General features: G+C 70.7%; 55 protein-coding genes (1 of these 55 cut by a window edge). 26 read left to right on the top strand and 29 right to left on the bottom strand.

From position 1 onward, the window contains the following. A protein-coding gene (locus tag ACFQU4_RS19500; RefSeq protein WP_377494934.1) for a cystathionine beta-synthase crosses the window boundary here: on the top strand, positions 1–438 show its 3' portion. The gene continues 939 nt to the left of window position 1, outside the view; 438 of the gene's 1,377 nt are visible here — the last part of the coding sequence; the start codon falls outside the window, past its left edge; it ends in the stop codon at positions 436–438. Between the two features lie 3 nt (positions 439–441). Here the strand turns inward: ACFQU4_RS19500 and ACFQU4_RS19495 are convergent, their stop codons facing one another. After that, the gene (locus ACFQU4_RS19495) at positions 442–1,017 is read right to left on the bottom strand and encodes a DinB family protein (RefSeq protein WP_377494932.1); all 576 of its coding nucleotides are present in this window, start codon (positions 1,015–1,017) and stop codon (positions 442–444) included. Positions 1,018–1,144: 127 nt separating this feature from the next. Between ACFQU4_RS19495 and ACFQU4_RS19490 the strand changes: the two genes are divergently transcribed. Both ACFQU4_RS19490 and ACFQU4_RS19485 read left to right on the top strand, forming a co-directional pair. Further along, on the top strand, positions 1,145–2,689 hold the full coding sequence (locus ACFQU4_RS19490; RefSeq protein WP_377494929.1) for a glycoside hydrolase: 1,545 nt from the start codon (positions 1,145–1,147) through the stop codon (positions 2,687–2,689). 22 nt (positions 2,690–2,711) lie between these two features. After that, positions 2,712–3,728 carry a LacI family DNA-binding transcriptional regulator gene (locus tag ACFQU4_RS19485; RefSeq protein ID WP_377494927.1) on the top strand — a complete coding sequence of 339 codons (1,017 nt, stop codon included), beginning with the start codon at positions 2,712–2,714 and terminating at the stop codon, positions 3,726–3,728. Here ACFQU4_RS19485 and ACFQU4_RS19480 read toward each other — a convergent pair. Then, a complete protein-coding gene (locus tag ACFQU4_RS19480) occupies positions 3,725–4,417 on the bottom strand; it encodes an NUDIX hydrolase (RefSeq protein ID WP_377494925.1) in 693 nt (230 codons plus the stop codon). The genes ACFQU4_RS19485 and ACFQU4_RS19480 overlap by 4 nt on opposite strands. 9 nt (positions 4,418–4,426) lie before the next feature. Beyond that, on the bottom strand, positions 4,427–5,125 hold the full coding sequence (locus ACFQU4_RS19475) for an NUDIX hydrolase (RefSeq protein ID WP_377494923.1): 699 nt from the start codon (positions 5,123–5,125) through the stop codon (positions 4,427–4,429). Positions 5,126–5,191: 66 nt separating this feature from the next. On the opposite strand from ACFQU4_RS19475, the gene ACFQU4_RS19470 reads away from it, so the two are divergent. Then, a complete protein-coding gene (locus ACFQU4_RS19470; protein WP_377494921.1) occupies positions 5,192–5,551 on the top strand; it encodes a hypothetical protein in 360 nt (119 codons plus the stop codon). Further along, entirely contained in the window at positions 5,548–5,958 is a 411-nt protein-coding gene (locus tag ACFQU4_RS19465; RefSeq protein ID WP_377494919.1) for a hypothetical protein, read from the top strand. The genes ACFQU4_RS19470 and ACFQU4_RS19465 overlap by 4 nt, the downstream gene beginning before the upstream one ends. A 24-nt stretch (positions 5,959–5,982) precedes the next feature. Here ACFQU4_RS19465 and ACFQU4_RS19460 read toward each other — a convergent pair whose 3' ends face one another. The 3 genes from ACFQU4_RS19460 to ACFQU4_RS19450 all read right to left on the bottom strand — a co-directional run bounded on the left by ACFQU4_RS19460 (position 5,983) and on the right by ACFQU4_RS19450 (position 9,813). Next, positions 5,983–6,618: an FMN reductase gene (locus ACFQU4_RS19460; RefSeq protein ID WP_377494917.1), complete on the bottom strand. Its 636-nt coding sequence runs from the start codon at positions 6,616–6,618 to the stop codon at positions 5,983–5,985. Next, positions 6,615–7,745, bottom strand: coding sequence for an LLM class flavin-dependent oxidoreductase (locus tag ACFQU4_RS19455; protein ID WP_377494915.1), 1,131 nt, complete (start codon positions 7,743–7,745; stop codon positions 6,615–6,617). Before ACFQU4_RS19455 ends, ACFQU4_RS19460 begins: the two co-directional genes overlap by 4 nt. Before the next feature lie 1,279 nt (positions 7,746–9,024). Next, complete coding sequence (locus ACFQU4_RS19450; protein WP_377494913.1) at positions 9,025–9,813, bottom strand: DeoR/GlpR family DNA-binding transcription regulator; 789 nt, start codon at positions 9,811–9,813, stop codon at positions 9,025–9,027. A gap of 250 nt (positions 9,814–10,063) precedes the next feature. Here ACFQU4_RS19450 and ACFQU4_RS19445 point away from each other — a divergent pair, with 250 nt between their 5' ends. The 4 genes from ACFQU4_RS19445 to ACFQU4_RS19430 all read left to right on the top strand — a co-directional run bounded on the left by ACFQU4_RS19445 (position 10,064) and on the right by ACFQU4_RS19430 (position 14,085). Then, on the top strand, positions 10,064–11,011 hold the full coding sequence (locus ACFQU4_RS19445; RefSeq protein WP_377494911.1) for a carbohydrate ABC transporter permease: 948 nt from the start codon (positions 10,064–10,066) through the stop codon (positions 11,009–11,011). Further along, positions 11,011–11,919: a carbohydrate ABC transporter permease gene (locus ACFQU4_RS19440; protein WP_377494908.1), complete on the top strand. Its 909-nt coding sequence runs from the start codon at positions 11,011–11,013 to the stop codon at positions 11,917–11,919. Before ACFQU4_RS19445 ends, ACFQU4_RS19440 begins: the two co-directional genes overlap by 1 nt. Positions 11,920–11,945: 26 nt before the next feature. Next, the gene (locus ACFQU4_RS19435) at positions 11,946–13,283 is read left to right on the top strand and encodes an ABC transporter substrate-binding protein (protein WP_377494906.1); all 1,338 of its coding nucleotides are present in this window, start codon (positions 11,946–11,948) and stop codon (positions 13,281–13,283) included. Between the two features lie 124 nt (positions 13,284–13,407). Then, a complete protein-coding gene (locus ACFQU4_RS19430) occupies positions 13,408–14,085 on the top strand; it encodes a glycerophosphodiester phosphodiesterase (protein WP_377494904.1) in 678 nt (225 codons plus the stop codon). On the opposite strand, the gene ACFQU4_RS19425 is transcribed toward ACFQU4_RS19430, so the two are convergent. Both ACFQU4_RS19425 and ACFQU4_RS19420 read right to left on the bottom strand, forming a co-directional pair. Further along, on the bottom strand, positions 14,018–14,536 hold the full coding sequence (locus ACFQU4_RS19425) for a hypothetical protein (RefSeq protein WP_377494902.1): 519 nt from the start codon (positions 14,534–14,536) through the stop codon (positions 14,018–14,020). The genes ACFQU4_RS19430 and ACFQU4_RS19425 overlap by 68 nt on opposite strands. Positions 14,537–14,545: 9 nt before the next feature. Next, a complete protein-coding gene (locus ACFQU4_RS19420) occupies positions 14,546–15,067 on the bottom strand; it encodes a DUF4188 domain-containing protein (RefSeq protein ID WP_377494900.1) in 522 nt (173 codons plus the stop codon). Positions 15,068–15,145: 78 nt separating this feature from the next. Between ACFQU4_RS19420 and ACFQU4_RS19415 the strand changes: the two genes are divergently transcribed. Next, a complete protein-coding gene (locus ACFQU4_RS19415; protein WP_377494898.1) occupies positions 15,146–15,796 on the top strand; it encodes a MerR family transcriptional regulator in 651 nt (216 codons plus the stop codon). Here the strand turns inward: ACFQU4_RS19415 and ACFQU4_RS19410 are convergent. Then, positions 15,759–17,273 (bottom strand): M81 family metallopeptidase, encoded by a 1,515-nt coding sequence (locus ACFQU4_RS19410; RefSeq protein ID WP_377494896.1) that lies wholly within the window; start codon positions 17,271–17,273, stop codon positions 15,759–15,761. The two genes, ACFQU4_RS19415 and ACFQU4_RS19410, sit on opposite strands and share 38 nt — an antisense overlap. A 99-nt stretch (positions 17,274–17,372) precedes the next feature. Between ACFQU4_RS19410 and ACFQU4_RS19405 the strand changes: the two genes are divergently transcribed. Both ACFQU4_RS19405 and ACFQU4_RS19400 read left to right on the top strand, forming a co-directional pair. After that, positions 17,373–18,008: a DUF2461 domain-containing protein gene (locus ACFQU4_RS19405; protein WP_377494894.1), complete on the top strand. Its 636-nt coding sequence runs from the start codon at positions 17,373–17,375 to the stop codon at positions 18,006–18,008. An 87-nt stretch (positions 18,009–18,095) separates the two neighbouring features. Beyond that, positions 18,096–18,671: a DUF6506 family protein gene (locus ACFQU4_RS19400; RefSeq protein WP_377494892.1), complete on the top strand. Its 576-nt coding sequence runs from the start codon at positions 18,096–18,098 to the stop codon at positions 18,669–18,671. A gap of 7 nt (positions 18,672–18,678) precedes the next feature. Here ACFQU4_RS19400 and ACFQU4_RS19395 read toward each other — a convergent pair whose 3' ends face one another. Continuing rightward, positions 18,679–19,173, bottom strand: coding sequence for a MarR family winged helix-turn-helix transcriptional regulator (locus ACFQU4_RS19395; RefSeq protein WP_377494890.1), 495 nt, complete (start codon positions 19,171–19,173; stop codon positions 18,679–18,681). Positions 19,174–19,247: 74 nt separating this feature from the next. On the opposite strand from ACFQU4_RS19395, the gene ACFQU4_RS19390 reads away from it, so the two are divergent. Next, positions 19,248–19,685 carry a nitroreductase/quinone reductase family protein gene (locus ACFQU4_RS19390; RefSeq protein WP_377494888.1) on the top strand — a complete coding sequence of 146 codons (438 nt, stop codon included), beginning with the start codon at positions 19,248–19,250 and terminating at the stop codon, positions 19,683–19,685. Here the strand turns inward: ACFQU4_RS19390 and ACFQU4_RS19385 are convergent, their stop codons facing one another. Together ACFQU4_RS19385 and ACFQU4_RS19380 are read right to left on the bottom strand one after the other, a co-directional pair. Next, positions 19,686–20,573, bottom strand: coding sequence for an LLM class flavin-dependent oxidoreductase (locus tag ACFQU4_RS19385; protein ID WP_377494886.1), 888 nt, complete (start codon positions 20,571–20,573; stop codon positions 19,686–19,688). Further along, complete coding sequence (locus ACFQU4_RS19380) at positions 20,570–21,964, bottom strand: MFS transporter (protein ID WP_377494884.1); 1,395 nt, start codon at positions 21,962–21,964, stop codon at positions 20,570–20,572. Before ACFQU4_RS19380 ends, ACFQU4_RS19385 begins: the two co-directional genes overlap by 4 nt. 53 nt (positions 21,965–22,017) lie before the next feature. Between ACFQU4_RS19380 and ACFQU4_RS19375 the strand changes: the two genes are divergently transcribed. The 7 genes from ACFQU4_RS19375 (at position 22,018) to ACFQU4_RS19345 (ending at position 27,007) form a co-directional block, all read left to right on the top strand. Then, positions 22,018–22,464: a MarR family winged helix-turn-helix transcriptional regulator gene (locus ACFQU4_RS19375; protein WP_377494882.1), complete on the top strand. Its 447-nt coding sequence runs from the start codon at positions 22,018–22,020 to the stop codon at positions 22,462–22,464. Positions 22,465–22,505: 41 nt separating this feature from the next. Next, positions 22,506–23,366, top strand: a complete 861-nt coding sequence (locus ACFQU4_RS19370) for a TrmB family transcriptional regulator (protein ID WP_377494880.1) — start codon at positions 22,506–22,508, stop codon at positions 23,364–23,366. After that, positions 23,363–24,376 carry an adenylosuccinate synthetase gene (locus tag ACFQU4_RS19365; protein ID WP_377494878.1) on the top strand — a complete coding sequence of 338 codons (1,014 nt, stop codon included), beginning with the start codon at positions 23,363–23,365 and terminating at the stop codon, positions 24,374–24,376. The genes ACFQU4_RS19370 and ACFQU4_RS19365 overlap by 4 nt, the downstream gene beginning before the upstream one ends. A gap of 72 nt (positions 24,377–24,448) precedes the next feature. Then, a complete protein-coding gene (locus ACFQU4_RS19360; protein WP_377494876.1) occupies positions 24,449–25,009 on the top strand; it encodes a GNAT family N-acetyltransferase in 561 nt (186 codons plus the stop codon). Further along, the gene (locus ACFQU4_RS19355; RefSeq protein WP_377494874.1) at positions 25,006–25,536 is read left to right on the top strand and encodes a GNAT family N-acetyltransferase; all 531 of its coding nucleotides are present in this window, start codon (positions 25,006–25,008) and stop codon (positions 25,534–25,536) included. The genes ACFQU4_RS19360 and ACFQU4_RS19355 overlap by 4 nt, the downstream gene beginning before the upstream one ends. A gap of 23 nt (positions 25,537–25,559) precedes the next feature. Further along, positions 25,560–26,327 carry a nucleotidyltransferase domain-containing protein gene (locus ACFQU4_RS19350; RefSeq protein ID WP_377494872.1) on the top strand — a complete coding sequence of 256 codons (768 nt, stop codon included), beginning with the start codon at positions 25,560–25,562 and terminating at the stop codon, positions 26,325–26,327. Next, positions 26,324–27,007, top strand: a complete 684-nt coding sequence (locus ACFQU4_RS19345; protein WP_377494870.1) for a 2'-5' RNA ligase family protein — start codon at positions 26,324–26,326, stop codon at positions 27,005–27,007. Before ACFQU4_RS19350 ends, ACFQU4_RS19345 begins: the two co-directional genes overlap by 4 nt. Before the next feature lie 34 nt (positions 27,008–27,041). Here the strand turns inward: ACFQU4_RS19345 and ACFQU4_RS19340 are convergent, their stop codons facing one another. From ACFQU4_RS19340 to ACFQU4_RS19320, 5 genes are all read right to left on the bottom strand, one after another. Further along, complete coding sequence (locus ACFQU4_RS19340) at positions 27,042–29,729, bottom strand: hypothetical protein (protein WP_377494868.1); 2,688 nt, start codon at positions 29,727–29,729, stop codon at positions 27,042–27,044. A 128-nt stretch (positions 29,730–29,857) separates the two neighbouring features. Continuing rightward, positions 29,858–31,159 carry a hypothetical protein gene (locus ACFQU4_RS19335; protein WP_377494866.1) on the bottom strand — a complete coding sequence of 434 codons (1,302 nt, stop codon included), beginning with the start codon at positions 31,157–31,159 and terminating at the stop codon, positions 29,858–29,860. Next, positions 31,159–31,950, bottom strand: coding sequence for an ABC transporter ATP-binding protein (locus tag ACFQU4_RS19330; protein WP_377494864.1), 792 nt, complete (start codon positions 31,948–31,950; stop codon positions 31,159–31,161). The genes ACFQU4_RS19335 and ACFQU4_RS19330 overlap by 1 nt, the downstream gene beginning before the upstream one ends. Positions 31,951–32,068: 118 nt before the next feature. Then, positions 32,069–33,454, bottom strand: coding sequence for a protealysin inhibitor emfourin (locus ACFQU4_RS19325; protein ID WP_377494862.1), 1,386 nt, complete (start codon positions 33,452–33,454; stop codon positions 32,069–32,071). After that, complete coding sequence (locus tag ACFQU4_RS19320) at positions 33,444–34,778, bottom strand: glycosyltransferase (protein WP_377494860.1); 1,335 nt, start codon at positions 34,776–34,778, stop codon at positions 33,444–33,446. Before ACFQU4_RS19320 ends, ACFQU4_RS19325 begins: the two co-directional genes overlap by 11 nt. Before the next feature lie 65 nt (positions 34,779–34,843). Between ACFQU4_RS19320 and ACFQU4_RS19315 the strand changes: the two genes are divergently transcribed. After that, complete coding sequence (locus ACFQU4_RS19315; protein WP_377494858.1) at positions 34,844–35,491, top strand: TetR/AcrR family transcriptional regulator; 648 nt, start codon at positions 34,844–34,846, stop codon at positions 35,489–35,491. After that, complete coding sequence (locus tag ACFQU4_RS19310) at positions 35,491–35,946, top strand: GNAT family N-acetyltransferase (RefSeq protein ID WP_377494856.1); 456 nt, start codon at positions 35,491–35,493, stop codon at positions 35,944–35,946. The genes ACFQU4_RS19315 and ACFQU4_RS19310 overlap by 1 nt, the downstream gene beginning before the upstream one ends. A 7-nt stretch (positions 35,947–35,953) precedes the next feature. On the opposite strand, the gene ACFQU4_RS19305 is transcribed toward ACFQU4_RS19310, so the two are convergent. Then, complete coding sequence (locus ACFQU4_RS19305; protein ID WP_377494854.1) at positions 35,954–37,342, bottom strand: M14 family zinc carboxypeptidase; 1,389 nt, start codon at positions 37,340–37,342, stop codon at positions 35,954–35,956. Next, on the bottom strand, positions 37,339–38,565 hold the full coding sequence (locus ACFQU4_RS19300) for a CaiB/BaiF CoA transferase family protein (RefSeq protein ID WP_377494852.1): 1,227 nt from the start codon (positions 38,563–38,565) through the stop codon (positions 37,339–37,341). The genes ACFQU4_RS19305 and ACFQU4_RS19300 overlap by 4 nt, the downstream gene beginning before the upstream one ends. Before the next feature lie 114 nt (positions 38,566–38,679). Here ACFQU4_RS19300 and ACFQU4_RS19295 point away from each other — a divergent pair, with 114 nt between their 5' ends. Beyond that, positions 38,680–39,945: an FAD-dependent oxidoreductase gene (locus ACFQU4_RS19295; protein WP_377494850.1), complete on the top strand. Its 1,266-nt coding sequence runs from the start codon at positions 38,680–38,682 to the stop codon at positions 39,943–39,945. A 14-nt stretch (positions 39,946–39,959) separates the two neighbouring features. Here the strand turns inward: ACFQU4_RS19295 and ACFQU4_RS19290 are convergent, their stop codons facing one another. Next, on the bottom strand, positions 39,960–40,715 hold the full coding sequence (locus ACFQU4_RS19290) for a nucleotidyltransferase domain-containing protein (protein WP_377494848.1): 756 nt from the start codon (positions 40,713–40,715) through the stop codon (positions 39,960–39,962). A gap of 30 nt (positions 40,716–40,745) precedes the next feature. Here ACFQU4_RS19290 and ACFQU4_RS19285 point away from each other — a divergent pair, with 30 nt between their 5' ends. From ACFQU4_RS19285 to ACFQU4_RS19275, 3 genes are read left to right on the top strand one after another with little or no spacing between them, the layout of a single operon-like run. Beyond that, entirely contained in the window at positions 40,746–41,402 is a 657-nt protein-coding gene (locus ACFQU4_RS19285) for a GNAT family N-acetyltransferase (protein WP_377494846.1), read from the top strand. Beyond that, entirely contained in the window at positions 41,320–43,440 is a 2,121-nt protein-coding gene (locus ACFQU4_RS19280; protein WP_377494844.1) for a nitrous oxide reductase family maturation protein NosD, read from the top strand. The genes ACFQU4_RS19285 and ACFQU4_RS19280 overlap by 83 nt, the downstream gene beginning before the upstream one ends. Positions 43,441–43,492: 52 nt before the next feature. Further along, positions 43,493–44,641, top strand: a complete 1,149-nt coding sequence (locus tag ACFQU4_RS19275) for a mandelate racemase/muconate lactonizing enzyme family protein (RefSeq protein ID WP_377494842.1) — start codon at positions 43,493–43,495, stop codon at positions 44,639–44,641. Positions 44,642–45,334: 693 nt separating this feature from the next. Here ACFQU4_RS19275 and ACFQU4_RS19270 read toward each other — a convergent pair. The 9 genes from ACFQU4_RS19270 to ACFQU4_RS19230 are packed head-to-tail and all read right to left on the bottom strand — an operon-like array spanning position 45,335 to position 54,845. Continuing rightward, positions 45,335–46,297: a zinc-binding dehydrogenase gene (locus tag ACFQU4_RS19270; RefSeq protein WP_377494840.1), complete on the bottom strand. Its 963-nt coding sequence runs from the start codon at positions 46,295–46,297 to the stop codon at positions 45,335–45,337. Next, the gene (locus tag ACFQU4_RS19265; RefSeq protein WP_377494838.1) at positions 46,294–47,307 is read right to left on the bottom strand and encodes a succinylglutamate desuccinylase/aspartoacylase family protein; all 1,014 of its coding nucleotides are present in this window, start codon (positions 47,305–47,307) and stop codon (positions 46,294–46,296) included. Before ACFQU4_RS19265 ends, ACFQU4_RS19270 begins: the two co-directional genes overlap by 4 nt. Further along, positions 47,304–48,905, bottom strand: a complete 1,602-nt coding sequence (locus ACFQU4_RS19260; RefSeq protein WP_377494836.1) for a N,N-dimethylformamidase beta subunit family domain-containing protein — start codon at positions 48,903–48,905, stop codon at positions 47,304–47,306. The genes ACFQU4_RS19265 and ACFQU4_RS19260 overlap by 4 nt, the downstream gene beginning before the upstream one ends. A gap of 28 nt (positions 48,906–48,933) precedes the next feature. After that, positions 48,934–49,935, bottom strand: a complete 1,002-nt coding sequence (locus ACFQU4_RS19255; RefSeq protein WP_377494834.1) for an ABC transporter ATP-binding protein — start codon at positions 49,933–49,935, stop codon at positions 48,934–48,936. Next, positions 49,932–50,933, bottom strand: coding sequence for an ABC transporter ATP-binding protein (locus tag ACFQU4_RS19250; RefSeq protein WP_377494832.1), 1,002 nt, complete (start codon positions 50,931–50,933; stop codon positions 49,932–49,934). Before ACFQU4_RS19250 ends, ACFQU4_RS19255 begins: the two co-directional genes overlap by 4 nt. Beyond that, a complete protein-coding gene (locus tag ACFQU4_RS19245; protein WP_377494828.1) occupies positions 50,930–51,400 on the bottom strand; it encodes a GNAT family N-acetyltransferase in 471 nt (156 codons plus the stop codon). The genes ACFQU4_RS19250 and ACFQU4_RS19245 overlap by 4 nt, the downstream gene beginning before the upstream one ends. After that, complete coding sequence (locus ACFQU4_RS19240) at positions 51,390–52,283, bottom strand: ABC transporter permease (RefSeq protein ID WP_377494826.1); 894 nt, start codon at positions 52,281–52,283, stop codon at positions 51,390–51,392. Before ACFQU4_RS19240 ends, ACFQU4_RS19245 begins: the two co-directional genes overlap by 11 nt. After that, positions 52,280–53,230, bottom strand: a complete 951-nt coding sequence (locus ACFQU4_RS19235) for an ABC transporter permease (RefSeq protein ID WP_377494824.1) — start codon at positions 53,228–53,230, stop codon at positions 52,280–52,282. The genes ACFQU4_RS19240 and ACFQU4_RS19235 overlap by 4 nt, the downstream gene beginning before the upstream one ends. A gap of 13 nt (positions 53,231–53,243) precedes the next feature. Then, complete coding sequence (locus tag ACFQU4_RS19230) at positions 53,244–54,845, bottom strand: ABC transporter substrate-binding protein (protein ID WP_377494822.1); 1,602 nt, start codon at positions 54,843–54,845, stop codon at positions 53,244–53,246. Positions 54,846–55,179: the final 334 nt, after the last annotated feature.

Below are 55,179 nucleotides of genomic sequence, written 5' to 3'. Positions count from 1 at the left end.
CGGTACGGGTTCGCCCAACGGCCGGAGACCGGCCGGGTGGTCGGCGACGTCCTGCGCGAGAAGTCCGGCAGCTTGCCGTCCCTGGTGCACACGCACCCCGGCGAGACGATCGCCGAGGCGGTGGCCATCCTGCGTGAGTACGGCGTCTCCCAGATGCCGGTGGTCCGCGCCGAACCGCCGGTGATGGCGGCCGAGGTGGTCGGTTCGGTCAGCGAGCGCGGCCTGCTGGACAAGCTGTTCACCCACAAAGCCCGGCCGGCCGACTCGGTCGAGTCCGTCCTGGAGCCGTCGCTGCCGGCCATCGGTGCCACGGAGCCGGTGGCCGCGGCGGTCGAGGTGCTGGTCGGCAACGACGCGCTGCTCGTGCTGGACGACGGCAAGCCGACCGGCGTGCTCACCCGGCAGGACCTGCTGGGCGACGTCGATACGTCGGTCTGACCGCTACTGGCCGACCCGGCCGTCGATGCGCTCCCGGAGCAGGTCGGCGTGGCCCATGTGCCGGGAGTACTCCTCGATCATGTGCACCAGCACGTCGCGGAGGTTGTTCTCGCCCTTCGGGTCGGTGAGGTCGAAGTCCGGCGCGGCGGCCACGAACGCCTCGGCGTTCTGCACCTCGGCGCGCCAGTTCTGCCAGGCCTCCTCGACCGCGGCCGGATCGGCCGTCGCACCGTCGATGTCGTCGTCCTCGCCGGCCGCGTTCGGGTAGAGGTTGGGGGCGTCCTCGCCGGCCATCACGTTGCGGAACCATGATCGCTCGACCTGGCCCAGGTGCCGGATCAGGCCGAGCAGGGAGAGGTTCGACGGCGGCACCGAGCGGCGGGCCAACTGCTCGGCGTCCAGGCCGGAACACTTCAGTTCGAGGGTGAGCCGATAGTTGCGCAGGTAGCCGGTCAGGACCGCGTGCTCGCCGACCAACGTGCTGTCGTCCCGGGGGTCCTCCTCCGGGCTGACCCACATGTCCCACCAGCCGAAGGATCGTTCGGGCAACTCCTGCGTCTCTTGCGTCGGCTCAGTCATGGACCAAGTCTTCGGGGCGGTGGGAGGCATCGCAACCAGGTTTCGGTGGCGACCGCGCCGGCTGGCTCCCGTTCGCGGCGCGGTCGGAGATCCCCACCGGGGCGTGTCCCTTTGCTTTAATCGGTCAATGGCAACGGTGTGGCTTGATCCCTCGGATCCGAGTGAGCCGTTCCAGGGCTGGGGTACCGCCCTGGCCTGGTTCGCGCACGCCACCGGCGGCTGGCCGGAGCCGATCCGCAGCGAACTCGCGGACGCGCTGTTCGGCCACGACGGGCTCGGCTTCACGATCGCCCGGTACAACATCGGCGGCGGCGACAGCCCGGAGACCGAACCGTACCTGCGGGCCGGGGCGGACGTTCCCGGCTGGTGGCGGCGGCCGGCCGGCATCGGGCCGGTCCCGGAACCGCCGTGGCCACGGACCCGCGCGCCGCACCACGGGCTGGCGGAACCCTCGGCCGCAGGCCGGCCCGGGCCCGATCAGCGCGACTGGTGGGATCCGGATGATCAAGGGCACTGGGCGGTGGACCCGGACCCGAACCAGCGCTGGTGGTTGCGGGCCGCGCGTGATCGCGGTGCGGACGTGTTCGAGGCGTTCTCCAATTCGCCGCCGTACTTCATGACCGCGAGCGGGTACGTCTCCGGGCACGAGGACCCGGGTCACGACAACCTGCGGCCGGACCAGTACCGCAGCTTCGCCCGCTACCTGGCGGGGGTGGCCAGGCGACTGATCGAGGTCGACGGCATTCCGCTCCGTACGCTGTCGCCGGTCAACGAGCCGAACACAGCGTACTGGCACGCCTTGAACCGTCAGGAGGGCTGCCACTGGAATCCCCGGGCCCAGTCCAAGATCATCATCGAACTGGCCGAGGAGCTCCGGGCGGCCGGCCTGGACGACGTGATCATTGCCGGCCCCGACGAGACCGACCCGGCCCACTTCATCGCCGACTGGGAGGGCTGGACGGACGAGGCGCGGGCCGCGGTCGGTCAGCTCAACGTGCACAGCTACGGCGTCGCCCGCCGGCCCGAGGTGTGCGAGATCGCCGTACAGGCAGGGAAACCGCTCTGGATGTCCGAAGTTGATCTTGGGCCCGGCGGGCTGCCGCTGGACTTCGACGACATCCGGCCCGGGCTGGCACTGGCCCGGCAGATCATCGGCGACCTGACCGAGCTGCGGCCGCGGGCCTGGGTGTTCTGGCAGGCGATCGAAGATCACCGGAACATGATCATCGAGAACCAGAACTGGGGACTGATCCAGGTCGACTTCGCCGCCGCCGACCCGGCGCGCGAGCCGATCCGGCGCAACCTGAAGTACTGGGTGATGGCGCAGTTCTCGCGGTTCATCCGGCCCGGTGCGCAGTTGATCACGACCAGGACCGACAGCGGCGGGATGGACACGGTGGCCGCGCTCGGTCCGGAGCCGGACCGGCTGGTCGTCGTCCACGTCAACGGCCACGCCGATCCGGCGCTGCTCCGGCTCGACCTGTCCGGCTTCCCGCGGCTGCCGTCGGGCGGCGCCGCGATCCGCTGCTGGAGTACGGCGCCGGGCCGGCACCTCGCCGAGCACGCGCCGCTTCCGGTCACCGGGTCGGTCGCCGAACTTCCGGTCGACGCCTGGTCGGTGACCACCCTTGAACTCGACGGGCTCGCCGAGTTCCCGCTGAACCGCCGATGAGGCCCTGCGAACAGGTACGGCGATGAACGCGAGGCGGCCGTCGCTGGCCGACGTGGCCCGCCGCGCCGAGGTGTCGACCCAGACCGTCTCCCGGGTGGCCAACGGCCGGACCAACGTCGACGCCGCGACCCGGGAGCGGGTCCGGCAGGCCATGGCCGAGCTGGGCTACCGGCCGAACCGGGCGGCCCGCGCGCTCAAGGCCGGCCGGTTCCACGCGATCGGCGTGATCACGTCCTACCTGACCAGCTTCGGCATGATGCGGACCCTGGACGAGATCGTGCTGGCCGCCTCGGCCGCGCAGTACTCGATCACCCTGTTCCCGATCACCGCGACGCCCGGCGGTGTCTCCGGCGCGATCGACCGGCTCAGCGAACAGGCCGTCGACGGCATCATCGTCACCGTCGAGCCGCACCTGCTGGAGGACGCCGACGTGACGCTGCCCGGTGACGTGCCGGTCGTCGTCGTCAACACCGGTGCCGGCGCCCAGCTCAGCCTGGTCGACGCCGATCAGGAGGGCGGTGCCCGGCTGGCGACCCGGCACCTGCTCGAGCTCGGCCACGCCAACGTCTGGCACCTCGCCGGGCCGGCCGAGTCCGCGTCGGCGGCGGACCGGACCCGCGGCTGGGCCGGCACGCTACGCGAGGCGGGGCTGGAGCCGCCGCCGGTCCTGGCCGGCGACTGGACCGCCGAGTCCGGCTACCGGCAGGGGCGGGAGCTCGCGGGGCGGGGCGACGTGACCGCGGTGTTCGCCGCCAACGACCAGATGGCGCTCGGCCTGATCCAGGCGCTGCATGAAGGCGGTCGTACGGTCCCGGGGGAGATCAGCGTGGCCGGCTTCGACGACACGCCCGAATCGGCCTACTACTGGCCGCCGCTGACCACCGTGCACCAGGACTTCACCGAGATCGGCCGCACCGCCATCGCGCTGCTGCTGCAGCTGCTCGAGGATCCTGACGCGGCCGGCGTCGGGGCGCGGACCATCCCGACCACGCTCGTCGTACGGCAGAGCACCGCCCCACCACCCGACGTGAGGACTTAGTTGGTGCCGATGGACAGCGCGGACTCGATCAGCGCGTGCAGTCGCCCGGCCCAGGGCACCTCGGACAGCGCGTCGAGCGGGACCCAGCGTGCCGCCGAGGTCGTACCGCCGACGTCGTGGACCACCGGCTCGACCGGCTCGGCGCACCAGCCGCGGTAGAAGAGCCGGATCGTGTGCAGGTCCTGCGGCAGGCCGGGGCCGAGCGGCCGGCGGATCCAGCGGCCGCTGTTGATCATGAAGAGCTCCGCCACCTCGACCCGTTGGCCGGCCTCCTCGTACGCCTCCCGGGTCAGCGCCTCGACCGGCTGCTCGTCGTCCTCGACTCCGCCGCCGGCGAGTCCCCACAGCCCCGCGACGCTGGTCAGGTCGGAGTATTCGGTCGCCAGCAGGCCGCGTTCGGAGGTGATCAGCCCGTAGGCGGCGATCCGTTGCCGGGGCTTCGGCGGCGAGGTCAACTCGCTCCGGTCCAGGTCGCGGTCCTGCAGCGCCGGCGCGGGCTCGGCCGGCGGGCCCGGTTCGGTGGGAGCGACGGCCAGGTCGAGCGTCAGCCGGCCGGTCGGCAGCCGGTGCGCGGCCAGCGGCCGGAGGGCGCGGTAGCCGTCGGCCCGGCCGAGCTCGAGCGGGTCGACACCATGATCAAGTTCGTGCTGGAAGGCGATCCGGTCGCCGTCGTACCCCGTGACGAGCATCCGGCGACCCTACCCGGTGGCGACTCCGAGGAGTGCCGGGATCAGCCGGTCCCAGCCGCGCCGCCAGGGCAGCTTCGTGCAGTCGGTGAGCGGGATCCAGCGGGCGTCCGAGGTGGTGCCGTCGACGTCGTGCACGACCGGCTCGCCGGGATCGACGCAGCGGGCCCGGAAGACCAGCCGGATCGCGTGGAAGTCCTCCAGCCGGCCATGGGGCGACCGGCCGATCCACTGGGAGCTGTGCACGACGATCATCTCGTCCACCTCGACCCGCTGGCCGGTCTCCTCGAACGCCTCCCGGACCACCGCCTCGGCGGGCTGCTCGTCGTCCTTGATCCCGCCGCCGGGCAGGCCCCAGTCACCGGCGGAATTGGTGCGGTGCGAGTACTCCGTCACCAGCAGGCCGTGGTCGGAGGTGATCAGGCCGTAGCCGGCGACGCGCTGCCGGGTCACCGGGTGCTCGCCGTTGCGGGCGAGTTCCTCGAGGTCGAGTTCGGGATCGACCGGAGGCGGGCCGTTCGGCGCGGGCTTGGCCTGGCCGGCGCGGGTGACGCTCAGGTCGAGTTCGAGTTGGCCGTCGCCGGCCCGGCGGGCGTCAAGCGGTCCAACGGTGGCGTAACCGTGGGGCAGTCCGGCGGTCAACGGATCGGCGCCATGGCCGAGAAGGGTACGGAACGCGAGCGCGCCGCTGTCGTACCCCAGGATCCGCATGGACCATGAGCCTACCTGGGAAACGCCGCGGGGTAGCCTGCTGCTCCGAGAGAGGAGACGCCGCGGATGAACCCCGTGCTGGCTGGAATCGTGATCGGACTGGGCCTGGTGTGCACGGTCTGGGGGGTCACGACGCTGGCGTTGAACAAGCCGGTCGGCCGTGCCCAGCTGATCGCCGGCGCCGTGCTCGAGGCCGCCGCGCTGGCCCAGACCGTGGTCGCGGTCGTGCTGCTGGCCCAGGGCCACCAGCCGATCGAGTTCGGGACCACCGTCGGCTATCTGATCGTCATCGCCCTGATTGTCCCGATCGCGGCCGTGTGGGCCCTGAACGACCGCAGCCGGTACGCGGGCGGGGTGCTCGCGGTCGCCGCGTTCGCTGTGCTGGCCATGACCCTGCGGCTGCTCGACCTGTGGGGGCCCGCTTGACCGAGCCGCAGCCGGGCAGCACGCGGAAGGGCCCGGGCCGGATCCTGGTCGCCGTCTACGGGCTGTTCGCCCTGTCGGCCGGTGCCCGGGCCGGGCTGCAGCTGGCGACCCGGTTCGGCGAGGCGCCGGTGGCCTACCTGCTGTCCGCGCTGGCCGCCGTCATCTATCTGGTCGCCACGATCACGCTCGGCCTGGGCACCCGGACCTCCCGCCGGATCGCCTGGGTCGCCGTCGGGATCGAACTGGCCGGCGTCCTCACCGTCGGAACGCTGAGCCTGCTCGACCCGACCGCCTTCCCGCACGCGACCGTCTGGTCCGGCTACGGGATCGGGTACGGATTCGTACCGCTGATCCTGCCGGTGATCGGCCTGATCTGGCTCTGGCACACCCGCCCCAAGGTTCCCTGAGCCGGTCGAAGGGCCCGGGGTGGATCAGCCCAGGTCGCCGCGGCCGAGCAGCTGCTCGAACGGCACCGGATCCTCGAACGGATCGTCGGCCGCCGGCAACCGGGTCCCGGTGATCACGGCCGCGAACTCGACCGCCGCCCGCTCGATCCGCTGGGTCAGGTGCCGGTCCGAGCCGGTGCCGCCGCCGCGGACCTGGCCCCAGTCGTCGGTGGCCGCGAAGACCGCGGTCGGCGCCGGCCGGGTGCGCAGGTAGCTGAACAACGGCCGGACGGTGTACTCCAGGGCCAGCGAGTGCCGGGCGGTGCCGCCGGTCGCGCCGAGCAGCACCGGCTTGCCGACCAGCAGGTCGGGATCGACGATGTCGAAGAACGACTTGAACAGGCCCGAGTACGAGGCGCTGAAGATCGGCGTCACCGCGATCAGCGCGGTCGCCTCGGCCAGCTCGTCGAGCACCGCCTTGAGGTTCGGCCCGGCGAACCCGGTCAGCAGGTGATCGGTGATCTCGTGGGCGTACTCGCGGAGCTCGACCGACTCGATCCGTACCGTCCGGTCGGACAGGGCCCGCTGGGTCGCGGCTCCCAGCCGGTCGGCCAGCAGCCGGGTCGACGACGGCTGGCTGAGACCGGCCGAGATGGCCATGATCGTTTCGGTGGACTTCATGCTCGGCTGATCTCCGTCTCCGGGGTGCTCGACTCGGCTTCGGTCGCCGACTGCTGATCATGCTCCGCGACCAGCGCGGCGTGCGTCGGCCCGTCCGGCACGTGGGCCGGCCGGAGCGCCTCGAATTCCTTGCGCAGCACCGGAATCACCTGCTCGCCCAGGATATCCAGCTGCTCCAGGACGGTCTTCAGCGGGAGTCCGGCATGATCGGCGAGGAACAGCTGCCGCTGGTAGTCGCCGAAGTTCTCCCGGAACGTCAGGGTCCGTTCGATCACCTGCTGCGGGCTGCCGACGGTGAGCGGGGTCTGGGCCATGAAGTCCTCCAGCGAGGGGCCGTGACCGTACACCGGAGCGTTGTCGAAGTACGGCCGGTACTCGCGGATCGCGTCCTGGGAGTTGGGCCGGATGAACACCTGGCCGCCGAGCCCGACGATCGCCTGGTCCGCGGTGCCGTGGCCGTAGTGCTCGTACCGGCGACGGTAGAGGCTGATCAACCGCTGGAAATGATCAGTCGGCCAGAAGATGTGGTTGGCGAAGAACCCGTCACCGTAGTAGGCGGCCTGCTCCGCGATCTCCGGGCTGCGGATCGAGCCGTGCCAGACGAACGGCGGCACGCCGTCGAGCGGGCGCGGCGTCGCGGTGAAGCCCTGCAGCGGGGTCCGGAACTTGCCCTCCCAATCGACCACGTCCTCCCGCCACAGCCGGTGCAGCAGGTGGTAGTTCTCGATCGCCAGCTCGATCCCGTTGCGGATGTCCTGGCCGAACCACGGGTAGACCGGACCGGTGTTGCCGCGACCCATCATCAGGTCGACCCGGCCGTCGGCCAGGTGCTGCAGCATCGCGTAGTCCTCGGCGATCTTGACCGGGTCGTTGGTCGTGATCAAGGTCGTCGCGGTGGACAAGATGATCTTGGACGTCTGGGCCGCGATGTAGCCGAGCATGGTGGTCGGCGACGACGGGACGAACGGGGGATTGTGGTGCTCACCGGACGCGTAGACGTCGAGGCCGACCTCCTCGGCCTTGAGCGCGACCCGCACCATCGCCTTGATCCGCTCCGCCTCCGACGGGGTACGGCCGTTCGTCGGGTCGGTCGTCACATCGCCGACGCTGAAGATTCCGAACTGCATGACCGTTCTCCTCACGCATTTAATTTACCATTCAACTACTACGCCCCTCCCAACACCCCCACCCTTCCCCCTATTCCCCACCCTCATCGCGCCGCCGCGGCCGCACCCGCAGCCCGCGAATCCGCGACCGCCGCTCGCATCCGCGACTGTTCCTCGGGTCGCGGTTGAGTGGAACGGTCGCGTACGGGGTGGAGGTGACCTGCGGGCCCGCCCGATTCGCGTCCGATTGGCGTACGCGACCGTTGCTCGCGGCCGTGACGGTTCGTCGGGTCGCGGCTGCGTGGATCGGTGGCGCACGCGATGCGGGCCGGACCGGGCCGGGCTGGCGTTCGCCTGATCCGCGTCGGCATCCGATGTGGCTGCCGCGGCGGTTCGTCGGGTCGCGGCCGAGTGGGAGCGGTCGCCTACGGGATGCCGGGGGCCTGCAGCGCCGAGCACGCGTTCGCCCGTTCCCGTCCGCGCCCGATGGACGTGCGCGACAGTTGCTCGCATCCGCGACTGTTGCTCGGGTCGCGGATGGGTCGAGCGGTCGCGGATCCGTGGCACCGGCCGGGGTTTCGACGGGCGAGGCGGGAGTGGTTGCTCCGACCTGTGACGACCCAGGTAGGAAGAGGCCTGCCGGTCGGCGATCGATCCCGGGGGCTCCCACCGGTGACCGCGCCTGAGATCCCGCACCACACCTCACCCCGCATCGACAGGGCACAACTGCAGGGACACGCCGCCCAAACGCCTGCCTTTGTGCCGGGTCGGCGGGGGTTAGGGGGAGGGGGATGGTGGTGAGGATGTTGTCGGCGTCCGCGGCGATCCGGGACAAGGGCGACCGGGCCGGGCGCCGGATCGGACCCGGGGCCTCGTTCACCGACAGGTCCGCGAACGTTGCTCGCACCCGCGATGGTCGGGCCGGGTGCGGGTCGCCAGCAATGGTGCGGGTTGGTGCGATGCCAGGTGCTCGTTGCCCGTCCTCGTCCGCACCCGGTCGGCGTCCGCGATCGTTACTCGCGTCCGCGACCGGTGCTCGGGTCGCGGATGGGTCGAACGGTCGCGGATCCGTGGCGCCGGCTGGCGGTGGTGCGCGGCCGAGTTCGACGGGCGAGGCGGGGGTGACTGGCTCAGGCCTTGTGGTGACCCAGGTACGTAAGGCACGCCGGCCGACGATCGACCCCGGGGCCTTCTCGGCAGTGACCGCGTCTGCGATCCCCCACCCCACTCCGCATCGACAGGGCACAACCGCAGCGACACGCCGCCCAAACGCCTGCTTTTGTGCCGGGTCGGCGGGTTCTTAGGGGAGGGGGAGGGGGATGGTGGTGATGCGGGTGAGGGTGTTGTCGGCGATCCGGGCCAGCTGGTCGGCGGGGGCACGGTCGGTGACGATCAGCTCGTCGATCATGTCCCAGCCGCAGACCCGGTGCAGGGAGGCTTCGGTGAACTTGGTGCTGTCGACGAGGAGGGCCCGGTGCCGGGCCGATCTGAGCATCTCCAGCTTGAGCGCGACGACCGACTCCTCCTGGTGATAGATGCCGTCGACGTCCACGCTGGTGGTGGAGACGAAGAGGGACTCGCAGCGCAGGGCGCGGACGGACTCGACGGCGCCGACGCCGAGGAAGGACTCGTGGCTCGGGTCGTACTGACCGCCGAGGGCGGTGATGATCACGCCCGGCTCGTTGGCCAGCTGATTGATCACGGTCAGCGAGTTGGTGATCACCCGCAGCTCCTCGATCCCGGTGCCGGCCAGTAGCTCGGCGATCGGCTCGACCGTCGTCGAGTCGTCCATCATGATCGTCTGGTTGGGCTGGATCCGGCCCACCACGAATCGGCTCAGGGCCAGCTTCTCCTCCACGGCGAGGCGGCGCCGGATGGCGGCGGAGATCTCGTGGCTCCTGGTCCGGGCGACGGTCACCCCGCCGTGGAACTTCCGTACCGCACCGCGCCGCTCCAACTCGTCAAGATCACGATGGATGGTCATCACCGAGACCTCGAACTCGTCGGCCAGGTCCTTGGCCTGGGCGGTCCCGCGTACGGCGAGCCGGTCGAGGATCTCCTCGAGGCGTCGCTGCCGGTGGTTGGACATGGTGCTCCTTCGCTCGGCAACCATGATCGCGCGGAATGCAGATTCACATAACGACCTGTGAAGAATAACAGTTTTCAAACAAGTGAACACTTGGGTGCGTGGCTCGCCGGAGACCCGCGGCCGGGATCAGGAAGACGTCCAGATCGTCAGTATTCAAGGAATCTTCGACCTCGCTCGATGGTTCTGGTGCTGCCGCAGCGGCATCGGCGGGCGGTTGACCATCTTCACAGCATGATGTGAAGATAGCGCCGTGACCGCCACAGCGCCGCCGCTCGGCCGGAGTCAGGGCTCGCCCGCCGAGCCGTCCCGCATCGCCTCCCGACGGCGTAGCCGGTGGCGGGGGTACGGACTGTTCGCCCTGTTCGCCTTCCCGAACCTGATCTTGATCGCCGTGTTCGCGTACCTGCCGGTGCTCGGCAACGTCTACCTGAGCCTGACCAGGTGGGACATGATCTCGCCGCAGACCACCTTCGTCGGTCTGGAGAACTACACGGACCTGTTCACCGACCCGAACTTCGGCCGGGTGATCACGATCACCGTGATCTGGGTGGTCACCATGGTCGTCGGCTGCGGCGCGATCGGGCTGGCCTTCGCGGTGCTGTTCTCGACGCGGCTGCGCGGCAGCGGGGTTGTGACCACGGTGGCGTTCGCGCCGCACGTGCTCTCCGGTGCCGCGATCGCCGCCATCTGGCTGTTCATCTTCGACCCGAACTACGGGCTGTCCCGGGCGGCCTTCGAACTGGTCGGCGCGACATCGCCGGCCTGGACGACGTCGACCACCTGGGCCTTGCCGGCGCTGTTGATCGTGTCGGTCTGGAAGAGCGTCGGGTTCGTAGCGCTGATCTACCTCGCCGCGCTGCAAGGGATTCCGCACGAGGTGCGGGAGGCGGCCCTGCTGGACGGCGCCGGTCCGTGGCGCGGGTTCTGGCACGTGATCTTCCCGCTGCTGTCGCCGACGACGTTCTTCGTCACGGTGACCACGATCATCAGCGCGTTCCAGTCCTTCGACGTGATCGCGATGATGACCGGCGGCGGTCCCGGCGGTGCGACGACGACGCTGAGCTGGTTCATCTACGACCAGGGCTTCCGCAACTTCGACGCCGGGTACGCGGCCGCCGGAGGCATGGTGATGTTCCTCATCCTGCTGGTCGTGACTGCCGTCCAACTGCGGTTCGTGGAGCGAAGGGTGCACTACTGATGGCCACGCGCACGCAGGCACCGGGTCTCGTCGACCCGACCGCCACTCCGCCCGACCCCGCCTCGGCTCCGGCCGGCCGGAGCCGCCGGATCACGCCCGGCCGGGTGATCAACTACGTCCTGCTGGTGATCGTCGGCCTGATCTTCCTGATCCCGCTCTACTGGCTGCTCACCGCCGCGCTCAAGCCGAGCGCCGAGATCTACAGCTGGCCGCTGTCGTTCTTCCCGAGATCCCTGGAGCTGGGCAACTTCGTCCAGGCCTGGTCCTCGGCGCCGTTCGGCCGCTACCTGGTCAACTCGGCGATCATCACGCTCGGCGGCGCCGCGCTCAAGCTGGTGCTGGCCGTGCTCACCGCGTACGCCTTCGCCTACCTCCCGTTCCCGGGCAAGAAGGTGCTGTTCCTGCTGATGCTGGGCGCGTTGATGGTGCCCGGTCACGTGACGTTGTTGATCAACTTCATCACGGTCGGCCGGCTCGGCCTGGTCAACTCCTATCTCGGCATCATCCTGCCTGGCGTCGCCTCGGCGTTCGGCACCTTCCTGCTCCGGCAGCACTTCCTCACCCTGCCCGGCGAGGTGCTCGAGGCGGCCGAGCTGGACGGCGCCGGCCACGTCCGCCGCTTGATCAGCTTCGTGGTGCCGATGGCCCGGCCCGCGGTGATCACGGTCGCGCTGCTGGCCCTGATCGACGAGTGGAACGGCTTCATCTGGCCGCTGATCGCGACCAACTCCGACGAGATGCGCACCCTGACGATCGGCCTGCTGTTCCTCAAGGCCAATGAGGGCGTCGACAACTGGGGCGCGATCATGGCGGGCACGATCTTCGTGGTGACGCCGATGCTGGTCCTGTTCCTGATCGCCCGGCGCTACATCGTGTCGGGCCTCGCCGGAGCGTCGATGTCCCGATGAGACTCAATCCTTCGAGGAAGAGTGCCATGATCAGTCAACCGTCGGTCAGCCGCCGTGGCTTCCTGGCCGGTGCCGGCGCCCTCGCTGCCGTACCGCTGGTCGGCTGCACCCAGTTCGGCGTCGGCTACTCCCAGCCGAGCGGCAGCATCCCGGGCGAGTTCGCGAACCGGCTCCGGATCGTCTTCTGGAGCGCGTTCACCGGCGACAACCTGCCGATCCTGACCGGCCTGGTCGACCGGTTCAACCGGAGCCAGCCGGACATCTACGCCGAGGTGCAGACGTTCGACAGCTACGACGGCGTCGACCAGAAGCTGGCGGCGGGGCTGCAGGCACGCCAGATCCCGGATCTGGTGGTGCTGTCCGACATCTCCTGGAACCGCTACTTCCTCAACGACACACTGGAACCGTTGAACGACTACTTCGACGACTCCTTCGCGCCGACCGCGTTCCATGATCGACTGCTGGCCGAGGGCATCGTCGACGATCAGATCTACTGGACGCCGTTCGCCCGCTCCACCCCGCTGCTGTACGTCAACCCGGAGATCCTGGCCGCGGCCGGGCTGCCGGAGCGGGCACCGAAGACCTGGGACGAGTTCCGGGACTGGGGCAAGCAGTTGGCCGGGGTGACCTATCGCGGCGGCACGCCCCGGATGCGCGCCTTCACCGGCGGCGACGACTGGTACTTCCAGGGCCAGCTGTGGAGCTTCGGCGGCGCGCTGTCCCGCGGCTTCGACATCGTGCTGGACTCGCCCGAATCCCTGGCCACCGCGCGTTTCGATCACGACCTGATCCACGTCGACAAGTCGGGCTACCTGGCCCAGAACCACGTCAACGACTTCACCGCCGGCATGGTGGCCTGCATCGAAGGCTCGACCGGGACCCTGGCCAAGATCACCAAGACGTCGCAGTTCCCGGTATTGGCCGGGTTCCTGCCGCAGCAGAAGCAGATCGGGGTGCCGTCCGGCGGCTCCGGCCTGGCGGTCATGAAGTACGCCGAACCGGAGCGCAAGCAGGCCGCCTTCGAGTTGATCAAGTTCATGGCCGCTGAGGAGCAGTCCTCGGAGTGGTCGATCGGCACCGGCTACATGCCGGTCACCAAGGCCGCCATGCAGTCGGCCGCGATCTCCAAGATCGTCGCCGAGAACCCGAACTACGCGGTCGCCGTGAAGCAACTGGAGATCGCGACCGGCCCCGATGCCGTACGCAAGTACGTCCAGACGTCGATCCAGAAGATGAAGACCGCGATCCAGCGGATCTATGCCAGCGCCGAGGATCCGGACGCGATCATGAAGGGCACCGCGACCGATCTGCGCCGGAGCACCGAGCGTATTCTGAAGCAGTACCCGAACAAGATCTCCCGTTGATCAAGGAAGCGAGTATCGCAGCGTGAATTCGATCAGTCAGTCCCGTCAGTTCGCGGAGAGTGCGGGGGAGTCTGAGGGGGTCGGTCCCCTCAGTGGCATTCTCGTGACGGGGCATCGCGGCGCGATGGCCCATGCTCCCGAGAACACGGCGCCGAGCCTGGCCCTGGCGCACGAGCACGGGGCGGACGAGATCGAGCTGGACATCAGGCTGAGCTCCGACGGCGTACCGGTGGTGATCCACGACCGGACCGTGAAGCGGGTGACCAGTGGCCGCCGGGAGGACGAGGTCGTCGACCTGACCTGGGCCGAGTTGAGCGACATCGAGCTGGACGGCGGCGCCCGGCTGCTCCGGTTCGAGCAGGTGCTGGAGCAGACCACCCTGCCGCTCCAGGTGGAGCTCAAGGCGGACGGTGCGGCCGAGGTCGTGGCCGGGGTCCTGAACGCCCGTACCGAAGATCAGGACCGGTGTACGGTGACCAGCTTCCAGCGCGACTATCTGATCAAGGTCGGCGAGGTGATGCCGTGGGCGCGGCGCGGCTTCATCGTCTTCGGGTACGAGGACGAGGCGCTGGCCCAGGCCGTCGAGCTCGGCGTTCAGACCCTCTACACCGGTTGGGAAGGGCTGACCGTGGAGACGGTCGGCCGGATCCATGATCGCGGGCTGCGCGCCGCGGGCTGGCTGCTGGACGAGCCGGCCCGGGCGCGCGTCGCGGTGGAACTCGGGGTCGACGGCGTCACCGCCGACGACCCGCAAGCTGCCCGGACCTGGCTGGAGCAGGCAGCGGGGGAATCGGCCGCGTAGCCCGGGCCGCCCGGCGTTCGGCGATCACGACGGCGACGGCCGCGGCGACGAAGACGAGCTGGAACAGGGTCCGCGGGACGGGCTGGCTCAGCGGATCGGTGGCGATGCCGGCGAGGGCCGCGTACAGGTTGGCCGGGAACATCGCGACCAGCAGCGCGGCCAGGCAGCCGGCGGCCAGCGGGGCGGTGCGCCGGATCAGCAGACCGGCCGCGCCGGCGAGTTCGAGCACGCCGGTGATCGTGATCAACAAGGCCGGCTCGGGCAGCACCGGCGGCACGTAGCTGATCAACTCCTCGCGCATCCCGACGAAGTGGGAGACGCCGGTCATCACGAACATGGCGGCCAGGCCGCCGCGCAGCGGGACCGGCCAGCGGCGCAGCGGGCGGACGCCCGCCCGGCCGAGGAGAAGCAGGATCGCCGTGACGGCGACGAGGGCGATGAATGGTTCCATGGCGTACTCCTAGGCGGCTTGGTGGTCGGGGCCGGAGTGAGCGGACGGTCGTCGGGTGGCGCCGGCGGCGAAGCGCTGCCGGGCCGCATGTCCCTTGCTCTGCACGGGAACGCGGCTGGTCGCCTTGGCCAGACCGAGCTCCGGGGTCTGGTTGTAGACGGATTCGGCCCGGTCGACGAGGAAGGTCTCGTGCCAGACCCCGACCGCTCCCGGTGCCTTGCGGGCCTGGGCGTTGAACTCGGTCCAGGCCGGCCGGTGCCGTGCGTCGGGCTTCGCCGCGTACGCATAGAGCTTGTCGAGCGAGCTCCAGTACTGGATCAGCGTCGGGTGGATGCCCTCGAGCGTCAGTCGGTACCCGAGCATCCCCGAATCCGGATCGGTCGCCAGTTCCCGCAGCATGCCGGGCATCGCGCGGAAGACCGGGACCCAGAGATCGGGTCGCCACGGCTTGTTGATCGTCATGCCGATCAGGAACACGACCAGCTCACCGTCGTAGGAGTGAGTCGACCGGACCGGGTCGATCTTCGCCATCGCTGTTCCTTCCCCTAGTATTGGATACTGATACTCTCCAATATTAGAGAGTAGGACTATCCAATGCAAGGGGTCGCCATGAAGATGTCCGAACTGAGCCGGGAGAGTGGAGTCGCCGTCGCGACGATCAAGTACTACCTGCGGGAGGGTCTGCTGCACGAGGGCCTGCGGACCTCGGCGACCCAGGCCCAGTACGACGCCTCCCACCTGGCCCGGCTCGGTCTGATCCGCGCTCTGCTCGGCACCGGAAACCTGTCGGTCGCCGCGACCAGGAACGTGCTGGCCGAACTCGACCACCCGGCGGAGTCGATGCACGACATCCTCGGCACCGTCTCCGAGCAGCTGATGCCGGCCACGGACGATGACCTGGATCTGACCCGGGCCGAGGAGTTGGTCCGGGGTCTCGGCTGGTGGTTCGATCCGGACCACCGTGATCAACTCCGGCCGCTCGCCGCCGCGCTGGCCGCGATGGACTCGGCCGGCTTCGAGCTGTCGGACCGGGTGCTGCTCGGTTACGGCCGGGCGATGCGCAAGATCGCCGAGGGCGAGGTCGGCCGGGTGCCCGACGAGTCACCGGAGGCGGCGGTCCGCTACGTCGCGCTCGGGGTGGTGCTGGTCGAGCCGCTGCTGCTGGCGTTGCGCCGGCTCGCCCACGTCGATGCGTCGGCGAGCCGGTTCGCCGCCAAGGACCTCAGGCTTCCGGATCCGGCTGATCACTCGCCGGGATGATCCGGGCCGAGAGATCCGGGTCGTACGGTGCGGTGTCGAACGGGTACATCGGGCGCTCGATCCGGTGGTGGCCGAGCCGGACCAGGTCCTGGTCCACCCCGCCCGGCGTGAGCGCCAGCATCCAGTCCTTGGCCAGCCGGAACAGGTCCGGCTCCAGGTAGCCGATCTTGACGATGATCACGTCGGTGGCGTTCGGGTCGATCCCGTTCCGGACGAAGTCGGCCTCGCGGTGGTACGGCTTGCGGCGCTCGGTGATGATCACGTCCAGCCCGCCGGCCCGGACCACGACCTCGGTGATCGCATCCGCATCGCCCTCGGCGATGTGGCGCACCTCGCCGGTCAGCTCGACCGGCCCGGCCGGCCCGGCGTCGACCCGGGCGCCGACGGTGACGGTCACGCGCGCGCCGACCCCGGCCTCGACGCACTGCCGGACCGCGTCCGCGTCGGGGATCGAGGCGTACGCGACGGAGACCTGGCCGGCCGCGATCTCGGGCCGCCGCAGTAGTTGATCAAGAGTCCAGGTGACGTCACCGGCGCCGCCCGCGGTCGGGTTGTCGCCCGAGTCCGAGATGAAGTACGGCCGGTCGCTGCTCGCGATCGCCGCGTCCAGGCAAGCGGCAAGATCATCGGCGGGCGCCACGAACGCGAACTCGTCGTGCCGGGCCCAGATCTCGGCGGCCAGGCGTTCCGCCTCGGCGGTGATCACGGCCTGGTCGTCGCCGGTGACCATGACCACGCAGCGGTTGCGCGGCTCATCCGCCCAGGCGTAGCCGATCCAGATCGCGGCATCCAGCACCCCGGCCAGCGCCTCGATCTCCGGGACCCGCGCGTACAGGCTCTTGGCCGGCTCGATCCGGGTGCTCGTCTTCTCGCCGGGCAGCAGGATCGGGACCGGGACCCAGGCCTTCAGTGGTCGCCGCTGCTCCGGCGGCAGGGCCAGCCGGTCGAGCAGGTTGCGGACCGCCCGCTCCTTCGTGTCCAGGGCGTCCTCGTGCGGCGCCATCCGGTAGCAGGTGAGCAGGTCCAGGGTGTGGGCCAGCCGGCGCGACACGTTGCCGTGCAGGTCCATCCCGGTGCTGATCACGACGTCCGGCCCGACCACCTCGCGGACCGCGACCGCAAGATCACCTTCGGCGTCGTCCATCCCGACCACGCTCATCGCGCCGTGGATGTCGAAGACCATGCCGTCCAGCGGCCCGGCGGCGCGCAGCCCGGCCAGGATCTCCTCCTTGAGTTGCCGGTAGTCCTCGGCGGGCACCGGCCCGCCCGGAATCGACCGGCCCTGCAGGATCGGCACCCACTCGGCCGCGTCGGTGAGGCTGCCGCCGGGGGACCAGAACGGCCGCGTGGCCAGGATCTCCGCGCCGCGCTTCGGCCGGAAGCTCGTGACGGTCGTCCGGGCCGGCGAGAACGTCGACGACTCGACGGACAGCCCGGCGATGGCGATGCGGGGGAGGCGGGTGGGCGAATCGGTCATCTGACACACTCCTGGCGGCTCGACGGCGGTACCCCATGATTTCATCGGACCTTTGGGCGCGCGCGGCCGGCCGGGACCGGCCCGCGTAGGATCGCGCCGGTGGCGGACTTCACCGGTTTCACGACCGAGGCGCTCGACTTCTACGACGACCTCGAACTGGACAACACCAAGGCGTACTGGACGCAGCACAAGGCCGTGTACGACGACCAGGTCCGGGCGCCGATGGTGGCGCTGATGGCCCTGCTGGAGCAGGAGTTCGGGCCGGCGAAGATCTTCCGGCCGTACCGCGACGTCCGGTTCGCCGCCGACAAGACGCCGTACAAGACCCACCAGGGTGCCTTCGTCGCGGTGGGCGAAGCCACCGGTTGGTACGCCGACCTGAGCGCGGCCGGGGTCCGGGTCGGCGCGGGCTTCTACCACGCCGACGCCGAGCGGCTGGCCCGCTATCGGCGGGCCGTTGCCGAGGAGGTGCACGGCCTGCCCCTGGAACGCCTGCTGGCGAAGCTGCGCCGGTCGCAGTGGGAGGTCGGCGGCGACCGGCTGAAGACGTCGCCGCGCGGCTTCACCGGTGATCATCCGCGGATCGACCTGCTCCGGCACCGCTCGCTGGTGATCAGCAAGCAGTACGGCTTCGAGCCGGTCATCCACACGCCCGAGCTGGCGGACCGGATCCGCAAGGACTGGCGCCAGGCTCGCCCGCTGGTCGACTGGGTCCTGGCGAACGCGACCGGCTGATCTCCACCTGGGTGGGAATACCGGGACGATCATCGGCATTTAGCTTGGCATTGAACTACTTGATGCCAAGCCGATTGGAGCAGCGACATGACGAAGTACGACGAGGCGTTCCTCTTCCTGGTCCCGGAGTCGACGGCGGTGGAGCGGACGACACTGGTCCACGCCGCGGGCCGGACCGGGCTGGTCTGGGCACCCGACCCGGCCTCGGCGGCCGAGGCGGCCGCCGAGCTCGTCGCGGACGGGGCCCGGTTGATCGAGCTCTACCGCGGCTTCGACCTGGCGACCGCCGCCCCGGTGATCGACGCGGTCGCCGGCCGGGCCCCGGTCGGGGTGGCGTTCGGGGGGCCGCCGGCGCGGCACACGGTGACGATCTTCGAGAGCGAGCAGGCCGACCCGGCGCAGGTCCGGGTGGTGCACGAACACGAAGGTGGCGGCACCACGACCGTGATCGGCGCACCGGACGCCGACATCGTCGCGGTGGCCCAGGAGGCGGTCGATGCGGGCGCCGAGGTGATCCAGGTCTGCGGCGGCGCGCCGCTGACGACGGCCGCCCGGGTCGTCGCCGCGATCGGCGACCGGGCCACGGTCACCCTGACCAGTTGGCCGTTCGAGTCGATCGAGGGAGCCGTCGCCTACAAGCGGGCGTTCGAGGCGAACGCCTGACCCGGACTCACTCGTCCTCGAGCGGCAGCAGGAGCTGCCTCAGGCTCCCGGCCAGGACGGATCGCTGCCGCTCCGAGAGGGGTGCCAGGATCTCGGCGTCGACGGCCAGCACCGCGTCCAGCGCCCGGGTGGCGAGCCGCGCTCCCTTCCGGGTCAGCCTGATCCGGATCGCCCGGCGGTCGTCGGGATCGGCGTCGCGCTGGACCAGGCCGGCCGAAACCAGGCGGTCCAGCCGGGCCGTCATCGCTCCCGAGGTGATCAAGGCGGACCGGGCCAGGTCCCGCGGGTGGGCGCCGTCCGGATCGCCCCGCCGGCGCAGCGTGTTGATCACGTCGAAGTCGGGGTAGGACAGGCCGAGCGGCGTCAGGACCTCGGTCAGGCGCTGCCTGGTCTGCTCGGCCGCGCGCAGCAGCCGGCCGACCACCTGCAGCACCGTGACGTCCAGTCCCGGTTCGGTTCTCGACCACTCGGCGACCATCCGGTCCACCTGATCCTCCGGCATCGTTCGAGGGTAGCGCCCGGTGCTGCGGTTGATAGCCTGCCGGTGAGCGGGCGGACGATGATCAAGGGGCGGTCATGGCGAAGACGTACCAGGTGACGGGGTTCCAGCGCATGATCAACTCGGTCTTCCGGTGGCTGACCCGACGCGGGCTCGGTGCCGGATTCCGTTACGTGCTGACGGTTCCCGGCCGGCATTCCGGGGAACTCCGGTCCGTGCCGGTGGACGTCATCGAGGTGGCCGGGGCGCGGTGGCTGGTCGCTGCGTACGGAATCGTCGCCTGGGTGCACAACGTCCGGGCCGCCGGCCGGATCACCCTGAGCCGGGCCGGCACGGACACCGCCTGGCTCGCCGAGGAGGTCACCGGGCCGGAGACCGCCGCGGTGCTCCGGGCCTACCTGGCGGCGGTGCCGGTGACCCGGCCGTACTTCGACGTCACCGCGGAGTCCAGCGACGCCGAGTTCGCGGCCCAGGCCGTCCGGCATCCCGTGTTCCGGCTCAGCCCGGCCGCCTGATCACCGGGCCACCGCCGCGCCGTGGCGGTGGCGCTGGACCCCTGCCCGGACCGCCGGCGCGGTTTCGGTGCCGAAGGTCGTGATCAACGCGGCGGAACCGGTCGGCAGCAGGAAGGTGCTGATGCCCTCGGTGATCGCCAGCCGGATCAGCTGCTCCGGCCAGGAGGCGGGCGGGCCGACCGGGAACACCCCCGGCTGGAGGTTGTACAGCCGCCGGATCGCGGCCGGATCCCTGCCGTGCTCGACCGCCGCCGCGTCGATGATCGCCTGCCGGCCGGCCAGCTCGGTGGGCGGGACCCTGGTCGAGCTGGGCAGCCAGCCGTCCCCGTACCGGCCGATCAGGCGCAGCATCCGCGGCCCGAGCGCGCCGACCCAGAGCTCGATCGGATGCACGGGGCGTGGCCCGGGCTCGGCCGACGGCAGCCGGTAGTGCTCGCCGTCCCACCGGATCCTGGCTGCGCCCTCGCCGAGCAGGGCTCTGATCATGATCATCGCCTCGGCCAGGGCCGCGACGGACTCGGCCGGCGTCCGGTCAGGCCCGCCCTCCGCCACCACGGCCGAGCGGTAGCCGCCGGCGCCCAGGGCCAGCTCGGCCCGGCCGCCGCTGATCCGGTCCAGGCTGCCGATCATCCGGGCCAGCAGGGCCGGCGGCCGGAGCGGGAGATTGGCCACGTTGGGGAACAGGCGGATCCGTTCGGTCCGGGCCGCGATCGCCGTCAGCACGGTCATCGCCTCCAGCGCGGCCGGGCGGTAAGGATGATCGGGAACGCTGACCAGGTCGAGGCCGCTGCGCTCGGCCAATTCGGCCTGGGCCAGCACCCGGTCCGGATGATCGGCGGCCGGATCGATGATCAAGCCGAACTGCAGGTGCTGGCCGTAGTCGGTCACCGGGACTCCCGCTCGACGAGCAGCGCGGTGATCAACGCCAGGCCCAGCGCCGCGGCGGAGACGGTGAACGCGACCGAGTAGCCCGCGGCGGTCGGCCCGTCGCCGTCGCCGAGGGCCGTGATGATCAGTCCGGCCGTCTGGGCGCCGATCGCGCCGCCGATGGTGCGCATGATCGCGTTGATCCCGGTCGACTCGCCAACCCGGTCGCGGCCGACGGCCGAGATCACCAGGTTGGCCATCGCGGCGAACGCGAAGCCGATGCCGACCCCGACCACCCCGGAGCCGAGCAGTACCGCCGGTGCCCAGGGATGTGCCGCGGCGAGGACCACGAAGCCGGTCCCGGCGACGGCACAGGCGATGATCAAGATCGCCCGGAATCCGACTCGGGGCCCGAGCTTGCCGGCCAGCGGCCCGGCGATCACCATGGTGATCGCCATCGGCAGCACGAACAGGCCGGCGCCGGTCGCCGACGCGCCGAAGCCGAACCCGTGCCCGGCCGGGGTCTGCACCAGCTGCGGGACCAGGGTGAACGCCCCGTACATCGAGAAGCCGAAGATCAACGCGCTCAGATCCGCTCCCGCGACCGTACGGCTGCGGAGCAGGGACACGTCGATCATGGGCTGGCTGACCCGTCGCTGAACCGCCCAGAACGCCGCCAGGACGGCGATCGCGACGATCAGCAGCGCGACGGCCGGCACCGGACCCCAGGCCCGGACCTGGCTGATCCCGAGCAGCAGGGCGACCAGCCCCGCGGTCAGCAGGGCGCCGCCGAGCAGATCGATCCGGCCGGGCGACCGGGTCGCCGATTCCGGCACCAGCAGGAACACCGCGACCAGGGCGATGATCACCAGTGCCAGGCTCAGCCAGAACACCCAGGGCCAGCCGGCCCGGTCCAGGATCGGACCGGGAACGATCAGGCCGATCCCGAACCCGATGCCGAAGATCGCGCTGATGGTGCCGATGGTGATCGGTACCCGTTCCGGTGGCAACTGGTCGCGGACGATCCCGAACGCCAGTGGGAAGGTCGCGGCGCCGAGGCCCTGCACGGCCCGGCCGGCGATCGCCGTACCGAAGTTCGGCGCCAGAGCGACCAGCAGGGTCCCGACGGCCAGGACGGCGAGGCTGATCATGATCAGCCGCCGCTTGCCGAACTGATCACCGAGCCGGCCGATCAGGACGGTGCCGACCGACGAGGTGAGCAGGAACGCGCTGAGCACCCAGGCGATCTCGGTCGGGCCGACGCCGAACGCGCGCCGCAGATCGGGGAGTACGGGAACGACGACGGTCTGCAGCACGGAGAACGCGAACACCGCGATCAGCAGGGCCGCGACCACGCCGGTGTCCCGAGGCCGGCGTCCGGCGATCAAGTCTGCATCCGTAGATGATGTCATGATGTAACTATTACACGAAGGCGCGAACGTCGAGAAGCGACTAGGATCGCGCTGTGTCCGAGATCTCTCGGCGGCCGCCGAGCCTGCTCGCCCTGCCGTCCTACCTGGCGGGCCACGTGGCGAGGATCGGCCGGCGCGGCCTGGAGGAGGAACTGCAGCGCCAGGGGCTGCGGCCGCCGCACTTCGCGGTGCTGACCGCCCTGGTCGACCTGGGTCCGCTGGCCCAGTACGAACTGGCCGACCGGCTCGGCTTCAACCGCAGCCACCTGGTCGGCTACCTCGACGCCCTGGAGGAGCAGCGGCTGGTCCGGCGGGAGCGCGATGCCGAGGATCGGCGCCGGCACCGGGTTGCGCTGACCCGGTCCGGTCGCTCGCTGCAGGCGCGGCTCTACGGGGTTGCCGAGCAGTCCCAGGCGGAGGCGCTCGGGGTGCTGTCGGCGGCCGAACGGCGCCAGTTGGCGAGCCTGCTGCGCCGGGTGGTGGACGCTCGCGACGAGTAGTAGTTGCGGAAACTACTACTCGTACTCTAGGCTCGGCGTACGTGATCGAACGTCTCGCCGAGCTCGGCTTCTCCAGCCAGGAGGCTCGGGTCTATCTCGCGCTGCTGCAACATCCGTCGGCCACCGGCTACGAGGTGGCCAAGATCGCCGGGCTGCAGCGGGCCAACGTCTATCAGGTGCTGTCCGGGCTGACCGACCGCGGCGTCGTCGACCGGGTCAGCGACGGCGCCCCGGCCCGCTTCGTGGCCCATCCGCCGGCCGCGGTCCTGGGCCGGATCAAGCGGCAGACCGCGGAACGCGCGGACAGCCTGATCGCCGACCTGGCCACCGTGGCGGCGCCGCGGGACCAGGCCGGGTTCTTCAGCCTGCGTGATCGCGAGTCGGTGATCGACCGGGCGGCGTCCCTGGTCGCCGAGGCGCGGACCCGGGTCGCGATCTGCGCCTGGGCCGATGATCTTGAATGGCTGGCCCCCGGGCTGCGCGCTGCCGCGCAGTCGGGCCGCCAGGTGGTGATCAACGTCTTCGGCGAGACGGAGATCGACGGCGCCGACGTCTACCGGCACGAGGCGCCGTCGCGGACCGTCGGCGGCCAGCTGCTGATGATGGCCGTCGACTTCGGGACCGCGCTGGTCGCCTCCCTGGACGAGCCGGTCGGCGCCGTGGTCACCGAGCACCCGGCGCTGGTCGGCCTGGTCGAGAAGGTGATCCGGGACGAGGCCTATCTGGCCGCGATCTACCAGCGGTTCGGTGATCAACTCGAGGCCGAGTTCGGCACCCATCTGTTCCGGCTGCGGACCCGGCTGTTGCCGCCGGACCGGGCCGAGGAACTGTTCTCGATCGTCGGGTTCGGTGCAGACGACACCGTCTCGGAGATCCTTTCGCAGGAGGAGGAACAAGGATGAGCGCAACGATCATCGTGGACGCCCTGTGGGGCGACTCGGGCAAGGGCAAGCTGTGCGCGCAACTGGCGATCAAGCACGACGCCGAGCTCGCCGTCCGGGCCGGGGTCGGCACCAACGCCGGCGCCAGCGTCACCACGGACGACGGCCGGTTGATCAAGGCCCGGCAGCTGCCGACCGGCTGGCTGAACCCGCGGACGAAGGTCGCGGTCGGTTCCGGGGTGCTGGTCGATCCGCAGGTGTTCGCCGACGAGCTCGGCCGGTTCGGGCTGACCGACCGGGTGATGGTGGACCGCCGCTGCGCGGTGATCACGCCGGAGCACATCGCGGCCGAGCTGGCCGACGCCCACCTGGCCGAGACCGTCGGCTCCACCTGCACCGGCAACGGTGCGGCCCGGGCCGACTTCGTCCTGCGCCGGGCCGGGCAGGCCGGTGATCATCCGAAGCTGCGGTCCTACTCGGGCGACGTGGCGGTCGAGGTCAACCGGGTGGCCGCCGGCGACGGGCTGGTGATCATCGAGGGGTCGCAGGGCACGCTGCTGTCGCTGGCCCTCACCGACGACTATCCGTGTGCCACGTCGGACAACTGCACCTCGGTGGCCGCGATGGACGACGTCGGTCTGAACTGGCGCCTGGTCACCGACGTGATCATGGTGGTCAAGGCGCTGCCGTCGCGGGTCGGCTCCGGCCCGCTGCCGTACGAGATCAGTGCGGCGGAAGCCGACCGCCGGGGGATCGCCGAACGCGGCGTGGTGACCGGCCGGCCGCGGCGCAAGGCGGACCGGCTGGATCCCGACCTGCTCGCGTACGCCGCGATGCTGAACGGCCCGACCGCGATCGCGCTCACCTTCATCGACCACGTCGACCCCGAAATGCGGGGTGTCCGGGACCGGGATCGGATCACCGCGCCGGTCCGCGACCTGATCGAACGGGTGGAGCAGGCGACCGGCGCACCGGTGACGTCGCTCGACACCGGGCCCCGTCTGGGGGACCTGATCGAGCTCGCCGCTTGAGCCTGTCGCGGGGTCCGGTCCGAGTTCTGAAGTTTGTCGACCGGACCGGCCCCGACCTGGCAGGATCGCAGGGTGCAAGCGATTTTGGTCACCGACCGGCTGGCCTTCACGCCGATCACGAGAGGTGACATCGACCGGTTGACCGATCTGGATTCCGATCCAGAGGTGATGCGGTTCATCGACCGACATCCCACGCCGCGCAAGGCGATGGCGGCCCAGGTCGAGGCGATCATCGCCGAGTATGCGCGAACTCCGGGTTTCGGCCAATGGATCGCGCTGAGCCGGGAGGCCCAGGAGTTCCTGGGCTGGTTCGCGCTCCGCCGCACCGCGGAGCCGGGCCACGCGACGCTCGGCTACCGGCTCCGCCGGGTGGCCTGGGGCCTGGGCCTGGCCTCGGAGGGCGGCCGGGCCCTGGTCGACTACGGATTCCGGGACCATGACCTGGACCGGATCACGGCCGACACGATGGCGGTCAACGAACGCTCCCGCCGGGTGATGACCGCGGTCGGGATGAGCTACCTGCGCACGTACCACGAAGAGTTCGTCGACCCGTTGCCGGGAACCGACCAGGGCGAGGTCGAGTACGAGATCACCCGCACCGCGTGGCTGCTCCGGCGCACCCCGAGCCGGTGACCGGAGTCGAGCCACGGCTGACCGCCGTTGATCTTGGTACGGGCACGCCCGACGCCCGGGCCTTGGACGCACTGATCGATCAGCTCGAGCAACGCCGCTGGGTCGAGATGACGGCCGACTGGCACCTCGAATCCCGGCTGCTCGGCGCGTTCGGCGAGGACGGGGCGGCGATCGGCCTGCTCAGGTACGTGATCCAGCCGATCGGCCCGGACCAGGACTGCCAGCAGTCGATCATCGACGGCATGGCCCTGACCGAGGCGAAGATCCTGGCCTTCGGCACCCGGCCGGACCGGCGCCGGCAGGGGATCGGAACGGCGCTGCAGCGCCGGGCGATCGCGGACGCCGCGGCGGCCGGCTGCTGGCAGGTCCGCTCCCACAGCGCGGGTGGCTACCGGGCGAACCACCGGCTCAAGTTCCGGCTCGGCTTCGCCTTCCATCCCGAGGTCCGCGGCGGCGACGACCGCGGCGGCTACTTCATCCTCCCGCTGCGGTCCGGGCCGGTCGGCGACGCGGCGCCCGGAGCATGATCACGACTTCGTAGGCTGTCCGGATGAGCAAGGACTTCCTGGACGACCTGGCCGGGCGGCTCGCGGAGCTGCCCGGCGTGACCGCGGTGGCCCTCGGCGGCTCCCGGGCCCAAGATCAACATCAGCCGGACGCGGACTACGACCTGGGCGTCTATTACCGGGGTCACTTCGACCCGCAGGACCTGCGCGACTGCGGCTGGCCCGGCGAGGTGTCGGAGCTCGGCGGCTGGGGCGGCGGGGTCTTCAACGGCGGCGGCTGGCTCACGGTGGACGGTCAGCGGGTCGACGTGCACTATCGCGATCTCGACCGGATCGACGCGATCACCGCCGAGGCCGAGCAGGGCCGGTTCATGATCGAACCGCTGATGTTCCACCTGGCCGGCATTCCGGACTATCTGCTGCTGGCCGAGCTGGCGATCAACCGCACCCTGATCGGCGAGCTGCCGCGGCCGGAGTATCCCGTGGCGCTGCGCCGGTCGGCGCCGCCGGTCTGGTGGGGCCGGGCCGAGGCCGTCTTCTCGTACGCCCTCGACGGTGCCGCCCGGCGGGGGAGGGCGCTGCTGGCCCTCGGGCTGGCGGCACAGGCGGTCACCAACGCCGCGCACGCCGTCGCGGCCGGGCACGGGCGCTGGGTGACCAACGAGAAGCGGCTGCTGGCCATCGCCGGGCTGACCGACTGCGACCGGCTGATCACCGAGGCCGCGGCCGCTCCGGACTCGCTGGCCGAGGTGGTGCAGCGGCTCCGGGACCGGTGCGCCGCGGAGCTGCCCGACGGCGTGGCGAACGGATGAGGTTCGAGGACCTCTTCGACCGGAACGCGCCGCTGATCATGGAACAGCGGCATCAGCGCGAGACCCCGCCGGTCGAGGGCGGGCGGTGGCCGGTCAGCGCCGTGATCATGATCGACGGCGAGCTGGGCGACCGGCTGGCGTCGCTCACCGCCGAGCTGGTCGACCTGGCCGGTCCCGGGCACTTCCACACCGGTGCGGCCGGATCGGCCCACCTGACGGTCCGGGCCCTGGAGCGCTTCCGGGCCGTGGTGCCCGGCGACGATCCGGCCGTCGCCCGCTACGCCGAGGCGTTGCGCCGGACGGCCGGCCGGTCGGCCGCCTTCGCGGTGTCCCTGACCGGGTTGACCGTGACCCCGCTGGCCGTGGTGGCCCGGGTCGACGTCGGCGCCGCGGCGGTGACCGAGCTGTCCGCCCGGTACGCCGACGAACTCGGTCCGGACGACTGGCTGGAGCGTGATCACGTCGTGCGGGCCTTCCGGCACGTGACCCTGCTGCACTTCGGCGCCGACCTGGCCCGGCCGCGCGAACTGCTCGACTGGGTGGCCGACCGGCGCGACCTCGCCATCGGCTCGACGGCCGTCACCGCCGTCGAGCTGACCCGGGCGCGGCGCCGGCTGCTGCCGCCCGGCCAGCTGATGGAGCTGTCGCCGTTGATCCCGCCGGTTCGCCTCGGTCCTTGATCAGCGGCAGTCCTTGATCAACTGCGGTTCTTGATCAGCCGCGGTCGGCGAGCTGCTGGCGGTAGAGGCTCTGCGGCTGGATCGGCTTCGGCGGGCCGACGGCATCCCAGTAGCCACGTGATCGGGGCCGCGGGTCGTACAGGCTCGGCACCAGGCCGGAGCCGATCGTGCCGCGATGCCCGATCGAGTAGTTCTGTGCGGTCGGCGGCGCCTGCAGGGTGAGCGAGCCGCGGGTGTTCCAGGCGACGTAGTTCGCTCCGGCCCAGCCGCGGCCGCTGCCGAGCCAGGCCCGGTCCATGATCGAGATCCGGGCATCGACGTCGTCGAACAGCCCGCCGGTGGACCAGCGGTGATGCGGCTCGGAGGTGTTGAAGTCGTTGCTGGTCCCGCCGCCGGTCCACACGTTCGGGCCGGGCACCCGGCTGGTCACCGCGTAGCCGTGCCGGGCCGATTCCAGTCGTGCGTTCTCGACCAGGGTCAGCTGGCCCTGCACGTCGTAGCCGTACCGCCGGCCGCCGGTGATCACGCTGACGAACTCCGAGGCCGTACCGTCGCGCACGGTGACCCACTTCGCACCGCGGCCGAGCAGGACCAGGGAGTAGACCAGGTGCCGCGCGGAGATGTCCCGGGCCCAGGCGTTCTTGACGTTGTCGAAGACGACGAAGCGTTCGGCATGGTCCTCGTCGGCGTAGTACGGATCGGTCTCCTCGTTGTCCATCTTGGTGTCGATCACCGACGGGTCGAAGTCGGAGATCGCGAGGATGCCCTCGACGCCGACCTCGCTGATCCGGCCCGGATCCGTGTACGGGATCACGCTGCCGCCGCCCCACCGCCGCTCGATCGCGTTGGTCAGCGGGGCGTCCACGGTGATCACGTTGCCGTCGACGGCGGTGATCACCCGATCGGAGTCCAGGTCGAACGGCGTCCACTGCTTGGTGCCGCCGGCGCCCGGACGCTGGTAGATCCGGTCCATCCCGATGGTGCCGATCCAGCGGGCGTTGCCGCGACGCCGGACCATGATCGTGTCACCGACGTCGAGCCCGGCCGGGTCGGCGACCTGGAAGCTGGCCGCCCCGACCGGCACGGTGAGGTCGGTGATCTCCACGGCCCGGTCCTGCTGCAGCTGAGGGCCGGCCGAGCCGCGTACCTCGACCAGGTTGCGCCGCACCGCGCCGGTGCCACGCAGCACGGTGCCGTCGTCGCCGGATCCCTGGCCACGCAGCACCACCCCGCCGGTGGTGATCTTGAGGGTTCCGGCGACCCGGAACTCGCCGGCGGCGAGCTCGACCGCACCGCGATGCCCGTTCCGGTCCGGCTTCCGCGCCGCCACCTCGTCGATCGCCGCCTGGATCGCCGCGGTCGCGTCGCCGTCGGTCAGGGGTACCCGGACCCGGCCGGGCACGGTGGGCAGGTCGGCGTCGCCGCCGTGGTAGCCGACCGTCGAGAAGTCGGGGATCCGATTGCCCTTGGCGTCGGCGATGTAGTGCATCCGGCCGTCCCGGCCGAGGTAGGCGGCCCGGCTGGCACCCGCCGGCACGTCGTCGAGATTGAGCGCGGTGAAGGAGAACGCGTCCCGGACCGGAGCGAGTTGATCATCGGCCGGGATCAGGGTGAGCTGGAACCGGTAGTCGCCGGGGGCGTCGGTGCGCCCGGCCGGGGTCAGCTCGGCGGACTGGCCGGCGGTGATCGACACCGGAGCCACCGAGAGCACCTTCCGGCCGTCCCGGTAGACGGCGCCGGAGGCCGTCAGGTCGACGTTGGCCCGGACCGTCGCGGTCGGGTAGACGTCGCCCGGCGAGGTGATCGCGGGCTGGCCGGGGCGCAGGTCGATCCGCGGATGATCCAGCGTGGTGCGGGCGATCAGGCCGGGGTCGTCGTCGGCGGCGGGGTCGGTCACCACGATCCAACGGTACGGGGAGCTGAGCGAGCGCCCGTCCGGGAGGGTGGCGGTGGCCGTGATCATGGACGCGCCCGGCCGGTCGGCCCGGACCGTGCCGTCGGCGCCGACCGAGGCGACCGCGGAATCGCTGCTGGCGTAGGCGATCTCGGCGCCGTCGAGGGAGACCGCGGCACCGTCGCCGTCGTAGCCGGCGAGCCGGAGCGGCTCCGTTCCGCCCAGCCCGAGCGTCGACTCCGCGTTGTCGGCGAGCCGCCCGCCCTCGGCGTCGGTGAACGCGATCGCCGCCAGCTCGCCGGCCGCCGCGGAGGTGGCCTCGAGTTCGGTGATCGTCGCCGAGGCGCCCGGTTCCATGATCAACGCGAAGCGGAGGTAGCGGACCGGCAGGCCGCGGAGGGCGAGGGCGACCCGGTCCTGGTTCGGCTCCGCCGTGGCCCGGCCGGCCGGCAGCCACGACTTCCGGTCGGTGGACAGCGACAGCTCGAAGCCGGTCAGCCCGCCGGCCTCGGCCAGCCTCACCGCTGCTCCGTCCAGCGGCCGAACCGCGCCGAGATCGAGTTCGACGAGGGGCCGTTCGATCTTCGTCCCGGTGCCGTAGCCCCTCGCCGCGGAGCTCCCCTGGGTCGGTGCCGCGGTCCAGCCGGAGGTCCGGTCGCCGTCGGTGATCATGCTCTGGGCGGTGCGCGGCCCGTCACCGAGGCCGGTCGTCGCCGTCGCGCCGCGGGCCCAGTTGGACGGCCCAGCGACCGGCTCGGCGAGCGCGGGCACCGGGCCGACCGCGAGAAGCAGGGCGAGCGCAGCGACGATCAGGCAACGGGATCTCATGGAGCCACTTCCTCGTGGTGAGCCGATAGATCTGATGATTATCGGATCGTAGGAAGCTGCTCAGTTCTGCGTCAACGCGTTGCCACGGGTTGCCGCGCGCTCGCCGTACTGGATGAGTCTGATCAATCTCAGATGGCCGCGGCCCTGCGCAGCAGCGGCTGCGAGGCCATCACGGCCACCATGACCAGCGTCACCGACAGCACCAGGCCGCCGCCGAACAGCAGCGGACCGGCCAGGCTGGCGCCGATCAGCATGATCCCGAACGGGGCGACGATCACCAGCGAGCAGCCGACGGCGATTGCGAGCGACGCGCCCAGCGGCAGCCAGGTCTCGCGCAGCCGGGCCGCCGAGAGCACCTCGATCGGGGTGCCGGCGAGCCGCAGCATCCGGTATTGATCACGATGGTCGAGCACCTTGGCGGCCTGGTTGACGCCGCTCGAGACCGCGGCCAGCAGCGCGGCGATGATCACGGTGACCAGAGCGCCGGTCAGCAGGTCCTGCGGCAGGTACGCCAGCGACGGTTCCTCGGAAGCGTCGACGCCGGCGGCCATCCCCGGCGCGATGCTGAGCAGCCCCGCGACGAAGGTGGCCAGGGTCACCCCAGCCACCGAACGCCAGGCGCTCTTCGGGTCGTCGACCAACCGCCGCGCGGCCAGCAGGGCCGGGACGTTCTTGGCGCGGTTCGCGGCGATCCGGCCGATCAGCCCGAGCACGAACGGGCCGACCAGGTTGACCACCGCGAAGCAGATGATCAAGAACGTCATCATCACCGGGATCGCCATGTCGCCGCCGACCACCTGGGTGATCACCAGCCAGCCGATGAAGGCGAGCAGGAAGAACACGGCCCGGACCACGGAGAGCTGCTTCGGGCTGACCCGGCGGGCGACGCCGAGCGGGCTGATCACGACCGCGGCCAGGCTGAACGTCGCGGAGGCGATCGCCAGCACGACGATCGCGAGCAGGGTGAGGGCGAGCACCCCGGGACCGACCCACAGCTCGGCCAGCTGGAACGACCGGCCCTGGAACTGCAGCAGGGCGACGCCGGGCATCGCGATCAGGTAGAGCACGGCCCCGGCGACGGCGCCCGCGACGGCCTGCATGGTGGCGTCGATCACCGCGATCGCACCGACCTGCCCGCTGGTGGCACCGGCCAGCCGGAGCGCGGCGAACCGTTCGTTGCGACGCGAGATCGACAGCCGGGCGGCGGCCCCGCCGAGGGTGATCACCGGGATGATCAGGATGGCGGTCGCGACCTGGGCACAGGTGACGTAGATCGCGCTGTCCGGCCGGGCCATGAAGGCGCCCAGGCCGCCGAGCACGATGAGGACGGCCGCGGTGGTGGCCGCGAAGGCGATCACCGCCAGGGCGGTGATCAATCGTTGGGACTCCTGGCGGCGGGCCAGCCGCCACCACAGCTTGGCGGCGATCATCAGCGAACCCCTCCGAAGTTGGCGGGGTGGGCCGGAGCCTGCGCGGGCGGCACCTGCTGCGGGGATGGCGTCTGCTGCTGCGGGGGCGGCGGAACCTGCTGCTGCGCGGTGGGCGGCGCGAACTCCGCCGAGACGTCGCGGCCGTCCCGCATGATCACCGTGCGCTGGCAGGACTGGGCCACCCGTTGATCATGAGTGACGACGACCAGGGCGGCACCGGCATGCGCGCTGGCCTCGACCAGGATCTGCATCACCTGCTCCCCGGTGGCCTGGTCCAGGGCGCCGGTCGGCTCGTCGGCGAACACGACGCTCGGCTTGGTGATCAGGGCGCGGGCGATGGCGACCCGCTGCGCCTGGCCGCCGGACAGTTCGCCCGGGCGCCGGTTCTCCATCCCGGCCAGCCCGAGCCGGGCCAGCCATTCCCGGGCCGCGCCGATCGCCGCCTTGGCCGGCTGGCCGTCGAGCATCAACGGGAGCGCGACGTTCTCGCTGGCGGGCAGCTCGGCCAGCAGTTGGCCGGACTGGAACAGGAAGCCGAAGTCGCGACGGCGCAGCGCGGTCCGCTGCCGGTCCGACATCGCCGACAGCGACTGATCACGGAAGGTCACGGTGCCGCTGGTCGTCCGGACGATCCCGGCCAGGCAGTGCAGCAGTGTGGTCTTGCCCGACCCCGACGGGCCCATGATCGCCAGCGATCCGGGCCAGAGGTCAAGATCGACTCCGGCCAACGCATGGGTGGCCGAGCCGCCGCTGCCGTACGTCATGACGAGATTGCGCGCAGAAATGAGCATGCCGCCGAGTGTTCCGTCGGCCGGCCGGCAGGCCATCGGGCTCCGGTCGCCGAAACCGCTGCCGGTGCTCCGACTCAGGTCCGGCCCGGACCGGACCGGTGGTGGCCCGGAGGCTTGATCAGGATCGGCGGAGGAAGCGGTTCAGCAGGCCGCGCAACCGCGGCGGCAGGTCCCGTTCGCCGGCCCGGATGTCGATCCCGGCACCCGGCACCCGCACCGTGAAGGTGAAGCCGTCCGGCACCGGCGGCCCGGCCGTCGCCGGCCGGAATCCCTTCCATACGGTGGGATCCGCCAGCACCGCGCGCCACTCCGCGGCCTCGCTGGCGCCCAGGTCGTCCGGGTCGTCGGTCCGTTCCAGCCGCAGGCCGGCGAAGCCGCCGGACCGGGTCACGGTGACCGGACCCGGGTCCGACCCGGGTGCTGCTCCGGTCGTGGTCACGCCGACCTGTTGCCAGGCCTCGGCCACCGCACGCTGCTGGTCCGATCCGTCGCCGTACCGTTGCCCGGCGGCCGCGACGGTCAGCCGGGCGAAGCCGGCGAAGTCGATCTCGGGGGTGATCTCGGTGCCGGTCAGCACGTCGTACCAAATCGGACCGGCGCCTTCCCAGCCGAACCCGCCGATCTTGGTCGCGGCGAGCGCGAAGGCGCGGTTCGGGATACCCGAGTTGAGATGGACGCCGCCGTTGTCGTCGTCGGTCGTGAGGTAGTCGTCCAGGTGTGCGGGCTGCGGGTCCTTGCCGAGGACGTCGTCGTCGTACGCGGTGCCGGGTTCGATCATCGACCGCAGCGCCGTTCCCTGCACCTGGTCGGTGAACAGCCCGGCCCCGATCAGCCAGTCGGCCTGGTCGGCCGGCTGCCCGGCGGCGAACTGCTTGGCCAGCGCGCCGAAGACGTCCGAGACGCTCTCGTTCAGCGCGCCCGACTGGCCGTAGTAGGCGAGGTTCGCCGTGTACTGGGTGACACCGTGGGCCAGCTCGTGGGCGATCACGTCGAGGGCGAGGGTGAACCGGTTGAACACGGTGCCGTCGCCGTCGCCGAACAGCATCCGCTGCCCGTCCCACTGCGCGTTGTCCCAGTCCTGCAGGTAGTGCACGCTGGCCCGCAACGGCAGCCCGGCATCGTCCAGGCTGTCCCGGCCGAAGGCGTCGTGGAAGAGCTGCCAGGTGGTGCCGAGGCCGTCGTAGGCCTCGTTGACGGCGGGGTCGTCGACGGCCGGATCGCCTTCGGAACGGACGGTCCGGCCCGGTACGACGTCGCCGCGCTCGGCGTCGCTGATCACCCGCTGGGGGCCGGCCGTGGCCTCCGTGTCGGCCTCCTCGGCTGCGACCGCGACCGGGCGGCGATCGGGCGGCGGCGTGGCCGTCGGCCGCAGCCGCCGGACGCCGGTGTCGAGATCGAGCGTGCGCCGGGCCGACTCGGCGACATGCGCGTCCGGATGATGTCGAAGCCGTGCGATCAGGTACGGCGGGACGATCGAGGGGTACGGTCCCGGTTCACACCTCATCCTTCGACGATAGCCCGCCCGGAGCGGTCCGACGCCCCTCCTCGATCAACGATCTGATCGCGGAGACGCCCGGAGCGCGGGCGATCTCGTTGCTCAGCCGGGCCGCGGCCGCGGTGTAGCGGCCGTTGCCGAGGACGGTGCGGACCGCCTCGGCGAGCTGCGGCGGCGTCGGCCGGTTGGTGGCCAGATTGATCCCGACCCCGGTGTACGCGATCCTGGCGCCGACCTCGACCTTGTCCTCGGTCGTGCCGGCCACGATCAACGGCACCCCGTGGCGCAGCGCCGCGTGCACGCCGCCGTACCCGCCGTTGGTGATCATGAGATCGGTCTTCGGCAGCAGTTGGTCGAACGGCAGGTAGGTCGCCGCGCGAACGTTGTCCGGCAGGGGCTGCGGCAGCGTGTCCAGCGGCCGGCCGCCGGTGGTCACCACGATCAGCGGATCCGTGGCTTCGCCCGCCGGCCGGCCGAGCGCGGTCAGGGCCGGCGCGATCAGCTCGTCGTAGTCCTGATTGGCCACGGTGCCCTGATTGACGAGGATCACCGGCCGGTCCTGATCAAGGTCGGCCCACCAGTCGGGCCGGGCGGCCGGCTCGGTGGTGGGCAGGCTCAACGGTCCGACGAAGTGGACCCGGTCCGGCAAGTCGGAGCGCGGATACTCGAACCCTGGCACGCTGAACTGGACGATCGCGTCCGCCAGCCTCGGCCAGTCCATGACGAAGCAGGGCAGCGGGCTCCCGGTCGCCTGCCGGATGATCCGGTCGGCGGCGCGCTGGACCGAGCCGAAGATGATCTTCTCCGCGACGAACTGGAGGACGGCGTTGCGGAGCCTGCCGATCGGGCCCGGGAACGGCGGCAGCCCGAACCCGAACGGTGCGGTGTCCCGGCTGGAGAGGCTCAGCGGCAGCGTGCCGGCGATGATCACCATCGGGTCCGCCGGGCCGGATCGCTGCAGCAGGTAGGCGGATCCGCCGACAAAGAGCGGCTCGGTGAGGACGGCATCGGTGGGCTCGGCCGCGACCGCCTCCTGCACGGCGCGGAGCTGCGCCGGCACCGGCTTCAGGAAGAGCTCGACCAGGTCGAACCGCATCCGGGCCACGCCGGTGAGCCGGGCGCGTTCGGGGAACCGCTGGTCGAGATCATCGTCGAGGTCGGCTCCGGCCGGCAGGGCCAGGTGCTCGGCCCCGGTTCGCTCCACGGCGGCGCGGAACATCGCCCCGGTCAGGAACCGGACCCGGTGACCGGCGGCCACCAGTTCGGCCGCGATCGGCAACAGCGGGGCGACGTGACCGTGGGCGGAGGTGCTGCAGATCAACAGGGATGGCATGTGCGGGCTCCTGAGCCGAGTGACTACCTCCTTGAAGTATTCATCACCCTGCTAGGGTAATCAATGTGAGGAAGACATCACGGACCTATCGCTCGGAACTGCGGACGGAGCAGGCGGCGGCGACCCGGCGACGCATCCTCGAGGCGGCCGGAACCTGTTTCGCCGAGGACGGCTACGGCCGGACGACCCAGGCCGCGATCGCCGCCCGGGCCGGGGTCTCGGTCGAGTCGGTCAAGGCGCAGGGGGCCAAGCGGGAGCTGCTGCTGGCCGCCTTCGAGCAGGCGTTCACGGGCCAGGAGGGCCGGCAACCGCTGGCCGAGCAAGATCAACTCGCGGCGGCGTTCGCGATCGAGGACGATGACGCGTTCATCGACACCGGGCTGGAGTTCATGGCGGCCGCCAATCGCCGGGCCTATGCGCTCTGGCGTGCCCTGACCAGTGCCGCCGACTCGGACGCCGAGATCACGCCCGTCCTGGACGGGATCCTGACCCGCCGGCGCAAGGACATCGAGTCCGCGATCGGGTTGATCCAGCGGCGTGGCCTGCTCCCGTCCGGGGTACGGGTGCGGCGCCGGGTCGCCGCGCAGCTGTCGTTCCTGCTGTCGCCCGAGGGCTATCAGCAGCTGGTCGCCGAGTCCGGCTGGTCGCATCGGGAGTATCTGGACTGGCTTCGTACGATGGTCCGGGCGACCCTCGACCGAACGGAGCACTGATGAAGATCATCGTCGACGACCTCTCCGGTCCGGAGGTCGCCGCGCTGCTGGCCGAGCACCTCGACGACATGCGGGCGACCTCGCCGCCGGAGAGCAAGCACGCGCTCGACCTCGATGATCTTCGCCGGCCCGAGGTGACGTTCTGGACCGTGCACGACGACGGCGAACTGGTCGGGTGCGGGGCGCTGAAGCGGCTGGACGCGACGCACGCCGAGGTGAAGTCGATGCGCACCGCGAGCTCGCGGCGCGGCGGCGGGGTCGCCTCGACCCTGCTCGCCCACCTGATCGAGGAGGCGCGCCGATCGGGGTACGCCCGGATCAGCCTGGAGACGGGATCGGCCGAGTTCTTCGCGCCCGCCCATCGGCTCTACCGGCGGTTCGGCTTCGTCGACTGCGAGCCGTTCGCCGACTACCGGCCCGACCCGAACAGCCTCTTCCTGACCCTCGAGCTCTGACCCGCGGTCAGTGCAGCCGGCCGGACAGCTGGGCGGCCGTCGCCAGCGTCGCCGCGTACTGGGTCGCGACCAGGTTGCGGATCTCGATCACTTGGTACGGCAGCGCACCGGCATCCTCGGCGATCCACCTCTCGTAGCGTTCCGCGAGTTGATCATGAGCGGTGCGGATCGGCTCCCGGACATTGCCGACGGCCAACTCCCCGGCCAGCGCGCGGAGCAGGATGCCGGCGAACCGGAGCCGGAACTGGTGCACCCCGGCGGCCAGCGAGGACACCTCGGCCACCGTCGCCGGCCGGTCCGCCTCGGGGTCGCCGGCCCGGCGCGCGGTCGACTCGGCGGCGTGCACCATCGACGTCGTGAAGTACCGGGCCGCCCGCCACAGCGGCGACTCGGGGGCGAGCAGATTCCCTTCCGTGGCAGCGATCCCGGCCTGGAGCAGCTCGGCCAGCTCGGCCAGGCCCTCGGCCCGGGCGGCGACCGCCTCGCCGTAGCCGATCGACGCCGGGCTCGCGTCGGCGATGCTCGGATCGACCCAGTACGGCAGCTCGCTGATCAAGGTCTGCGCGCCGTACCGGCCGGCGTAGGAGGCCGTACTGTCGCCGGCCGTGTTGTGCCACGGCTCGCCGCGGGCGATGGTCCGGTCGTACGCGTCCTTGATCGAACCGGCCCGGTAGATCCCGTCGGCCAGCCGGACGATCTCGGGTGACTCCGGCTCGCCGCGGTCCAGCATCAGACCGAGCCGCGTGGGCACGTCCTGCAAGATCGGATAGAGCTCGGGCTCCGGCCGGCTGAGGTAGTAGTAGACGCCGCCGATCTCGCTGTTGTGCAAGGAACAGACGAGGTCGGGCCGGTGCTGGTCGATCAGCCGCATCAGGGCCTGGGTCTCCGGGATGGCGGCGTCGAAGTAGGCGTCCCGGTAGTTCAGCGGGTACGTCCACTCGACTTGATCATGTCCGGCCGGCCGGTAGAAGTGGCGGGCGTAGTGCTCCCGGGTGAACGGGCCCTTGAGCCAGCCCTGGTTGAGCCGGAGGCCGTCGGGGTCGATGCAGGCGATGATCCGCCAGCGGTGGTTCAGCCGGTCCCGGAGTTCGGCGTCCTCGGTCAGTCGGCGGGCCAGGTGCAGCGCGGTCAGCCCGCCGATCGGCTCGTTCGGATGTGGCAGGCCGAAGACCAGTGCCTCGGCCGCGTCCGGCCGGTCCTCGTCGATGATCAGGCAGAGCAGCGGCTCGCCCTGCCGGGAGGTGCCGACCCGTTCCACCCGGGCCAGGTCCGGATGATCATCGGCGATCGCCCGCAGCCCCGCTGCCAGCTCGTCGACGTCCGCAAAGCCAACGTAGGAAGGGACTGTGGTCAGTTCGTCGGCCAGCCACCCGGGGACGGCGTCGCTCGTGGTCATGGGTCGAGTCTTCCGGGTGGCCGGCTCGGCGGAGCAGGCGGGGCGGCGTCTCGGCGTACCGCGGCGATCTCCTCGGCGGTCAGTCCGGCCTCCCGCAGCACGGTCTCGGTGTCGGCGCCGAGCCGCGGCGGCAGGACGGGCTCGACGGACGAGTCGGCCAGCCGGACCGGGCTGCGCGGGAAGCGGTAGCTGCCGCTGGCATCGGTCAGCTCCACGAAGAAGCCGACGTCGGCCAGGTGCGGGTCGTGCTCCAGATCCTCGAGCCGGTTGACCGGTGCGGCCGGGATGTCCAGCCGCCGGCAGAGCTCCAGCCAGTGCGCGGTGGGCTCGGTGGCGATGATCTCGGCGAGCAGGCTGTACAGCTCGTCGATGTGCCGGGTCCGGGCCCCGAGGTCGGCGATCCGCGGGTCGTCGACGAGTTCCGGGCGGCCGACCTCGGTCAGGAACGCGTGCCAGTGCCGATCCCCGTACGGCATCACGCAGACGTGGCCGTCCGAGGTCGGGTACGGCCGCCGCCAGGGGGACAGGATCCGGGTGTAGCCGGCCTCCGCCTGCTCGCCCGGCGGGTCGATCCGATGGCGCGCGTGCAGGTGCTCGGTGAGCAGGAAGGACGCCATCGACTCGAGCATTGGGACCTCGACCAGCTGGCCGCGGCCGGTCCGCTCGCGCTGGAACAGGGCGGCCAGGACGGCGTGCGCGGCAGTGAGCCCGCCGATCTTGTCGGCAATGATCGTCGGCAGGTAGCGGGCCTCGCCGGTCTGCCGGCGGAGCAGGTCGGCCGCGCCGGAGAGACCCTGCACGATGTCGTCGTACGCGGGCTGCTCGCGGTAGCGGCCGCCGGCCCCGAACCCGGCCAGCTCGGCGAAGATCAACCGCGGATTGGTGGCCAGCACCGTCTCCGGGTCGAGACCGAGGGCGGCCATCTTGTGCGGTCGCATGCTGTGCATGATCACGTCCGCCTGTTCGGCCAGCCGGAGCAGCGCGGCCCGTCCGGCCGGTCGCTTCAGATCGAGGGCGACGCTGCGCTTGTTCCGGTTGCTGCCCAGGAAGAGCGCGGCATAGCGTTCCTCGGCTCCGGGTCCGGCCGAGCGGACCGGGTCGCCGGCCGGTGACTCGATCTTGATCACGTCAGCGCCGTAGTCGGCCAAGATCAACGAGGCGTACGGGCCGAAGACGACCGTGGTCAGATCGAGCACGCGGATGCCGTCGAGTGCTGGGCGCAAGCGTTCCTCCTCAGGGGTCTCGCCGCCAGTCTCGCGCATCGGTTCCGCCGTCGCTCGACGTACCCACGGCTGAGAGGATGGTCGGTGAACCGTTTCACGCGAGGAGATCGAGAAGTGTCTGACTACGACGTGGTGGTGTTCGGCGGCGGACCGGCGGGGGTGCCGGCGGCGCTGCAGTCGGCCCGGGTGGGCGCGCGGACCCTGCTGGTGGAGAAGTCGTCCGGCCTCGGCGGTACGACGACGAATGCCAACATCGCCTTCCCCGGCCTGTTCCATGCCTGGGGCGAGCAGGTGATCGCCGGCATCGGCTGGGACCTGGTCCGGAGCGCCGTCGACCTGGCCGGCGACGAGCTGCCCGACTTCGGCCACGACGACCGGCCGCACTGGCAGCGCCAGGTCCGGGTCAACGCACCGCTCTATCGCGCGCTGCTGCTGGAGGCCGTCGGAGCCGGCGGGGTCGACCTGCTGCTGCACACGATGCCGGCGCGGGCGGAGTTCGACGGGACGGCGTGGACGATCGAGCTGTGCGGCAAGGAGGGCCTGACCTCGATCACCGCGGGCCGGGTCGTCGACTGCACCGGCGACGCGAACCTGGTCCGGCTGGCCGGCCTGGCGGTCCGGCAGAACCCGCACCGGCAGCCGGGAACGCTGGACGTCCGGCTGTCCGGGTACGACATCGCGAAGCTCGACACCGACGATCTGAACCGCCGGCACGCGGCGGCGCTGGCCGAGGGACGGCTGCGCCCGGCCGATCTCGGTGCGCACGGCCAGGTCCTGCTGCCGTTCCTGGCCAAGGGCGGCGAGAACTCGATCCATCTGACCGATCTGGACGCCGGTACCAGCCCGGGGCGAACCGAGGCGGAGCTGGCGGGCCATGCCGCCGCCCTGCGGATCTTCCGCTTCCTCCGGACGTTGCCCGGCCTCGAGCAGGTCCGGCTCGACTTCAGCGCCTCCGAGGTCGGCATCCGGGAGACCGTGACGATCGAGGGCCGGACCATGATCACCGCCGCCGACTACCTGGCCGGCCGGGCCTGGCCGGACGCGGTCTGCAACAGCTTCTACCCGATCGACGTGCACCGCCCGGACGGCAACGGGATCGCCAAGACCTATCTTGATCATGGCGTGGTGCCGACCATCCCGCGCGAAGCCATGGTTCCCAGCGGCAACGCCCATCTCGTCGCCGCCGGACGCTGCATCAGCTCCGACCAGGAAGCCAACTCGGCCCTCCGGGTCCAGGCGACCGCGATGGCCACCGGCCAGGCTGCGGGCGCCCTCGCCGCCCTCTCCGCGGCGAAGGGCGGCACGATCGTCGACGTCGACCTGGCCGAACTCGACCGCCACCTCAGCGACGCCGGAGCGATCCTGCCGCAGCGTTCCTGATCAAGGTCCGTCGATCATGGTCTGGCCTGCACGAAGGGGCGGTGGACCGCCAGCGCCCGCGCGCCGGCCGCCGTACAGCTCGGCCCGAGCAGTCCGCGCTCGACATGGACGCGGAGCACCGCGGCCACGTCGTCGGCGGCCCGCCGGACTCGGTGGCTGAGGTCGTCGGGCACTCGCGAGTTCGCCGGCAGCTCGGTCAGGACGGCGCGGAGTTCACGAAGCTCCGCGCCCAGCCGGGTGTCGGGAGGCAAGGCGCCGACGGCCTCGCCGGCGCTCTGCGGAACGATGCCTGCGATCAGCGAGGCCAGCACGCTGCACAGCCGCCCGACTCGCTTGCCCAGTTCGTGCGCGTCGTCCTGCTGGGCGAACTCGTCGTCCTCGAAGTGAACGGCAAGCACGCCGAGGGACTCTCGGCCGGCCTGGTCGGGGGTGCGCGGCGACAGGGTCTGTTGCCAGGGCTCGCCGGCCAGCCAGCGGGCTGTTCGAAGATCGACCCAGGGGTTCGCCGCGAACTGCTCGGCCGGGATGATCTTGAGGTCCAGCGGGCCGGGCCACGGCCTTGCCTCGAGCGCTTCGAAGCACGTGTGCTCGGCGGCGGTGCGATCTTCGTCGCGGTCCGTCGCGTACAAACCGATCACGTCGACATCGCTTCGCGGCCCGGCCTCACCGCGGGCGTGGCTGCCGTGCAGGAACAGTCCCAGCCGGATCGACGCGTACTGTTCGGCGACCGGCTGGAGGAGCTCACGCAGGTCATCGCTGATGGTGGGCATGGTCCTTGATCGTAGACGGCCGGCGACCTGATGGACTGTCGTCATGACCGAGGGGACACCAGTGCTGGTGCGGGCCGCCGGCCCGAGGACCGGAGCGCGATCGTCGAACTGCTGACGCGATCCTGGGGCGGGACAGCCGTGGTGGCGCACGGTGTCGTGTTCGACGCCGCGAGGTTGCCCGCACTCGTCGCTGAGCGGGCGGGCGTGACCTGCGGACTGCTCACGTACGACGAATCCGAGCAGGGGATCGAGGTGGTGACCCTTGACGCATTCGAGCAGCACACGGGCGTCGGGACGCGGCTGATCGAGGCAGCGGCCGGCCTGGCCCGGCGCCACGGACGGCCTCGTCTCTGGCTGGCCACGACCAACGACAACCTTGATGCGTTGCGTTTCTACCAGCGGCGCGGGCTGCGGATCGTCGAGGTCAGGCCGGGTGCGGTCGATGCGGCACGGGAGCTCAAGCCGTCGATCCCGGAGGTCGGTGAGTACGGGATCCCGCTGCACGACGAGCTGATCCTCGAGCTCGCCCTTGGACCGCGCCTGAGTAAATTCATCAGACGTAGTACGATTCGCGGGTCCGGACGATGCGACGAGAGGGTTGACGATGAGCACCGATCGGATCGAGGTCCATGCCAGTCCGTCCGGTTCGCCGTACGGGGACGGGTCGCGGGGCTATCCGGTCCGTGACCTGCACGCCGCGATGCGGCTGGTCCGGCTCCGCCGCGAGCCCGGCCAACGGGCGGTGATCTGGCTGGCCGGCGGCGAGTTCCGGCAGCGGACCAGGCTCGACCTGACCGGCGCCGACTCCTTCACCTCGTTCGTCGCCTCGGACCCCGAGGCACCGCCGGTGATCACCGGCGCGGAACCGATCACGGGCTGGCGGCCGGTGGAGGTCGCCGGCCGGACCCTGTTCGCCGCGCCGGCGCCGAGCAGCTCCGGCCGTTGTCTGTACGTGAACGGGCGGCGGGCCGACCGGCCGCGCTACCCGCGCGACGGGTATCTGTGGATCGAGGACGTCGCCGGGCTCGACCCGGCCGGTGACTTCATCGGTACGTTGTTCGACGGCTCGGACCGGTTCCGGTTCGCCGCCGGAGACCTGCCGCAGCTGGCGGACCCGGGCCGGGTCGAGGTCGTCGTCCCGCACTACTGGGTGCAGGAGCGGATGCCGATCACCGAACTCGATCATGAACGCCGGATGATCATCAGCAGCCTGCGCAGCATCTTCGCCCTGCGCGACGACGCGGCGGCGCGGTTCGCCCGCTACTACCTGGACAACGTGGCCGAGTCGCTGGGCGAGGTGCCCGGCGAGTGGTATCTCGATCATGACGGCCGGCTGACCGGCGGCGCCGGACCGCAGCTGTTGTACAGCCCGCGGCCGGGCGAGACGGCGACCGGGATCGAGGCCCGGATGCCGGTGCTCGACGCGTTCGTACGGCTCGCCGGCACGGCCGCCGCCCCGGTCCGGGAGGTGCGATTCGAAGGGATCGCCTTCGAGGAGGTCGATTTCGCCGAGGTGCCGCCGGCGACGCCGCCGTTCGGGATCCGTGAGGATCCGGTGCTGCCGCCGGACGGCCGGTTCGCCGCCGACGTCCAAGCTGCCAGCACCGTGCCGGCCGCGCTGCGGTTCGAGCACGCCCGATCCTGTGCGGTGCTGGACTGCCGGATCGAGCGGACCGGCGGCTACGGGATCAGTCTCGGCCCGGGCAGCCGCGGCAACCTGGTCAGCGGCTCGGCCTTTCGTGATCTTGGTGCCGGAGCGGTCCGCAGCGGCGGCGCGGTCGACCCCGGCAGCGCGGAGGCCAACCAGGACAACGAGATCAGCGACAACGTGATCGAGCACGGCGGCCGCAGCTACCCGAGTTGTGTCGCCGTCCTGTTCCAGCACGGGGCGCACAACGTGATCGCGCACAACACGATCAGCGACTTCCGCTACACCGGGATCTCGGTCGGCTGGGTCTGGGACTACGGGCCGAGCCCGTCGGTCGGAAACCTGATCGAGGGCAACCACATCCACGATCTCGGCCAGGGACTGCTGAACGACATGGGCGGCGTCTACCTGCTCGGGATCGCGCCCGGCACGGTGGTTCGCGGCAATCACATCCACGACGTGCGGTGCGCCAACTACGGCGGCTGGGGCATCTACCTCGACGAGGGATCGTCGCACGTCGTCGTCGAGGGCAACGTCGTGCACGACGTGTCCAGCCAGGCCTATCACCACCACTACGGCCGGGAGTCGATCATCCGCGGCAACGTGTTCGCGTTCGGCGGTCAGGGACAGTTGTCGATCACCCGGCCGGAGCCGCACGTGTCGTTCACCTTCGAACGCAATCTCGTGGTCGGCCAAGGCTCGCCGGCGTTCGTCGGGTCCGCCGGGGACAAGTCGGTGCTGCGCTACCGGATCGTCAGCGATCTCAACCTGTACTGGGATTTCGACCCGATCGACGGTGCGGTACGGGCAGCGGACGGAGCCCGCCGGCTGGACGAGTCCGGCGTGATGGGCTTCGCCGTCACAGACCCACTGGACCAGGCCTGGCAGGCGGCCGGTCATGATCGGCACTCGGTCGACGCCGATCCCGGCTTCCTCGATCTTGCCGGTCGTGATCTTCGGGTCCGGCCGGGATCGCCGGCGGAGGAGCTGGGGATCACCGTGCCGGATCCGAGTGGCGCCGGGCCCCGGCCGGTCGGGCAGCGGCGCCACCCGTTGGCGGTACGGACGCGGCCGTAGCGTCGCTGCCCGTACCGTAGGAACTCACCAGGCCGGAACAATCGAGGACGCCATGAAGATCATCGGATATCGGACGCTGGCCACGGTGCACCCGTGGCGCCGGTCGATCGGCGACGCCAACGGGCACCTGCCGGACGCGGTCACCGAGGTGCCGATCGTGATCATCGAGACCGACGAGGGGATCGACGGCGTCGGGATCGGTTCGCACGCCGACCTGGACCGGTTGTTCCCGGCGATCGAGGGCGAGGATCCGCGGTCGGTCGCAGCACTGTTCGACCGGATGATCGCGCGGGTGTTCAAGTCGGGGCACAGCGGCGCGACGTACGGCGGGATCGCGACACTGGACGCGGCCCTGTGGGACCTCAAGGCCAAGGCGGCCGGCGAACCCCTGTGGCGGCTGCTCGGCGGCCGGGACCGGTTCCTGCCCGGGTACGCGTCCGGGCTCGACATCGCTCTGACCGACGACGAGCTGCACGCCTTCTACGCCGGCTTCGCGGAACGCGGCTTCGTCGCCGGCAAGCTGAAGGGCGGTCTTGATCTTGACGCCGATCTGCGCCGGCTCGGCGTGGTCGCCGACGCGCTCTCGACGCACACGGCGCATCCGGGCCTGATGTTCGACGCGAACGAGTCCTGGCAGGTGAAGCAGGCCGTCCGCTACGTCGCCGCCCTGGAGGAACGGTACGACCTCGTCTGGGTCGAAGAACCCTTGCGTCGTTGGGATGCGGCCGGTCACGCCCGGCTGTCGACCGCGATCCGGGCGGCCGTCGCCACCGGCGAGAACCTGACCGGCCTGGACCAGTTCCGGCCGCTGTTCGACGCCGGTGCACCGGACATCGTGCAGGCCGGAGCCGGCTGGGGGATCAGCCACTTCCTCCGCCTCGGGCACGCCGCGGCCTCGCGCGACCTCCCGGTCAGCATCGTCGGCCACGACGCCAACCCGGCCACGGCCGCAGCCGCCACCGCACTGCCGAACCACCTGACCACCGAGGTACAGGACCTCCGCCCGCCGGTCGGCCTCACCGTCGACCAGGTGATCACCGACGGCGGCATCGTGCTCGGCGACCAACCCGGTGCCGGGATCACCGTCGACGAGGCCGCGATCGCCGCAGCAGCCGACGCCGGCTGGTCAACCCCGACCGGCCCGCACACCCGCCCACCCCGAGCCGGCCTCCGCGTCATCCTCGACGGCACCGAACGCTGACCCCAACCCCCACCGAAACCCGCCGACTCGGCACAAAAGCAGGCGTTTGGGCGGCGTGTCGCTGCAGAGGTGCCGTCTCGGTTGATCGGGGGAGGCGCTTCAGCAGGGCTGGCGACGGCCTGGCTGGGCTGGTCTGTGTGCCCGTCGGGCCGCTCGCCGGGCACTCTTCCCGGCAGAGTGATGTCGCAGATCTGACGACAGTTCCCCTTCCACCGTTGGAATTCGGCGGATTCGGCAACTGTCGTCAAGTCTGTGACCTCACCCGCCTTGGTGGGACGAGGGGAAGCCAACGAACCGGCTCGCGTCGGTCCCGCCGGTCGGCCAGCCTCGCCGGTCGGTTCGGTCGATCGGCTTCGCCGGTCGGTTCGGTTAGTCGGCTTCGCGGGCCGGCTCGGCGGGTCAGCCTCGCCGGTCTGCCCCTCGTCAGTAACCCTCGCCGGGTCTGCCTATCGGCAGCCTCGTCTGGTCTGCTTATCGGCGTTGGCCCTCGTCGGGTCTGCCTATCGGCGTTGGCCCTCGTCGGGTCTGCCTCTCGCCGGTCACCCCCCACCCGGTCTGCCTCGCCGGTCAGTCTCCACGGAACCGCCGCGGCCGTCTGGAGCAGGACTCCGCGGCCGTACCACCACTGCCGACTCGGCACCACCGCAGCGACACGCCGCCCAAACGCCTGCTTTTGTGCCCAGTCGGCGGGCTTTAGGTGAGGTTGAGGATGACTTTGAGGCGGGTGGGGGTGGCGCCGGCGCAGAGGGTGTAGGCGTCGTTGACGGCGTCCGGGCCGAGGACGTGCGTGATCATGGTCAGCAGTTCGCGGTGCTCCGAGAGGTAGGCCGAGGCCTGCAGCAGGGCGGCGTTCCACTCCTGGGTGACACCGAGGTAGAGGGTGATCGCGCGATCGAACGCCTCCCGGAAGGGCAGCGTGTAGTCGAGGTCGTCGGGCACGCCGAACGCGTACAGGTGACCGAGCTGGGCGGTTCCCCGGATGGCGTGCGGCAGAGTGTCGGTCTGGTGGCCCACGGCTTCGATGCAGATCTCGGCCGGCTCGGCCGCGCTCGCCACCCAGTCCGCGATGCCGCCGACGAACAGGTCGTCCACGCCGAAGGTGGTCGCCACCGCGGATCGGTCGACCGGGTCGATCCCGGTGACCCGGGCGCCGCGCTGGTGCAGCACGTGGGTGAACAGCAGGCCGATCGGACCGAGCCCGATGACCGCCGCCGTCCGGCCGCGCGGATCCGGCAGCCGGTCCAGGGCGTACATGATCGTCGCCAGCGGCTGGACGACCACCGACTCGACCAGGGTGAGCCCGTCCGGGATCGGCACCACGGTGTCGGCCGACACCCGGACCAGCTCGGCGAGCCCGCGCTGACCGGTCATGCAGCCGCAGACGGCGTCGCCAGCGGCGAACCGCGGGTCCTTGCTCTCCACGACGGTCCCGGCGATCTCGTGCATCGGGTAGCCGGGGCCGGCCTGGTCGTGCGGCGAGAACCGTTTCCCGGTGAGGAACTTCGGCAGGTCGCTGCCGCAGATGCCGCCGGCCTCGACCTTGATCAGCACCTCACCCGGCTCCGGACCGGCCTCGACCGGTACGTCGCGCCGGACCAGGTGACCCGGCCGGTCCAGTTGGTAGGCCCACATCTGACGCTGCTCGGTGACCGTCATCGGGGGAGTTCGTCTCCTATCACCACGAGGGTCCGGCCGGTCTCACAGACCGCGCGCTGGTAGCAGGCGATCATGACGCCGTCACGGTGCGCGACGATCGGCTCGAACCGGGCCGGATGATGATCGACATCGTACAGACGGCCGAGCAACTGCCCGGCGCGGACGTCGGTGCCGGGCGGCAGCACCGGCTCCCAGATCCCGCCGAGGGGCGCCGGAACGTAGTCGGCGAGGTCGTCGGCGCGGACGATCCGGGCCGAGCCGGGCGCCCGGCCGAGGATCGGTTCCGGTTCGCCCGGCAGCGCGCCGGTTCGGCGCAGCACGTTGATCACGCCCTGGTAGACGTGGGCCACGCCGGTCGGGCTGACGGTCTCGCCGCCGCCGAACTCGCCGCCGATGGCGATCTTGCCGCGATCTTCGGCGTGGTCGGTGAGCAGCCCGCTGGCCAGCTGCCGCGAGTAGATGAACACGTACGGAGTCGCGAACACGGACGCCAGGTCGAGGGACTCGGCGAACCGCCGTTCATCCGGCAGCGGATGCAGCGAGGTGCACAGGGCGTAGGCCGCTTCCCGGCCGCCCGCGTGCAGGTCCAGCACCACCTCGGCCTGCTCGATGATCATGGTCGACACGAAATGCGCGATCCGGTACGAGAGCGACCCGCCCGGGTCGCCGGGGAAGGCCCGGTTCATGTTGACCCCGTCCTCGACGGCGGTCCTGGTCCCGTGCCGGCAGGCGTCCTCGCTCAGCCTCGGCATGATGATCACCCGGCCGGCCAGCTCGGCCGGGTCCAGGTCGGCGCACAGCCTGGTCAACGCGACCTGGCTCTCGTACTCGTTGCCGTGGGTGCCGCCGAACACCGCGACCGTCCGTACCGGCTCGACGATCGGCCGGATCGGGTTGAGCACGGTCAGCGGGACCAGGGACGAGCCCCAGCTGCCGTCCAGCCCGAAGTTGAGCCGGACGTGCGTGGCTCCCGCTCGGTCCCAGGGCACCTGGTCCGGCTGGATGATCATGACTCGTCCTCGAGGAACCGGCCGAGCACGGTGTTGGTCAGCCGGGTCAGTTGATCATCGAGGAGCAGGCTCGGGATGTACGTCATCGAGCCGACCGAGAAGACCTGGCCGCCGCTCGGCAACCGGCGCAGTAGCAGTTCGGCACCGCCGTCGTCCGGATTGGTGCCCTTGGCGATCAACTCGACATCGGCCGGCGCGCTCGGCGTGATCTTGTCCGTCTCGTGCCCGGACGCGCCGCCGGGAACCCGTTCGCTCAGGCTGGCCAGCCCGAACAGGTCGCCGCGGCGCAGGCCGGAGCCGGCGAACGCCCAGTGGTCGGCGTCGATCACCCGGTACGGGGCGCCGGTGCCCTCACCGGTGTGCGTGAACGTGCTGCCGAGCAGTTCGGCCTGCGGCCGGTAGGAGTGGTGGAACCGGCTCTCCAGCGACGCCTGCGCGGGATCGGTCCGGTCCGGCTGCCGGGTCAGGTAGGTGGCGGCGCTGCCGGCCTCGTCGTAGACGATCTCGCAGTCGATCCCGTTGCCGCCGAGGTACGCCAGCCGACCGCCCCGCTCCACCCAGGACCGGACCCGGTCATACATCTCCCGGGACCAGTACTCGGGATGGCATTCCAAGATCAACACCCGGTAGCGGTCAAGATCGAGAACGCCGGTGTGCAGCTGGTGATCGGCATAGACATCGTGCGCCCAGCCCTCCCGCTCCAGCCAGCCGAGCAGCCGCCAGAAGCCCGGCGCCAGGGTGCCGGAGAGCCGCCCGGCCAACGGATCCGTGACCTCCTCGTCCGGTCCGACCGCGCACTCGAGGTCGGGCCGGTCGAAGGACAGCGGCGGGTACGCGTCGTTGGGCGCGGTCTGGCTGACCGAGTTGCCGATCACGTACCGGGGCAGGTCCTGTCGGGCACTGACCACCGGGGTCGGCGGCAGCCCGGCCTCGTTGATGTAGTTGCTCCGGCCGCCGAACCGGTTGTAGGCGTTCCAGTTGTTGGTGCCGGCCAGCACCGCGACGGGCGTGCTCGGCGCGGCCGGCGCGACGACCCACGGAAACGAGGTCTGCCGGCCGGACGGCGTCTCGATCCGGACGTAGTAGAGGCCGCTGCGGTCCGGCGCGGTCAGGCGGCGGACGTGGCCAGGACTGGTGAAGCCGGTCTGGTTGAAGCCGGCGCCGTCCCGGGCCAGATCATGATCGGGCAGCACCTGACGCATGGCCTGCGGACCGTGCTCGTCGAACCAGCCGAGCAGCTCGACCGGCTCCCGGCGGAGGCCGTACCGCCACAGCGTCGCCCGGTACGGCTCCGGTGAGTGCACCCGCAGTTCGGCGGTGTCGCCGGCGGCGGACCACTTGGGCCAGACGTAGCCGTACAGGGAATCGGAGAGCATTCTGATCATGGCCGGCCGGCCGGTGATCACCCGGCAGCGCTTCGGACCGTAGCCGTCGCGGGCCAGCACCAGGCGGTAGCCGCCCGGTTCGAGGTCGGCGTGCACGGCGCCCGACGCGGTCGACCGGGTGATCGTTCGGAAGGTGCCGTCCTCGTCGGTGATCTCCACCGCGACATCGGCCAGGGCCTGGTAGAGCTCGTTGCTCACGTGACCGAGCAGCACGGTTGATCTTCCTTCTCTCAGGCGATGATCACGGGGTGGCCGGCGGCTGCAGCGCGCCGGGGAAGTGGCAGGCGACCAGATGGCCGTCCGGGCGGGCGGTCAGCGGCGGATCCTCCACCGCACAGACGTCCTGGACGGCGGGACAGCGGGTCCGGAATCGGCAGCCGGACGGGGGATCGATCGGGCTCGGCACGTCGCCGGTCAGGATGATCCGTTCCCTCCGCGGCCCCGTCTTCGGGGTCGGAATGGCCGACATCAGGGCCACCGTGTACGGATGCAGGGCGCCGGTGAACAGCTGCTCGGAGGTGGCCAGTTCGACCACCCGGCCGAGATACATGACCGCGATCCGGTCGCTGATGTAGCCGACCACGGCCAGGTTGTGCGCGACGAACACGTAGGTCAGCCCGAACTCGGCGCGCAGATCGACCAGCAGGTTGAGCACCTGGGACTGGATCGACACGTCGAGGGCGGAGACCGGCTCGTCCGCGATCACCAGTCGGGGCTTGAGCACCAGCGCCCGGGCGATCCCGATCCGCTGCCGCTGGCCGCCCGAGAACTCGTGCGGGTAGCGGTTGATCGCGTCGGCGGTGAGCCCGACCCGGTCCAGCACCTCCAGGATCGCCTGCCGCCGTTCGGACCGCGGAACGATCTTGTGCACGGCGAGGCCCTCGGCGATGATCTCGCCGACCTTGAGCCGCGGGTTCAGCGAGCCGACCGGATCCTGGAAGATCATCTGCAGGTCGCGCCGGAGCCGTTTCAGGGGACCGCCGCCGAGCCCGGTCAGCTCGGTGCCGTCGAACGTCACGGTGCCCTCGGTCGGCTCGACCAGCCGGAGCAGGGTCCGGGCCAGCGTCGACTTCCCGCAGCCCGACTCGCCGACCAGGCCGAGCGTCTCGCCGGGCTGGATCGCCAGGTCCACCCCGTCGACGGCGCGGACCACCGGGCCGCCCCGGGCGCCGAGCCGGCCGCCGACCGGGAAGTGCGTCTTCAGCCCGGTCGCGGTGAGGATCGGCTGCTGCGTGTCCGTCATCGGGCTGCCGCCTCCCGCTCCGCGTACCGGGGGTCGTGCAGCCAGCAGGCGACCTGCTGATCACCGGCGGGCCGGAGCTCCGGATACTCGGTTCGGCACGGTTCGAAGACGGCGTCGCACCGGTCCGCGAACCGGCAGCCGACCGGCCAATCGCGCGGGTTCGGCACGGTGCCGCGGATCACCGTGAGCCGCTGGTCGGAGCGCATCCCGATCACCGGGATGGATTCGAGCAAAGCCTTGGTGTACGGGTGTTTCGGCCGCTCGAACGTGTCGGTGACGCTGCCGTACTCGACGATCCGGCCGGCGTACATGACGGCCACGTCGTCGGCCAGCTCGGCCACCACGCCGAGGTCGTGGGTGATCATCAGGATCGCCATCCCGAGCCGCTCCTTGAGCTCGCGCATCAGGTCCAGGATCTGTGCCTGGATCGTCACGTCGAGCGCGGTGGTCGGCTCGTCGGCGATCAGCAGCCGCGGGTCGCAGCTGAGCGCCATCGCGATCATGACCCGCTGCCGCAGCCCGCCGGAGAGCTGGTGCGGGAAGCTCTGCGCCCGCCGCGCCGGATCCGGCACCCCGACCAGGGTCAGCATCTCGATCGCCCGCTCCATGGCGGCCGCCTTGGAACCCTTGCGGTGCAGCAGCACGGCCTCGGCGATCTGGGCGCCGACCCGGTGCGACGGGTTCAGCGAGGACATCGGCTCCTGGAAGATCATCGAGATCTCGTTGCCGCGTACCTGCTGCAACTGGTGTTCCGACAGTCCGGTCAGCTCGCGGCCGTCGTACCGCACCGAGCTGCCGTCGGCGAGGTAGCCGGGCCGGTCGACCAGACCCATGATCGACAACGCGGTCTGGCTCTTGCCGGAGCCTGATTCGCCTACCAGGCAAAGGGTTCGGCCGGGCCGGATGGTGAGGTCGATGCCGTCGACCACCCGCCGGGTCCCGCTGCGCAGCCGGAACTCGGTGGTCAGCCCGCGCACCTCGAGCAGCGGTTCGGTCACGATGCCGCCACCTCCTCAGCGGGTTCGCCGGCCCACCAGTAGCGGTGTGAGGTGATCACGAACCCCTGCTCCGGATAGAACCGGTGCGCGGCCGCCCGGTCCGGCGTCAGGCCACAGGTGAGTTCGATGCCGGTGCAGCCGAGCCGTCCGGCCAGCTGCTTGGCGGAGTCGATCAAGGCCTTGGCCGCACCGCGCCGGCGGCGGTCGGCGTCGCTGACCAGGGCGGTGATCCGGAGCAGCGGTTCGGCGTGCCCGAACGGAAGTTCGGGCTTGACCGCCACCAGTCCGGTCACCACGCCCTCCTCGTCGACGGCGACCAGGACCCGTTCGTCGCCCCGGGCCAGCCGGCGGCCAGCCTCGGCCTCGTCGACGCCCGGCGCGCCGAGCTGGGTGAGCAGGACGGCAACCCTCGCCGCGTCGTCCGGGAGCGCCTCCCGGACCATGATCAGCTGCGGCTCAGTTGGCATCGCGCATCCTCGGGTCGAGTACGTCACGGAGGCCGTCGCCGAGGAAGTTCAGCCCGAGGACGACGAGCATGATCGCCGCGCCCGGGAAGACGGCCAGCCACGGCGCGATCTGCATGTAGGTCATCGAGTCCTTCAGCATGCTGCCCCAGGACGGTTCCGGCGGTTGGGTGCCGAGACCGAGGAAGCTCAACGCGGCCTCGGTCAGGATCGCCGACGACAGGTAGATCGTGCAGAGGACGATCACCGGGCCGAGCACGTTGCGCAGCACGTGCCTGGTCATGATGCCGAGGTGGGAGACCCCGAGTGCTCGGGCCGCCTCGACGAACGGCAACGCCATCACGGACAGGGCCGAGCCGCGGATCACCCGGGCGAACGCCGGGATGTAGACGATCCCGATCGCGATCATGGCATTGGTCCGGCTCGGCCCCAGCAGCCCGGCGATCAGGATCGCCAGCACCAGCCCCGGTACGGCGAACATGATGTCCGTGATCCGCATCAGGATCAGGTCGAGCACGCCCGAGAAGTACGCCGAGCTGATGCCGATGACCAGGCCGCCGACCAGCGCGATGGCCACCGAGACGGCGCCGACCTGGAGCGAGACCTGGGCGCCGTGGATCACCCGGGACAGCACGTCGCGGCCGAGCTGGTCGGTGCCCATCGGGTTCGCACCACCGGGCGCCAGCAACCGGCCGGCGTCCTGGGCCGAGTACTCGATCCGCCAGAGCAGCGGCCCGGCCACCGCGCAGAGCACGGTGATCACCAGGATCACCGCACCGACCATGCCCAGCGGGTTGCGCCGCAGTTCGTCCAGCCGGGCGATCCACTGCGGTGCGGTGAACGTCGCCGGGGCGGGCGCCGCGGCCGGTTGATCGGTCGTCGTCATCGTCGCTCGATTCGTGGGTCGAGGATTCCGTACACCAGGTCGACCACCAGGTTCAGCACCACGAACACGGTGGCCAGGAACACGGCGGTCACCTGGACCACCGGGTAGTCGCGGTTGTAGGTCGCCTGGACCAGGGTGTTGCCCACGCCGGGCAATCCGAAGATCACCTCGATCACGGTGGCACCGCCCATCAGGTTGCCGACCTGCGCGCCGACCAGCGTGATCACCGGGATCAGGGCGTTCCGGACGGCGTGCCGGGTGATCACCTGCAGCAGCGGTGCGCCCTTGGCCCGGGCGGTCCGGACGTAGTCCTCCCGGAGCACGTCCAGCACGCTGGTGCGGGTCATCCGCATCACCGCGGCGAGCAGGTAGAGGGAGACCGCGAAGGACGGGATCGCCATCTGGGCAAGGTTTCCGAGCGGATCCTGCCAGATCGGGATCCAGGTGACCGACGGGACCCAGAAGAAAAGGGAGGAGGTGATCAGCAGCGCGATCAGGGCGATCCAGAAGTTCGGCATCGACAGGCCGATCAGGCCGCCGAGGCGGGTGATCAGGTCCAGCACGCTGTTCCGCCGGACGGCCGAGATGACCCCGAGCGGCACCCCGACGACCACCGCGAACACGGTCGCCAGCAGCGTGATCTCGAGCGTGATCGGCAGCGCCCGGAGCAGGGTGTCGCTGACCGGTTGGCCGCTCAGGAAGGACTTCCCGAGGTCGCCGGTGAAGAAGCCGGTGAGGAAGTTCCAGTACTGCACCGGGAGCGGGTCGGCGAGTCCGAGCTCGTTCAGCATGGCCTGCTGCCGCTCCGCGCTGGCGCCGGCGTCGCCGCCGGAGAGCGTGTTGGACACGTCGCCGGGCAGCAGCCGGACCAGCGCGAAGATCAACACCGACATGCCGAGCAGGGTCGGGATCACCTGCAACAGCCGGCGGGACAGGTAGCGGGTCATGACCGCGGGTTGATCATTCGCTGACCCAGGCCTCGGGAAGTCCGCGGAACGAGTCCTCGACGGCGACGTACATCCCCTGGACCCGGGACCGCTGGGCCTGGAACCGTTGGATCGCGACGATCGGCAGGGTCGGCCACTCGGTCAGCACGATCTCCTGCATCCGGGTATAGATTTCCTTCCGCTTCGCCTCGTCGGTCTCGCCGATGCCCTTGTTGATCAACTCGGTCAGCTCGTCGTTCCGGTAGCCGCCGGCGAACCAGGCCTTGTAGTTCGAGCCGGCCGGATCGAAGTCGCTGAAGTAGCCGCTCGGGTCGCCGCGCATGCCGCGTCCGGTGGACTGCCACTGGAAGTTGCCCTCGGCGTTGTTCTTGGCGAAGGTGCCGATCTCCAACGGTTGGACGGTGACCTCGATGTTGATCTCGGCCAGCTGTTCCTTCATCATCTGGGCGATCTGGACGTAGTCGTCGGGCGTGGACAGGGCTTCCAGGGTGACCTTGAAACCGGCTTCCTGCCCGGCCTCGCGCATCAGCGTCTTGGCCTTCTCCAGGTCGTGCTTCTCGTACGTGGCGGCCAGTTCCTCCTGCGGGATCGGCCAGTCTCCGTAGCTCGGCGGGATCTTGGAGGTCAGCTGGGCCTCGCCGGCGTAGATGTTGGTGATCATCTTCTGCCGGTCGATGGCGAGGTTGATCGCCTGCCGGACCCGGACGTCACCCCACGGCTCACCCTTGCCCTTGTTGGTGAACTGGACTTCCCGGAACGCCGCGTTGAGCCGCTTCTGGACCACCACGTTCGGGTTGTTGGCCAGGGTCCGGGCGATGTCGGCGTTCAGGTTGCAGCCGTCGATCTGGCCGGAGATCAGGTTGGCCAGCCGGGCCTGGATGTCCGGCAGGATCTTCAGCGTGATGCCGTCCAGATAGGGCCGCCCCTCCTGCCAGTACTGATCATGCCGGGTCAGCGCGACGTGATCATTCGGTACGTAGGCGTCGAGCTTGAACGGGCCGGTGCCGTTGGCGGAGTTGCGCGGGTCGAGGTCGTCGTACAGACCCTTCCGGGCGATGAAGGAGTAGGTGAGCCAGGCGCAGTAGCCGAGCACGGTGCCGTCCGGCTGGCTCATGGTGAGCTTGATCGTGTGCGAGTCGACGATCTCGACCTCGGCGACCTTCGGATAGAACGAGGTGACCGTGCCGGGTGGCGGCGGCGACTTCTGCAGGTCGAACGAGTACTTGACGTCCTCGGCGGTGAAGTCGTCGCCGTTGTGGAACTTGACGCCCTTGCGCAGCTTGAAGATGTACGTCTTGTCGTCGGGCACCTCCCAGTCCTCGGCGAGGGCCGGCTGCACCTTCAGGTCCCGGTCCCAGGTGACCAGCGACTCGTAGATGAGGTCCTTGACCTGGACGCCGGACTGGTTGGGCGTGCCGAACGGGGCGAGCGAAGCGGGATCCGCCTCGAGCGCCCAGGTCAGCGAACCGCCGGCCCGCGGCGGTCCGGTGACGGGAGCCTTCGCCGCAGGCTGCTGGCCCGGTGCGCATCCGGACATGAAGAGCGCGAAGGCGGACAGTCCGGCGCCACCGAGCAGGGCCCGGCGGGTGAGGTCGCTGGAAACGGAAAGGTCCATGATCAATTCCTGAGGGCGAGAGGTGTCCGGCGGGACGGTCATTTCACTGACCGGAGTGGATATTCTCGTATTTTGAATATATCTTCAGCACTCTGAGTGAAGCAGATGCTAATCGCGCGCCGACAGGCTGCGCAAGAGATCGCCGAACGATGTCTCAGGTCCGTTACCGTGCGGAAACGACAGCGCGTGCCCGGCCGTCAGGCCGGGCACGCGCAATGTTGATCTTGTTATTCAGACCAAAAGGTCAGTTTCCGAATCCGCCGGACTCGCCGTCGCCGCCTTCGGAGCCGCCGCCGTAGCCGCCGCCCGATTCGCCGCCGGAGTCACCGCCGCC

Origin of the sequence: Microlunatus sp. GCM10028923 (assembly GCF_042666975.1) — a bacterium.
Classification (GTDB): domain Bacteria; phylum Actinomycetota; class Actinomycetes; order Propionibacteriales; family Propionibacteriaceae; genus Microlunatus.
Note: the sequence above shows the minus strand (reverse complement) of the source record. Positions and strands in the feature narration are given on the sequence as shown.

Excerpts from the sequence above, each read along its gene's own strand:
- ACFQU4_RS19495 (WP_377494932.1), bottom strand. The coding sequence starts at position 1,017 with ATGACTGAGCCGACGCAAGAGACGCAGGAGTTGCCCGAACGATCCTTC.
- ACFQU4_RS19490 (WP_377494929.1), top strand. The coding sequence starts at position 1,145 with ATGGCAACGGTGTGGCTTGATCCCTCGGATCCGAGTGAGCCGTTCCAG.
- ACFQU4_RS19485 (WP_377494927.1), top strand. The coding sequence starts at position 2,712 with ATGAACGCGAGGCGGCCGTCGCTGGCCGACGTGGCCCGCCGCGCCGAG.
- ACFQU4_RS19480 (WP_377494925.1), bottom strand. The coding sequence starts at position 4,417 with ATGCTCGTCACGGGGTACGACGGCGACCGGATCGCCTTCCAGCACGAA.
- ACFQU4_RS19475 (WP_377494923.1), bottom strand. The coding sequence starts at position 5,125 with ATGCGGATCCTGGGGTACGACAGCGGCGCGCTCGCGTTCCGTACCCTT.
- ACFQU4_RS19470 (WP_377494921.1), top strand. The coding sequence starts at position 5,192 with ATGAACCCCGTGCTGGCTGGAATCGTGATCGGACTGGGCCTGGTGTGC.
- ACFQU4_RS19460 (WP_377494917.1), bottom strand. The coding sequence starts at position 6,618 with ATGAAGTCCACCGAAACGATCATGGCCATCTCGGCCGGTCTCAGCCAG.
- ACFQU4_RS19455 (WP_377494915.1), bottom strand. The coding sequence starts at position 7,745 with ATGCAGTTCGGAATCTTCAGCGTCGGCGATGTGACGACCGACCCGACG.
- ACFQU4_RS19450 (WP_377494913.1), bottom strand. The coding sequence starts at position 9,813 with ATGTCCAACCACCGGCAGCGACGCCTCGAGGAGATCCTCGACCGGCTC.
- ACFQU4_RS19440 (WP_377494908.1), top strand. The coding sequence starts at position 11,011 with ATGGCCACGCGCACGCAGGCACCGGGTCTCGTCGACCCGACCGCCACT.
- ACFQU4_RS19435 (WP_377494906.1), top strand. The coding sequence starts at position 11,946 with ATGATCAGTCAACCGTCGGTCAGCCGCCGTGGCTTCCTGGCCGGTGCC.
- ACFQU4_RS19430 (WP_377494904.1), top strand. The coding sequence starts at position 13,408 with ATGGCCCATGCTCCCGAGAACACGGCGCCGAGCCTGGCCCTGGCGCAC.
- ACFQU4_RS19425 (WP_377494902.1), bottom strand. The coding sequence starts at position 14,536 with ATGGAACCATTCATCGCCCTCGTCGCCGTCACGGCGATCCTGCTTCTC.
- ACFQU4_RS19420 (WP_377494900.1), bottom strand. The coding sequence starts at position 15,067 with ATGGCGAAGATCGACCCGGTCCGGTCGACTCACTCCTACGACGGTGAG.
- ACFQU4_RS19415 (WP_377494898.1), top strand. The coding sequence starts at position 15,146 with ATGAAGATGTCCGAACTGAGCCGGGAGAGTGGAGTCGCCGTCGCGACG.
- ACFQU4_RS19410 (WP_377494896.1), bottom strand. The coding sequence starts at position 17,273 with ATGACCGATTCGCCCACCCGCCTCCCCCGCATCGCCATCGCCGGGCTG.
- ACFQU4_RS19400 (WP_377494892.1), top strand. The coding sequence starts at position 18,096 with ATGACGAAGTACGACGAGGCGTTCCTCTTCCTGGTCCCGGAGTCGACG.
- ACFQU4_RS19395 (WP_377494890.1), bottom strand. The coding sequence starts at position 19,173 with ATGCCGGAGGATCAGGTGGACCGGATGGTCGCCGAGTGGTCGAGAACC.
- ACFQU4_RS19390 (WP_377494888.1), top strand. The coding sequence starts at position 19,248 with ATGGCGAAGACGTACCAGGTGACGGGGTTCCAGCGCATGATCAACTCG.
- ACFQU4_RS19380 (WP_377494884.1), bottom strand. The coding sequence starts at position 21,964 with ATGACATCATCTACGGATGCAGACTTGATCGCCGGACGCCGGCCTCGG.
- ACFQU4_RS19365 (WP_377494878.1), top strand. The coding sequence starts at position 23,363 with ATGAGCGCAACGATCATCGTGGACGCCCTGTGGGGCGACTCGGGCAAG.
- ACFQU4_RS19350 (WP_377494872.1), top strand. The coding sequence starts at position 25,560 with ATGAGCAAGGACTTCCTGGACGACCTGGCCGGGCGGCTCGCGGAGCTG.
- ACFQU4_RS19345 (WP_377494870.1), top strand. The coding sequence starts at position 26,324 with ATGAGGTTCGAGGACCTCTTCGACCGGAACGCGCCGCTGATCATGGAA.
- ACFQU4_RS19340 (WP_377494868.1), bottom strand. The coding sequence starts at position 29,729 with ATGAGATCCCGTTGCCTGATCGTCGCTGCGCTCGCCCTGCTTCTCGCG.
- ACFQU4_RS19335 (WP_377494866.1), bottom strand. The coding sequence starts at position 31,159 with ATGATCGCCGCCAAGCTGTGGTGGCGGCTGGCCCGCCGCCAGGAGTCC.
- ACFQU4_RS19330 (WP_377494864.1), bottom strand. The coding sequence starts at position 31,950 with ATGCTCATTTCTGCGCGCAATCTCGTCATGACGTACGGCAGCGGCGGC.
- ACFQU4_RS19325 (WP_377494862.1), bottom strand. The coding sequence starts at position 33,454 with ATGAGGTGTGAACCGGGACCGTACCCCTCGATCGTCCCGCCGTACCTG.
- ACFQU4_RS19320 (WP_377494860.1), bottom strand. The coding sequence starts at position 34,778 with ATGCCATCCCTGTTGATCTGCAGCACCTCCGCCCACGGTCACGTCGCC.
- ACFQU4_RS19310 (WP_377494856.1), top strand. The coding sequence starts at position 35,491 with ATGAAGATCATCGTCGACGACCTCTCCGGTCCGGAGGTCGCCGCGCTG.
- ACFQU4_RS19305 (WP_377494854.1), bottom strand. The coding sequence starts at position 37,342 with ATGACCACGAGCGACGCCGTCCCCGGGTGGCTGGCCGACGAACTGACC.
- ACFQU4_RS19290 (WP_377494848.1), bottom strand. The coding sequence starts at position 40,715 with ATGCCCACCATCAGCGATGACCTGCGTGAGCTCCTCCAGCCGGTCGCC.
- ACFQU4_RS19285 (WP_377494846.1), top strand. The coding sequence starts at position 40,746 with ATGGACTGTCGTCATGACCGAGGGGACACCAGTGCTGGTGCGGGCCGC.
- ACFQU4_RS19280 (WP_377494844.1), top strand. The coding sequence starts at position 41,320 with ATGAGCACCGATCGGATCGAGGTCCATGCCAGTCCGTCCGGTTCGCCG.
- ACFQU4_RS19275 (WP_377494842.1), top strand. The coding sequence starts at position 43,493 with ATGAAGATCATCGGATATCGGACGCTGGCCACGGTGCACCCGTGGCGC.
- ACFQU4_RS19270 (WP_377494840.1), bottom strand. The coding sequence starts at position 46,297 with ATGACGGTCACCGAGCAGCGTCAGATGTGGGCCTACCAACTGGACCGG.
- ACFQU4_RS19265 (WP_377494838.1), bottom strand. The coding sequence starts at position 47,307 with ATGATCATCCAGCCGGACCAGGTGCCCTGGGACCGAGCGGGAGCCACG.
- ACFQU4_RS19255 (WP_377494834.1), bottom strand. The coding sequence starts at position 49,935 with ATGACGGACACGCAGCAGCCGATCCTCACCGCGACCGGGCTGAAGACG.
- ACFQU4_RS19245 (WP_377494828.1), bottom strand. The coding sequence starts at position 51,400 with ATGCCAACTGAGCCGCAGCTGATCATGGTCCGGGAGGCGCTCCCGGAC.
- ACFQU4_RS19240 (WP_377494826.1), bottom strand. The coding sequence starts at position 52,283 with ATGACGACGACCGATCAACCGGCCGCGGCGCCCGCCCCGGCGACGTTC.
- ACFQU4_RS19235 (WP_377494824.1), bottom strand. The coding sequence starts at position 53,230 with ATGACCCGCTACCTGTCCCGCCGGCTGTTGCAGGTGATCCCGACCCTG.
- ACFQU4_RS19230 (WP_377494822.1), bottom strand. The coding sequence starts at position 54,845 with ATGGACCTTTCCGTTTCCAGCGACCTCACCCGCCGGGCCCTGCTCGGT.